Below are 55,742 nucleotides of genomic sequence, written 5' to 3'. Positions count from 1 at the left end.
TGTTCGCGACGTTCCTCGGCACGATGGGCCTGCCGCACGTGCTGGTGCGCTTCTACACCAACCCCGACGGCAAGGCCGCGCGCCGCACGACCGTGCACGTCCTGCTGCTGCTGGGGCTGTTCTACCTGTTCCCGACGCTGCTGGGCGCGCTGTCGCGGATGTACGTCCCCGAGCTGCTGGTGACCGGCAAGACGGACGCGGCGATCCTGCAGCTGCCCTCGGCGATCCTGCCCGGCGTCGGCGGCCAGCTCCTCGGCGCGGTCACCGCCGCCGGCGCGTTCGCCGCGTTCCTGTCCAGCACGTCCGGGCTGCTGGTGAGCGTGGCCGGGGTGGTGTCGACCGACCTGCTGCCCGGCCGGGTGCGGGACTTCCGGGTGGCGGCCGGGCTGGTCGCGCTGTTCCCGATCGGGCTGGCGCTCGCGCTGCGGCCGGAGGACATCTCATTGTCGATCGGGCTGACGTTCGCGCTCGCCGCGTCGACGTTCAGCCCGCTGCTGGTGCTGGGCATCTGGTGGCGCAAGCTGTCCTGGCCCGGTGCGATGGCGGGGATGTTCGTCGGCGGCGGTCTCGTGCTGGCCGCGCTGATCGTCAACGTCGTGAGCGGCTACACCGGCGGCTGGGCGCCCTGGTTCGTCAACCAGCCCGCGCTGATCACCGTCCCGGCCGCCTTCGTGACGACGTACCTCGTCAGCCGCGTGACCGGCTACGGCCGGCCGGAGCACGTCCACGACATCATGCTGCGGCTGCACGCGCCGGACCCGCTCGGCTTCATGCGGGACAGGGCGGTCGCGCGGTTCGGCCAGGCCGAGGAAAAGACCCGCGTCACCAGCCGCGGCCGGCACCGCAAGTGATCCGCTGACCTCACGCGCGGGCAACGCCTCCGCATGGCAGCATGGACACCGTGGTGAGCCCTGCTGAACTGCCGACCGCCGAGGTCCGCGACCTGCCCAAGGACGGCCTCGTGCTGCTCGACGTCCGCGAAGACGACGAGTGGGCCGCCGGGCACGCGCCCGGCGCGGTGCACATCCCGATGGGGGAGCTGCCCGCTCGCGTCGGCGAGCTGGCCGAGCTGCCCGAAAACCAGCCGATCCACGTGATCTGCCGCAGCGGCGGCCGGTCCGCGCGCGCGGCCGCGTGGCTCAACCAGAGCGGCTGGGACGCGGTGAACGTGGCCGGCGGCATGGGCGCGTGGCAGCGCGAAGGCCGTCCGATGGTCGGCGAGCACCCCGGCATCGAACCCGAAGTGATCTAGCCTTGCACCCGGGGCAGCCTCCCGCCGGGCAGCCGTACCCGCCCGGGTACTGGCCGCGCCAGGCGCCGCCGCCGACGGCCCAGCAGCTGCACGGCCGGACGCTGGCCGCCCAGCCGGAGCCGTACCCCTACCACCGCCGTCCGCTGCACCGGCCGAAGCTGCGCTGGGTGGCCACCCCACCGCCCGGCGCGTGGCCGCGCCGCCGCGTCGTGGCGCCCGAGCCGTACCTCGGCCCGCCGTCGTACCCGGTGCCGCCGCGCTGGGGGTTCCCGAACCTGGTCTGGCGCCGCCCGACGTCGGTGCCCGGCACGGCGTCCGACGAGGTCCGCCCGATCGACCGGGTGCCGGTGCTCAGCCGCAGCGTGGTCGTCGTCCTCTTCGCGTTCGCGGCGCTCGCCGTGGCCGCGGCGAGCGCGGAGATCTGGCGGTACGTGCTGCTCGTCCAGGGCCGCGAAGCCGCGCTGTCCCGCTCGGTGGTGGCGTTCTCCGACGCCTTCGTGCTCACCGCGGGCCTGCTCGCCTCGATCCTCGCGCTGCTGCCCGCCGGGCTGTCGCTCTGGTGGCTGCTGGTCGCGCGCCAGGCGGCGGCGGACGTCTCGGGCGACGACCCACCCCGGCCGGTTTGGCAGGTGCTGGTCGGCGTCCTCGTGCCGGTGGCGAACCTGCCGCTGGCGTTGTCGGTCGTCGGCGAACTCGAGCACGCGGTGCTGGGTCGCGCGCGTGACGCCCGGCCGAAGCCGTCGCGCCGGGTGCTCGGGTGGTGGGGCGCCTGGGTGCTCAACTGGGTCCTGCTGGGTGTGTCGATCTGCTGGCGCTTCCGCGACGACGTGCAGTCGATGGCCGACAGCGTCGTCCTGGTCGCGGTGACCGACCTGTCCGCGGCCGCGCTGGCGGTGATGACGGCCCTGGTGGTGCGGCGGTTCACCGCGCTGCTGGCGCCGTCGGACGCCCTTGCCGTGCGCGAGATGCGCGTGCTGAAGGTCCAGGGTGCGCCTGAGCCGGAGCTGCGGGCTTCGCGGCCGGCCGGCGCCGCGCGCTAGTAGCGGCCGAAGACCGGTTCGAGCTGGTCGAAGGCCTGTTCCGCGATCGGCCAGAGCTCCTCGGCGACCGTTTTTTCGTTTTCGAGGGTCCGGTCGAAGGCCTCCTGGAAGAGCACGCGCAGGACCGTCGCCAGGTGCGCGGCGGCGAGCGTGGGGTTGAGGTCTTCTGAGGGGTGGCGGCGGATGAGGAGGTCGGCGAGCGCCGTCTCGCGCTCGCGGTGCATCTCGTGCAGCGCGTTCGTCAGGACCGGGCTCTCCTTGATCATCCGCACGAAGCCGGGGCCGGAGAAGCCGACCAGCGCGTGTTCGGCGCCCAGCGCTTCGAAGTAGAGCTCGCGCGTGTCGTGGAAGACGCTGTCGCGGATCAGGGCGGCCGGCCAGGAGGTGAAGTCCTCCCGGATGTCGAAGACGAGGTCTTCCTTGCGCGGGAAGTGGTTCGTCACGGTCATCTTGGCGACCCGCGCCTCGGCGGCGATGTCCGCGATCGTCACGTCCTCGAAGCCGTTGCGGATGAACAGCCGCGTGGCCACGTCGGAGATGGTTCTCCTGGTCTCGTGCTTCTTCCGGTCGCGGAGTCCCTCGCTCATGACGTCACTCTACTGGGTCGGACCCAAGATTGTGCTTGACCTAGTCAGTGGGTCGGACCTAATCTGAGGTTCGACCTAATCAACTGGGGGTGAGCATGACGACGGCAGTCCGGCCGGATGCGGCGCTGTGGCGGCTCGGCGGGGTGCTGATCATGGGCGCGGTGCTGTCGATCCTCGACGCGACGATCGTGACCGTCGGGATCGGCTCGATCGCCCGTGATCTGGACAGCCCGCTGACCACGGTGCAGTGGGTGGCGAGCGCGTACCTGCTCGCGGCTTCGGCGGCCATCCCGCTGTCGGGCTGGCTGACCGACCGGTTCGGCGGCCGCACGGTCTGGCTGGCGGCGGTGGCGATCTTCACCGCGGGCACGCTGCTGTGCGGCTTCGCCTGGTCCGCGCCGGCGTTGATCGCGTTCCGGGTGCTGCACGGGCTGGGCGGCGGGCTGATGCAGCCGGTCGGGCAGGCGGTGTTCGCGCAGGCGGCGGGTCCGGCGCTGGGCCGGATGATCGGCGTGATCACCCTGCCGGCGACGGTGGCCCCGGTGCTGGGCCCGATGCTCGGCGGTGCGCTGGTGGCGGGCCTGGGGTGGCGCTGGATGTTCTTCGGCATCGTCCCGCTGGGCGTGGCGACGTTCCTCTGCGCGCGCCGGCTCCTCCCGCCTCCGGCGCCGGGCGGCGCGCCTGCCGCGTTGGACGTCCGGGGGCTAGCGTTGCTCTCGCCCGGGCTCGGCGCGTTCGTCTACGGGCTGGCCGAGGGCGTGGTCGTCGCCTGGGTGGCCGGGGCCGTGCTGCTGCTGGCGTACGGCGTCCACGCTTCCCGGGTGGCGGCGCCGGTGCTCGAGCTGGCGTTGTTCCGGAACAAGGGGTTCGCGGTCGCGAGCGCGAGCACGTTCCTGCTGGGAGCGTCGCTGTACAGCTCGATGCTGCTGCTTCCGCTGTACTACGAGCAGGTCGAGCACGCGAGCGCGTTGCGGTCCGGGCTGTTGCTGGCACCCCAGGCACTCGGCTCGGCGGCGGTCATGCTGGCGAGCGGCCGGCTCTTGGCCCGCTTCGGGCCGCGGCGCACGATGCTGGCCGGGATCGCGCTGTCCCTGCTGGGCACGATCGCGTTCACCCGGCTCGGCTCGGCACCCGGCGGCGTTCTGCTGACGCTGTCCCTCCTGATCCGCGGCGCCGGGCTGGGCGCGGCAACGGCCCCCGGCATGACGACGCTGTACGGCTCGCTGGAGCGGTCCCGCATCCCCCGGGCGGCGAGCGCGTTCAACGTGGTCAACCGGATCGGCGGCTCGCTGGGCACCGCCCTGCTGGCCGCGATCCTCCACAGTGAACTCTCGGCCGCCCCGGCCCCGGGCGCCTTCGGCACCACGTTCACGTGGGCACTGGCGCTCTCGGCGCTGACCTTGATCCCCGCACTTTTCTTCCCGCAGAGGAGCACCCGGTGACTTTCCGCCTCTTGAGCGTCCACGCCCACCCGGACGACGAGTCCAGCAAAGGCGCGGCCACCCTGGCCCGCTACGCGGCCGAAGGCGTCGACGTCCTGGTCGCCACCTGCACCGGCGGCGAACGCGGCGACGTCCTGAACCCGGCCCTCGACACGGCTGAGACATGGGCGGACCTCCCGGCGATCCGCCGTCGCGAGATGGCCGCGGCCGCCGAGATCTTGGGCGTCCGCCAGCGTTTTCTCGGCCTGGTCGACTCCGGCCTCCCCGCCGAGGGCGAGCCCCTGCCCGAAGGCAGCTTCGCGGCCCTGCCGCTCTCCGAAGCGGCGGCACCGCTGGTGGCGCTGATCCGCGAGTTCCGCCCGCACGTGGTGATCACGTACGACGAAACGGGCGTCTACCCCCACCCGGACCACATCCGCACCCACGAGGTGACGGTCGAGGCCTTCACCGCCGCCGCCGATCCCGCCCGCTATCCCGGCACGGGCGAGCCGTGGCAACCACAAAAGCTGTACTACCAAGCAACCCTGAGCCGTGCCTGGTTCGAGGCGCTGCACGAGGCCACCTTGGCCGCCGGCCTCGAATCCTCAATGGCCGAAGTCCTGAGCGAACTCCCGCCCGACAAACTCCCGACAACCACCAAAATCCGCTGCGACGCCCACTTCGCCACCCGTGACCGAGCCCTCCTGGCCCACGCCACCCAGGTAGACCCGGCCCACCCGTTTTTCGCCCACTCACGCGAAATCGAGCGTCAAGTCTGGCCCCACGAGGACTACCACCTGGCCCACCCCACCCCAGGCCCCAGCATCGAAGAAGACCTCTTCACCGGAGTAACCCCATGATGCCTCCCCAATCACGCGAGTTGGCTTCCCAATCACGCGCGATGCCTGCCCAATCACGCGCGATGCCCCTTGGGGCACGCGAGATCCGCCCCCGATCACGTGACTTCCGCCTCCAACCACGCGAGTTCCGCTCCGGATCACGCGAGTTCCGCCCGGCATCACGCGAAAACCGGGGCAAGAGACCCCGTCACGCGGTGACCCGAAGCTCCTTCAACCCGCGGATCACGAACTCCGGCCGACGCGGCGGAATCCCGGCCAGGCGCAACCCCGGGAGCTTCTCCGCCAGCGCGCTCAGCGCGGCGGCGATCTCCACCCGAGCGAGAGGAGCCCCCACGCAGTAGTGGATCCCCATGCCGAACCCGAGGTGGGCGTTCGGTGTCCGGCCGATGTCCAGGCGGTCCGGCTCGTCGAAGACCTTCGGGTCGCGGGCCGCGGCACCGAGGAGTGCGCCGATCTTCTCGCCGCGCGAAACGACATGTCCGCAGATCGACACGTCCTCGGTCGCGGTCCGCTCGAACAGCTGCAGGGGCGCGTCGAACCGGATCAGCTCCTCGACACACGAATCCAGAAGGGCAGGTGAGGCCAGCAGGCGCTCCCATTGGTCCCGGTGCGTGAGCAGGGCCGTGATGCCGTTGCCGAGCACGTTGACCGTCGCCTCGTGGCCGGCCATCAGCAGCAACACCGCGGTGGCCACCAGTTCGTCCGGCGTCAGCTCGCTGCGGAGGAGGTCGCTGATGATGTCGTCGCCCGGTGCGTCCGCGCGGGCCTCGGCGACCGAGCGGACGTACTCGACGAACTCGGCCGCGGCCCGCTCGGCGGCGTCGCGTCCTTCCTCCGGCAGGTCGTACTCGTACATCTTCACGATGGCGTTGGACAGCTGGACCATCCGCGGTCCGTCGGTGCCGGGGACGCCGAGCAGCTCGGCGATCACCGCGACCGGCAGCGGCTGGGCGAGGTGCTCGAGGAGGTCGGCACTGCCGTCGGCGGCGATCGCGGCCGCCAGGTCGTCGACCATGCGGGCGGCGAGCGTCGCGACCATCGGACGCAGGCGTTGCACGTGGCCGCGGCCGAAGGCGCCCGCGATGAGACGACGCAGGCGGGTGTGCGCGGGCGGCTCGTTCTCCAGGAGCGAATTGCGGTGCAGCAGGTTGAACGAGGCGAACCGCTCGAGCGGCTGGGCGTCCTGCCAGATCCGGCCGAGGCCACGGTGGCGCAGCACGGCCGAGGACGCGGCGTGCGACACCGCGATGGCGAGGCCGAGCCCTTCGTGGAAATGCACGTCGCCGCGCGAACGGAGGGCGGCGAACGCCGGGTACGGATCTTCGAGGAACGCGGGATCGCGGGGGTCGAACACGTCGCGAGACTAACCCTTCGATAGCGTCTGAAGCCGAGCCAGAGGAGGCAGCAGTGGGCAAGGGCGCGCGCAAGAAGGGTCCCAAGCAGGCGGCGGACCGCAAGCCGAAGGTGCGCGACGTCTTCGTCGGCCAGCCGTTCGAAGGGCTGGCGGCGGAGCCCGAGCTGATCGCGCTGCGCGAGTTCGTGCCGTCCGCGACGGCCCAGCTCACCCTCGCCGACGGCGGTGACGTCACCCTCGGGACCGTGCTGCCCATGGCGGCGGCCGCGTTCGTCCGCTCGGACGGCCGGCGCTACCTCGGGCTGCAGGTGCAGACCCGCTCGTCCGACATCAGCCGGGACCTCGGCCGGTCGCTGAAGTGGCTGCTGGACGCCAAGGAGGGCGACGTCCTCGGCGTGCCGGACACCACCACCCCGCCCTCCGCCGACGAGCACGCGCGGCTCCAGGACCTGCTGACCCCGGGTGCCGAACTAGACGTCACGCTGCACCAGGACTTCGGCTGGTGGCTGCCGGAGGACGCCGACGCCACCGGTGACGTCGCCGTGTCCCTCGAGCGCGCGAACGCCGCGATCATGCCCACCGAACGGCTCGGCTCGGGTGCCTACTGGGTCCTCGCCGGCGAGAAGGCGCACCTGCGCTGGGTCCGGCCGGAGCCGGAGAACCTGCTGCTCCAGGCCCTCGCCCGGCTGTCCGCGGCCGGTGAGCTCGGCCTCGGTGAGGGCTCGCGTTACGCGGGTTCGTTCCGGGCGCACGGCTTGCTCGTCCCGGTCTGGGACCTCGACCCCGAGGCCCACGCCCGCGAGTGGGCCGAAGCGAAGGACGCCCTCGGCGCCCGGCTCGAGACGGCGTTGAAGTCGCTCGACGACGAGCCGCTGAACGCGACCGAGCGCCGGGCGCGCGACGGCCTCATCGGCCGGCAGCTGACCCTGCGCTGACCCCGTCGGCAGGTGCCGGACCGTCGGTACGAACCGGCGGTCGGTCACCCGCTCGATGAGCGTTCAACCAGGCATTATGTGGCGCACGAGACACCGCCGCCGGATCGCGGCGGTGGGACCATTCTCGGCGTGATACTTCACATCTGTGGGGCGGCCGAGTGGGCCGAAGTGGGTGAAGGCGGCGAGTACCGGCCGTCTTCGCTGGGGGAAGCCGGGTTCATCCACTGCTCCGACTTCGGCACGGCCACCCTGCCGGCCAACATCCGCTACCGGGGCCGCACCGACCTGGTACTCCTCGAGATCGACCCGGCGAAGGTCGGGTCCCCGGTCCGCTGGGAAGACGGCGCTCCGCCGCACCCTGAGGGGATCTGGTTCCCGCACGTCTACGGCCCGATCCCGCACGCGGCGGTCGTCGGCGTGCACGAATTCCGTGAGTCCGACGGCGGCGGTTTCCGGCTGCCCGACTCGCTCGCTCACCGCTGACGTGGGCAGACAATCACCCGGCCGAGCGATCACGAACTCGGCCGGGAACGCAGGCAACCTGAGGGGGCTGTGATGCGTGTTGGGGAGGAAAGCGAGCCGGCTTCCGGCTACCCGACCCCGATGGGAGGCGATACGGTGACCGCTGCGGCACCCGTCTTCACCGGGGGAGATGTTGTGTCGGCCGGTGACAATCCGGCCGGCAGCCACGGCGGAACGGGTGCCGGTGAGTTGATCGATTCCGGGCCGTGTCCGCCTGCTTTCGGCCGGATTGTCACCCCGGTGACCAGCGCAGGCCGAGGGAGGGCCGCGACGTTGCCTGGCGAGTTCGTCGACTTCGGCGACTTCGTGCAGGCCACCTTGCCCGGCCTGCTGCGCTACGGCCACGCGCTCACCGGCAACCCGCACGACGCGGCGGACCTGGTGCAGACCGTGCTGGAGAAGATCGGTTCGCGGTGGACCTACGTCCACGAAAAGACGGGCGACCCGCTGGCCTACGTCCGCCGGTCGATGGCGAACGCGCACGTGAGCCGCTGGCGCCGGACGCGTCGCGAGAACCTCGTCGCGGACCTGCCGGACACCAGCCCGCACGTGCCGGCGGACCCGTTCGAACACGAGCCGCTGTGGCGTGCGTTACGAACACTGCCGCCGAGACAACGGGCCGTGATGGTGCTGCGTTACTACGAAGGTCTCTCGGAAGCGGAGATAGCCGGGGTCCTCGGAATCACGCAGGGCACCGTCAAAAGCCAGGCCAGCAAGGCGATCGCGTCGCTGCGGATGAAGCTGAAGTCGGTCGACGGCGAAGGCGAAGGGAGTGGTGCGGGTTGAACATCTCCGAGGACGAACTGGAGCAGCGCCTGCGCGCGCTCTTCGCCGACGAGCGGCTGGACCTGCCCCCGCCGCCCGACGCCGGCACGGTCATCGTCACCGGTGCGCGACGCCGTCGCCGGCGCCGCCACACCGTGCAGGCCGTGGCCGGGGTGGCGGCCGCCGTGGTCGCCGTCGCCGGTGGGCTGACCATGATCCGGCTCCACACCGAGGACGGCACCGCGGCGATCTCCGTCCCCGGCACCGGAGTCAGCTCCAAGCCGGCCGAGAACCTCACGCAGGGCCGGCCGGCGGAGCCGTCGACGCCCGGCCCGACCGGAACGCAGAGCATCCAGGCTTCCGCACCACCGGGAGCGTCGACGTCGTCGCCGACACAGCAGCCGACGTCCGCCCCGGCGCCATCCACGCTCGCCGCCGTGACCACTGGACCGCTGCTCGCGGCGGACGGCTTCGGCAAGCTCAAACTCGGCATGTCCGAGGCCGACGTGGCCGCGCAGACCGTGACGCTCAGCGACGCCCAGGCCGGCGCGGGCTGCACCGTCTACAAAGCACAGGGCAGCGGGCTTCCCGCGTCCGCGAGCGTCGTCATTTCGAAGGCGGCCGGGCTCGTCGTCGTCACGCCGGACGTGGCCGCGCACACCGCCGAAGGCATCGGCGCCGGGTCCACGAAGGACCAGATCCTCGCCGTCTACCCCGCGGCCAAGGAAGAAACCGGTGGCGTGGTCGCCCCGGCCGGGACCGCCGCCGAATACCGCTTCCGCCTCGACCGGACCGGCGTCGTGCAGACGAGCCTGACGAGCGTCACCCAGGACTGCGCCGGCTGAGGGCCGGCCACATGCAGAAACCCGGGCTGTCCACAGGGGGAGAGCCCGGGTTTCGTGCTTCGCGCCGCGGTGTTGAACCGGCACCCGCCCTCGACGGAGGGCTGACGCAGCGTCAGAGCTTGCCGCCGGCCACCGGCGGCATCTGCGAGTCGGCGCCGTCGTCGCCGACGGACTCGCGGGCCAGGTGGTTCTCGACCTCGAACAGGTTGCCGTTCGCGCGCTTGACGACGTTCAGCAGCGTGCTCATCTGCGAGATCTCTTCGACCTGCTCCTTGAGGAACCACTGCGTGAACTGCTCGCTGATGTAGTCCTCTTCGGCGCGCGCCGCCTTGACCATCGCGGAGATGTCGGCGGCGACCTCCTTCTCCTGCGCCAGCGCGAGCTCGATGAGCTCGGTGACGCCGGAGAAGTCGTTGCGCACCTCGCCGGTGCCGGGGATCTCGACGTGGTGGTCGCGGTCGAGCATGTACTGCACGAGCGCCATCGCGTGGTTGCGCTCCTCGACGGACTGCTTGTAGAAGTGCTTCGCCAGCTGGGGCAGGTCCTCGGCGTCGAACCACACCGCGAGCGCGATGTACTGCTGGGACGCGTTGAACTCGTTGTGGATCTGCGCCTGCAGCAGTTCGTAGAACTTCGAGCGCGGCTCTTTTTTCTTGGTGAGGGCCATGATGACCACGATACGGCAGAATTCGATTTCCGACTACATCGGCCTGGTGATCTTCCCCCTATTAGGGTTACCATTCCTAAAGAAGACTCACCTAATTTAAGTAAGCCTTCCCTAAAGGCGTGCGCACTTTAGGGAAGGCTGCCATTACAGCGGATCGCGGCGGACCGGGCAGGACATGCACCGCGGCCCGCCCCGGCCGGAGCCCAGTTCGGAGCCCGCGATCGGCAGCACTTCGATGCCGGCCGCCTCCAGCCGCTCGTTCGTCTCGGCGTTCCGCTCGTAGCCGACGACCACGCCGGGCGCCAGGGCGAGGGTGTTGTTGCCGTCGTCCCACTGCTCGCGTTCGGCCGTCACGGGGTCGAGGCCGGTGTCGATCACGCGCAGCCGATCGATCTCCATCGCCTCGGCCGCGGCCACCAGGAACGGCGCCGGGCCGGCCACCTTCACCCCGCCGTCGCCGGTCGGGCGCAGCGTGAACGCCGTCAGCGAGTCGCGGGCGAGCGGGTACATCACCACCGCGTCGGCGTCGACCATCGTGCACACCGTGTCCAGGTGCATGGTCGCGCGGGACTGCTCGATCGGCACCGCCAGCACGGTGTGCGCGATGCCGTCGGCGAACACCGACCGGGCGAGCGACTCCGCGCCGGCCGCCGTCGTCCGCTCGCCGACGCCGATGGCGAGCACGCCCGGCGCCAGCAGCATCACGTCGCCGCCTTCGATCGGCGCCGAATGGGCGCCGTACGCGCGGGCCGCGTGGCGGAACTGCGGGTGGTAGGCGTAGATGAGATCGAGCACTGCGGTTTCGCGGCGGCGCGCGGGCATGGTCAGGGACGAAATCGCCACCCGGTCGGCGATCCACACCGACGAGTCGCGCGTGAACAGCAGGTTCGGCAGCGGGTCGACGGCGAAGTCGTGCGGGTGGTTCATCATCCGCACCAGCGACGCGCCCTCCGCCGACGGCAGCTCCTCGAACGTCATGCCGGCCATCAGCACCTCGGCGAGGCCGGCCGCGTCGACGCTCGAGAGGTGCGAGCGCAGCGAGTCGGCCAGGTCGCCGCCGAGCCGCCGGTCGTCGACCGCCGCGTGCACGCCCGCCGCGTGCGCCCGGTCGTCGTCCAGGGCCGTCCGGAGCGCGTCGGCCAGCAGCAGGACCTCGACGCCGCGGTTGCGCAGCACCTCGGCGAACGCGTCGTGCTCGGCCTGGGCCCGGTCGACCCACGGGATCGAGTCGAACAGGAGCTGGTCGTTGTTGCGGGGCGTCAGCCTTTTGAGCTCGTTGCCGGGCCGGTGCAGCAGCACCGCGCGCAGGGGTCCGACTTCGCTGTCCACCCGGGGAGGTGCCGTTTCGTCGATCACCCGCCGAGCCTACTCAGGGCAACCACGAAACGTGACCCTTGAGCAGCGAATATCCGACGAACGACACGAAATCGAACAGCGTGTGCGCGGCGACCAGCGGCCACAGCCGGTTGGTCTTCTGCCACAGCCGTCCGAACACCAGGCCCATGATGAAGTTCCCGACGAACCCGCCGAACCCCTGGTACAGGTGGTAGGACCCGCGCAGCACGGCGGCGCCGAACACCGCGGTGTTCTCCCGGACGCCGAGCTGGCGCAGCCGGGTCAGCAGGTAGCCGATGACCAGCACTTCCTCCGCGAAGGCGTTGCCGAACGCCGAGAGCGTCAAGGTGATCGGCCGCCACCACGTATCGCCCAAAGTGGACGGTTGGACCGCCAGGCTGAAGCCCAGGTGGTAGGAGATGAAGTACAGCGCCAGGCCGGGAATCCCGATCAGCGCCGCGAGCCCGAGCGTCAGCAGCGTGTCACGGCCGGGGAACCGGCGGTCCAGGCCCAGCCGGGTGATCTTGATGCCCGCGCGCCACAGGAGGTACAGCCCGAGCGCGCCCCAGCCGACCAGCTGCGCCGCCGACAGCAGCTGCTTGAGCAGGTCGATCAGGCTCGCCGCGGCCTGCGGCACGTTCAGCTGGGTCTGCTGCTGGGCCAGCGGCACCGGCTGCAGCAGCGAGTCCACAAGGGACAGCAGGCTGCGCACCCCGGACAGACCGAGCGTGATGCCGAAGACGATCAGCAGCTCGAGCTTGATCGCTCGGCGTTCGGCCGGGTCCTCGACCGTCGCGGGGAACTCGGGGCGGTCCGGCGCCAGCCACGATCGCGCGGTGAACGTCATGGACGCACGCTACCTTCGGGGTATGCCCAGGAGCATCGCCACCAACGAAACCGTCGACCGCGCCGCGCTGGTCGAATTCCTGTCGACCCGCCACCGCGCCATCCTGCTGACCACGAAGGCCGACGGCGGCCCGCAGCTCTCGCCGGTCACCTGCGGCGTGGACGCCGAGGGCAGGCTGGTCATCTCGACCTACCCGAAGCGCGCGAAGGTGGTGAACGTCAAGCGCGACCCGAAGGTCTCCGCCTGCATCCTGTCCGACGAGTGGAACGACCAGTGGGTGCAGGTGAACGGCGTCGCCGAGGTGCTGGACGTCCCGGATTCGGTCGAGCCGCTCGTGGACTACTTCCGCAGCATTTCGGGCGAACACCCGGACTGGGACGAATACCGCGAGGCCATGGTCAAGCAGGGCAAGAGCATCATCCGCGTCACCATCGAGAGCTGGGGGCCGATCGCGAAGGGCGGCTTCCCCGCCGAACTAGCCTGACCGCCCGCGCAGGAACGGGCAGCCGACCAGCCGCCGCAGTTCGGACGCGAGCTGCGCCGGGCTGTCGACGGACTTCGAGAACGCCAGCCGCACGTCGTGGTCGCCCGTGTCGGACTCGACGCGCAGCCGAAGCCCGAACCGGTCGAGCCCGAGCGGGCGGATCCGGCCGCCGCGCAACGCCGCCGGCAGGTGCTTCGCCAGCTGCTCGACGACGTCGGAGTGGTCGCTCTCCAGGTGCCGCAGCCACCCGGCCTCGTAGTCGTGGAACGGGTCGGGCGGCGCGGCGCTGAACATGTGCGGGCGCAGCGAGTGCGTGCCTTCGGCGTCGGCGAGCACGAGCGACGCCGGCGTGAGCCGCAGCAGCGTGACGCCGTGGCCGACGTCGAGGAGCCGCTCGTCCGGCCGTGTCTCGGCGATCGCCACCGCCCGCGCACGGGCTGAAACCGGGGAGAGCGGGCGCAGCCAGCCGGTGATCCACAGCAGCCCGCGGATCGGTTCCCGCAGGTCGACCGGGGCCTGGTCGGCGACCTCGACCATCACGGCCAGCTCCCCGCGCTGGGTCTGCTTCGCCGCGCGGACCATGGGGTGGTCGTCGGGCAGCAGCACGCTGACGCTGCCGCTGTGGTGCACGTGGTGCAGGACGGGGACGACGCGCTCGCCGTTCAGGCCCGCGCGGTCGCAGGTGGGCAGCAACGACGCGGGGCCGTTGCGGGTCGCGATCGTCTTGGCGCGCTCGGCGGGATTCGGTGCCGGCGGGCGGCGGACGGATGTGGGGGCCTCGGTCACGGCTCACCTCCTACTTAGGTGAGCCTAACCTGAATTCGGCGGTCTGGATAGTCGTGACGCTCACCTCCCTTCCGCTGATCGGAGCATTTGGTAACGCCGGTGCCCACTTCGTCGAAAAGGCGGGTATCAGTGCCGACCCGGGTGGGGGCTCATCGTGCCGATCGTCCCGCTTCCCGAACGCGTGCGCGCGTTCGAACTCGACCCCGCCATGCCGTCCGGTGCCCTCCCGATCTTCGGCGAGTACCTCGACCGCCTCGGCGACACCGCGAACCGGCGGCTGGTGGCCGGGTTCTTCCTGGTGTTCGGCATCGCCCAGTTCGTCGCCGGCGCGGGGGTCGCGCTGCCGGTCGGCACGTTCGCGCTGGCCGGCGCGATCGAAGCGTGGTGGCTCTACCGGGCGTACGGCCGGGTGCCCGAGACGCGGCTGAAGCGGGAAGCCTTCCGGCAGGTGGACGTCACCGCCGACGGCCTGGTCGCGGCCGGCCGGACGGTCGGCGTGCGCCTGCCGGACGGCCGGTGGCTGCGCGTCCGGCTCGACGAAGCGCACCGCCTGCTGGTGGCGGGGCACCGGCGGGTCTGGCTGCTGGGACGGGGCCCGAAGGTGTTCGTCGGCTTCTCCGGCGTGGTGCGGCTGCGTCGCGCCACCATCCACGACGGGCCGCCGCCGGGTGCGGTGCCGATGCCGGAACCGGCCGGGTCCGGTTCGCCGAGGCTCGACCCCGTGCTGACCGCGCACCGCCACCAGCTCGCCCGCGACCTGCGGGCGACGGCGGCGTTCCTGCTGGTCCTCGCCGCGTTCGCGGTCTGGGTCGGGCTCGGCCTGCCGGTGGTGGGCTGGCTCGCGTGGCCGTTCGTGGCCGGCGCGGTGCTCGGTGCGTCGGCGACGGCGTTCCGCGCGACCGCGTACCGCCGGCCTCTTCCGGCGGACCACTGGACGGAGCTGCGCGCGGTCCTCGACGGCCCGGTCCGCATGAGCCGCCACGGCGCGGCCAGGCTGAGCGGCCTGACCATGCTGGCCGACGGCCGCGTGGTCCCGTTCCGCCTCCCCAAGGCCGACCCGTCGATGGCGGCGAACATCGCGGCGACGGGCCGCCTGTGGATCGCGGGCGTCCCCCGGCCGGGCGCGGCCAAGACGGGCCTGCCGGGCTACCCGGTCCTGGGCACGGTCTGGCTCGGCTGAGCGGCCCAGCTCGGCCGCCACGCGCCGGCGACGCGCTCGCTCGTCGCGAGGTGCCGCCGGAGGGCGGCGAGGCCGGGGTGCGCGTTGCCCCGGCGCCACAGCAGGGAATGCGGGTACACCGGCACGGGGTCTTCGATCGGCACGCGCCGCAGGTCGTGCCCGGGCGGCCACCACACCCGGCTGCCCGCCCCGACCAAGGTCACCACGTCCGCCGACTCGGCGACCGTGTCCAGCACGACCTCGGTGCCGAAGTTCGGCCCGGCCGCGTCGATCCACAGGTCGAACGCGGCCGCGAAGGCGGCGTAGTAGGCGCCCCACTCGGTCCCGGGCACCACACCGGGCAGCCGGATCCGATGCCCGGCGAGCTCGGCCGGAGCCACCGAAGCCGCTCCGGCCAGCGGATGCCGGGAGCCGCACAACAGCTGGATCGGCTCGTCGAGCACCCACTGGGCATCGAGGTCTTCCGGCAGCGCGACGACCGCGCGGAACGAGGCATCGATCGAGCCCTCCCGGAGAGCGGCGATCGCGGTGTCGAAGAGTGTCGCGACCTCCAACGCGACGTCCGGGTGCGCCTCGTGGAAGCCACGCAGCAGCGTGGCCGGGCACAGCCGACGGCCGATGACGTCGACCCGGAGCGGGCCGCCGCGCACCGAGGCGAGCGCGCGCAGCTCGGCGGACAGCAGCTCGCGGGCGTGGGGCAGGAAGGCTTCGCCGTCCCCGGTGAGCACGGCCCCGCGAGCGGTGCGTGTGAACAGCCGCACTCCGAGCGACTTCTCCAGCGCGGCGATGCGCTTCGATACCGCCTGCTGCGTGATCGACAGCTCGGTGGCGGCGTCCTGGAACCGGCCCGCCTCCACGACGGCGACGAAGGTGCGCACGGCATCGAGGTCCACGACGCCCGACTCTAGATTCACAACGCCGCGTTGTGGCTCGCCGCCGCGTCGGTTGTTTGCTCCGCGTGGGCGTTCCCCGCTTTGATCTCCCGGTGATGCGCGGGCGGTCGCTGGGACCGCGGTTCAGGTGGCTCTGGTCGGCTTACGCCGTGAGCGCGTTCGGGACGTGGCTCGGCTTCGGGGCCTTCCCCATGCTCGCCATCCTCGTCCTGCACGCCGGACCCACCGCCGTTTCGGCGCTCGCCGCCGTCGGGCCGGCCGTCGGTGCGCTCGTCGCCGTGCCGCTGGGGCCGTGGGTCGACCGGCGCCGGAAGCGGCCGGTCATGGTGGGCATGGATCTGATCCGGTTCGGCGCGCTGGTCAGCGTGCCGGCCGCCTACGCCCTCGGCGTGCTGAGCTTCGGGCAGCTCCTGGCCGTCTCGGTGGTCGTCGCCGCGGCGGACATCACCTTCAGCTCGGCCAGCGGCGCCTTCCTCAAGGGACTGGTGCCGCCGGAAGACCTGCTCGTCGCGAACGGCCGGTTCGAATCCACGAACTGGACCGCCACCGCGCTCGGGCCGCCGCTCGGCGGGGCCGCGTTCGCGCTGTTCGGGCCGGTGACGTCGGTGGTCGCGAACGCCGTCAGCTTCCTGCTCTCCGCGCTGGGGATCCGCGCGATCGGCGGGGACGAGCCGCGGCCGCGCACCGCCACCCGGCTTCGCCCGCGCGACCTCGCCGACGGGTGGCGCTTCCTGCTGGCGCACCCGGGACTGCGGCCGCTGCTGTTCAACACCATGCTGTTCAACGGCCTGGTCATGGCGAGCGATTCGCTGCTCGCCGTGCTGATGCTGAACCAGCTCGGGTTCACGCCGTGGCAGTACGGGCTCGCGTTCGCCGTCCCGTGCCTCGGCGGGCTCGCCGGCTCGCGGCTGACCCCGCGGCTCGTGGAGCGGTTCGGCCGGCACCCCGTCCTGCTGGCGGCCGGCGCGGTGAGGGCGTTCTGGCTGCTCTTGCTGCCCTTCATCCCTGCCGGCACCGGCGGGCTCGTGTACGTCATGGTCGTCGAACTCGGTCTGATCGTCAGCTGCAGCGTCTTCAACCCGGTGCTCGCGACCTACCGGCTGGAGCAGCTCCCGGCGGACCGCATCGCCCGGGCGCTCTCGGCGTGGGCGGTCAGCACGAAAGCGGCGATCGCGACGCTCACCGCGGTCTGGGGCCTGCTCGCCGGCCTCACCGGCCCGCGCGTCGCGATCGGGATCGCCGGGGTCCTCGCGCTGGCGACGCCGCTGCTGCTGCCCCGCCGCGACCGGACGCCGGTGGCCGCCTAACCCAGCGACTTCCGCGTCGCCTCTTCCGTCTCCTGCACGCCCTGCCGGATGCCCTCCAGCTGGTCGCTCAGCTCCCGGACCGCGCCGGTGTCCACGGTGACGTCCGCCGTCGCCGCCGTCAGCTCCGCGACCCTGGCCACCAGGCTGTCCAGGCCGAGCGCGCCGGACTGCAGCTGGGCCAGCAGCTTGTCCCGGGCGCCGGACAGGCGGGCGTGCACGTCCGCCTGGGCCTGGACCGCCGTCAGAGCCTGCTCGAGGTCGCCGCGGACCTCGGGGTTCGCCGAGCGCAAGTCGCGCTGCAGCCGGCGTCGTTCGTGCGCGACCGCCTCGAGGTCGACCCTGGCCAGCGCCTGGCCGGTCGCCGACGCGCGGCCGGCCAGCCGCCGCAGCGTCGACAGCGTCTCCCGGACCACCGGCTCCATGTCCGCGACGCGCTCGGCGAGCGGGCCGGCGGCGAGGGAGGCGCTGAGCGAGCCGAACCCCTCGGCCGCGCCCTCCGCCCGGTGCAGCCAGTTCTCCTCGGCCGACCCGGGCGCGACGTCCAGCACTCGTGCTTCCCGAGGGGGAGGCTCGCCCTTCTCGCCGCCCAGCACCGCCACGCCCGCCCGCGCGGCGAGCACCGCCACCCCGACCCCGACGGCGGCGACGACCGGCAGCTGCACGGCCCACGCCACGCCGGCCGACGTGGCGGCGAGCAGCAGCCCCCACGGTTCGGCGAGCTCACGGGCGAACTTCATCAGAAATTGGAAATCACGGAGGTGAACACCTGGTTGATCGAGTCCGGTTTGGACGAATCGTACTCCGAGCCGGCGGTCGCTTCGGCGATCTGCTTCAGCACGTCCTGGTCGGCGTCCGAGCCGTAGGCGATCGTGAACAGGCGGACCGTCTCCGCGTTGCCCTCCGGCCGCAGCTGCGGCACCAGGTGCTCGAGGTCGACGCCGCCGGAGTCCTCGTTGCGGCCGTCGGTGAGCACCACGACCGCGTTGATCGCCGTCGGGTCCAAGTGGGCGTTCATGTACTCGTACGCGGCCAGCGACGAGTCGTACAGCCCGGTGCCGGACTGGGGCGTCAGCCCGCTCAGCCGCATGGCCAGGGTCTCCTTGCCGCCGGTCCCGAGCGCCTGCACCGGGAGCAGCTGCAGGTAGTCCTTGTCGCCGTCGAGGCGGGTCGAGAACTGCCAGAGCCCGACCTGGTCGCGCGGCACGAACTGGCCGAGCGAGTCGATCGCGGCCTGCTTCGCCAGGTCGATCTTGCTCTTGCCGGTGCCCTTGACCTCGTCACCCATCGAGCCCGAGACGTCCACGACGAGCAGCACGTTCGCCTTCTTGCGCAGGTCGGTCCACGAGGCCAGCAGCTTCGACAGCACCGACGGCGACGGCGGCCGCAGGAAGGTGATCTTCGCGTCCGGCTGGACGCCGTTGGCGGGTGTCGCCTGCGGGCCCGGCTTGCCCTCGAACGACCGGAAGCCGAGGGCGGCGAACTTCGCCTGCGTCTCGTTCTGGCGCAGGTAGCCGAGGAAGTCGGCGGCGATCTGCTTGCGCGTGGCGTCCGCCCAGTTCAGCGTGACGAACGGGTGGTCGGAGTTCAGCGTCCCGTCACCCGGGTAGATCGCCACCAGCGGTACCTTCGGCGGCCCGTGCTGCCCGACCTTGGCCGGGTCGTTCGTCGGGTTGCCCTGGTTGTAGCCGACCAGCGAGTTCTCCTCGACGGTGACCGCCGAGATGTACGACAGCGCCGCGCCCTTGTCGTCGGCCTTCTGCAGGTTGGTCAGGAAGGTGAGCGTGGTGTCGCCGTAGTGCACGATCGCCTGCTCGATGTTCGTGACGAACTGCTTCGCGTCCGGCTTCTCGAGCGCGGCCGTGGTGAGGTCCGACGACGTGCCGGTGGCCGCGTAGTAGGCGCCGATCGTGGCGTTCAGCCCCGACGTCGAGATGTTCGGGTTCGTCTTGCCCAGCCGGAACTTGCCCCACTCCGGGTGGCCGTACTTCGCCCAGCCCGCCGGGTCGGTCGCCAGCCCGGCGAGGTCCTTCCAGCCGATCGCCTTGCCGGGCCAGCCGAGCGCCTCGGCCATCGGCTTCGGCATCGCGACGACCAGCGGCGCGTTGGCGACCGACGGTGCGTCGCCGTCCGGCATTAGCGAGCCGGTGTCGCCCTTCGCCTTGACGCGCAGCAGGTTGACCCAGCCGCTCGCGGCCGGCGTCCAGACGTCCGGGCGCGGCCCGTCGGTGGCCTCGTTCCAGCCGTTCGCCAGCGCCTGCATCGCCACGCCGGACGACTTCGATTTCACGACGACGTCGACGCAGTGCCCGGCAACGGTCCGTCCGGAGTAGGCCTTCGCGGCCTCTTGGACGATTCCCGCTTTTTCCGGTGAAGAAGCGACGGTGAGCGCGACCGCGTCGGATCCGGTGCATTTCGGCTGGTCCGCCTCGTCGCTCGAGTCGCTGGTCCAGTACCGGATGCCGATGATCAACCCGGCGGCGACCACGATCGCGGCCAGGAACGGGAGAGCTTTTCCCCTGCGTCGTGTTGGCTGGGAATTGATCATCATGCCTCCCCGTTCCGCCACCCGGAATTTCATTATCCGGGCGGCGGATCGAGGATGGGACGGTATTTCCGAAACTTGACTAGGACTTAGGGCCGCGGCGCGACCACGTCCAGGCGTAGCCGGGGTCTTCGGACGCGTCCGCGGCTTCGCCGAGCTCCAGCGGCGCGAACGTGTCGACCATGACCGCGGTCTCGTCGAAGAACTCCGCGCCGATCGACGCCTCCGCCGCGCCCGGCTGCGGGCCGTGCGTGAAGCCGGATGGGTGCAGCGAGAGCGAGCCGATCCCGATCCCCGAGCCCTTGCGGGCCTCGTAGTTGCCGCGCACGTAGAACATCAGCTCGTCGGAGTCGACGTTCGCGTGGTTGTACGGCACCGGGATCGAGTCCTCGTGGTAGTCGACCTTCCGCGGGCAGAAGGAGCAGACGACGAAGTTCGGGCCCTCGAACGTCTGGTGCACGGGCGGCGGCTGGTGGACGCGGCCGGTGATCGGCTCGAAGTCGTCGATGTTGAACACCCACGGGTAGAGGCAGCCGTCCCAGCCGACGACGTCGAACGGGTGCGTCGCGTACGTGTAGCGGGTCAGCCCGGCGCGGTGCCGCACGAGCACCTCGACGTCCTCGCCGTCTTCCAGCAGCGGCTCCGACGGCCCGCGGATGTCGCGCTCGCAGTACGGCGAGTGCTCCAGGAACTGCCCCTTCGCCGACAGGTAGCGCTTGGGCGGCCCGATGTGGCCGCGCGCTTCGAGGGTGAAGAGGTTGACCTCGCCGTGCGGGACGACCCGGTAGGTGCACGACGTCGGGATGACGACGTAGTCGCCGTCGCCGACCTCCAGCCGGCCGTAGATCGTCTCGAACGTCGCGGAACCGCCGTGGACGTAGAACAGCTCGTCGCCGGCCGCGTTGCGGTACAGCGGGCTGGGCGCGGTCGCCGTGACGAACCCGATGGTGACGTCGCTGTTGCCGAACAGCCGGCGCCGGTCGGTCACCGCGTCGGCTTCGCCGCCGAACTTGAGGTCCCGGGTCTGGTAGGCCCGCGGCTTGAGGGGGTGGTTCGGGGTGAGCGACCCGCGGTCCTCCTCGACCGCGACGGCGTCGACGATCGCCGTCGGCAGGCCGCGGTGGTAGAGCAGCGCGGAGTCGGCGGAGAAGCCCTCGACGCCCATCAGCTCCTCCGCGTAGAGGCCGCCGTCCGGCTTCCGGAACGCGGTGTGCCGCTTGTGCGGAAGCTCGCCTACTCGCCGGTAGTAAGGCATCGACGTCCCCTTCTGACGTGTCCGTTGTGCGAACGATTTTGTCCTGATGTCGTACGCTACTAGCGTGTCAGTCGTGTCAAGCGCTGTGGAACTCACGCCCCCCGGCCCCCGTGGAATTCCTCCCCTGTTCGCGAGGCTCGTCGACGACTCGGCGCTCTTCCCTCCAGGCGATGCGGCCATGCCCGAAGCGCTGCGCGCGCACTTCGCCAGCCGGGACTCCGAACACGCCGGTGTACTGGGGGTTTTCCTCTGCCAGGCGTCGCGGCTGCCCGAGCTCATCACCGAGCTGATCAAGATCAAACCGAAGCAGCCGCTGCCGCTTTCGCTGATCATCGACACCGGCCTCGGCGGCGTCCCGAAGGCCATCTCGATCGTCGAGTCGCGCAGTGAGCTGCTCGCGCTGCGGATGGTCGAGATGCCCGCGCCGTCGGACGTCGACGAGGTGTGGCTCGAGCGCGTCTCGGAGTTCGTCCCCGAGGACGTCATCCGGGTGGTCGAGCCGCGGCGCGGCGTCGGCTGGCTCGAGGGCGTCCGGAAGGTGATCGAGCACGGCAGCTGGCCGAAGATCCGCTGCGGCGGCCAGGCGGGCGAGAACTTCCCCAGCGTCGACGAGGTGGCGGACTTCCTCGCCGTCGTCAGCGGGTCCGCCGGGGCGTCGTTCAAGGCGACCAACAGCCTGCACCGCGCGGTCCGGCACACCGACCCGGGCACCGGGTTCGTGCACCACGGCTTCCTCAACCTGCTCGTCGCCTCGGCGCGCAGCCTGGCCGGTGGCGACGTCCGGGCGGCCCTGGAGTCGACCGACGCCCAGGCGCTGGCCGACGAGGCCCGGGCGCTGTCCGAGCCGGCCGCGAAGGCCGTGCGGGCGCTCTTCGCGTCCTACGCGGCGGCGTCGTTCGAGGAGCCGGTCACCGACCTGGGCGAACTCGGCTTGCTGTGACCGGCCGGGAGGGGTCGCTGACGCTCGACCGCGGCTTGGCGCTGCTGCAGGCCGTGGCCGACGCCGGCGGCGACGCGGCGACCATCTCCGAGCTGGCCGTGGCCATCGGGGCCAGCCGCGCGGCCGTCTACCGGCTGCTCGTGCCGCTGTCCGAACGCGGGCTGGTCTGGCGGGACGGCACGAAGGTCCGGCTCGGCGTCGGGCTGCTCCGGCTGGCCGGGCAGGTGCTCCCGCAGCTGCGGGACGCCGCCGGCCCGGTGCTGCGCGAGCTGGCCGAGAAGGTGGGCGCGACCGCGCACCTGTCGGTCGCCCAGGGGACGCAAGCGCTTGCGGTGGCCGTCGTCGAGCCGTCGTGGACGAACTTTCACGTCGCCTACCGCGTCGGCAGCCGGCACCCACTGACCGCCGGCGCGGCCGGCAAGGCGATGACCCTGCGTCCCGGCGGCGACGGCTGGGTGACGTCGGCGGGCGAGCTCGAGGCGGGCGCGTCCGGCGTCGCGGCGCCGGTGCGCGGGGTGCCGGGGCTGCGGGCGAGCGTCGGCGTCGTCTCGATGGAGCCGCTGAAGGCGGCCGAAGTGGGCCCCCAGGTCGTCGTGGCCGCCACCCGGCTGGCCGACATCCTGAAGACGGACGCCTCCTAGCGCCGCGAGACCGCCAGCAGCGGCCGGACCATGGTCAGCAGCAGGGCGACGTCGACGGTGAACAGCAGGCGCTCGAAGAGGCCCAGCGTGACGTCCTGCTGGGCCGGGCCGAGGACGAGCGTCAGGACGAACCCGCCGAGCACCACGCCGATGCTGACGAAGCTCGCCGTGGCCAGGCGCCGGATCGTCGTCCGGCGGGGCTCCCACGGGCAGCGCTCGCGGCCCTTCTTCGTCAGCACGAACGCGGCCACGGGCAGCGCGATGAACGCCGTCAGGGCGGCGATGTTGTGGACCTGCCCGGCGAGCGAACGTGCCTGGCCGTTCGGGTCGACCGGGACGAGTCCGCAGACGAGCAGCCCGGCCGACCAGACGCCGAGCAGCACGCAGACCGCGGTGGTGCCCGGGCGGTGGGCCTTGGCGATCCCGGCGAGCAGGGCGACCGAGCCGAGGGACAGCGCCAGGCACATCACGCTGAACAGCGGAGCCGCCGAGGAGGTGCCGAGCTTGCCGTAGACGTACTCCGAGAGCGTCTGCCAGATCGGGCTGACCTGGGCGGACAGCCGCAGGTGCAGGTCGATCGAGATGACCACGGCGAGGCCGATGCCGCCGAGCGCGAAGCGGCCGTGCAGCGGCGAGACCGCGCTCGAAGGCTTGTTCACCTGGTGCTCTCCCTTTCGTTTCCGAAAGGTTACCGGGCGAACCTGTGAAGGATCGGTCAGAAGGTCAGCTGGACCAGGGCGAAAGCGGCGAATCCGGCGAACGCGAACCCGGCGCAGCGCTGGATCAGTTTCGGCTTGATCCGGCTGCGGATCTTCGCGCCGATGAACACGGCGAGCCCGGCCACCACGACGAGCGCGGTGAAGGCGCCGACGCCGACGGCGAAGGGGTTGCCGATGCGGGCGGTGAGACTCGCCGTTGCGAGCTGGGAGGCATCGCCCCACTCGGCCGCGAAGAGCACGCCGAAGGACGTCATCGCCGAGCGGAGGAAGGACTGCGGCGCCGGCCCGACGCGCGACGCGTCGTCGCCCGCTTCGTCGGCTTTGCTGAATCCCTCGCGAAGGAGCATGAAAGAGCCGAGACCGAACATGGCGGCGACCACCAGCGAGAGGACGACGTCCGGTAACAGCGTCAACACGCTGCCGAACGAGACCGCTATGACGCATTGCACGGCGAACGCGGCGCACACCCCGGCGAAAACCGGCCAGCCGCGGAAACGGGTGGTCAGCACCAGGGTCGCGACGAGCGTCTTGTCCGGCAGCTCCACGGCGAGGACCAGGCCGAACGCGCTGATCAGCGCCACCATAGCGGTAGTCATGAGTGTTTTTCGCCCCTTTCACTGCAACGATAAAGGGGAGATCAGGAAAGCCGCAAGCTGATGGCGATCGCGAAATTGCCGGATCGGCGGCCATGAATTTGGCATCCAGGAGGGTCACACAAATTTTTTCGGCATGCCGAATTTTCGGTTGTGGCCTGCGGTAGGTTCACCGGCATGGGGTCACAGGCGCGTGCTGCGCAGGTCGAAGAGGTCATCCGCCGGTTGGACGCTCACTACGTCTTCCCGGACGTTGCCGCCAAGCTCGCGGAGGTCCTTCGCGCACGCCTCGACGAGGGTGCGTACGCAGACCTCGGGGACGCGGAGTTCGCGACGGCCGTCACCGCGGACCTCCAGTCGGTGAACGACGACAAGCACCTGCGGCTGCGCCACCACGCCGATCCCGTCGCCGTGGACGGTGACGCGGAACACGCGTCCGAGAGCTTCCGCCGCGCGGGCGAGCTGGAGAACTTCGGGGTCGCGGCGGTGCGGCGGCTGCCGGGCAACGTCGGCTATCTCGACACCACCATGCTCTACCCGATCGACCTCGCGGCCCCGGCCATCTCGGCGGCGATGACGCTGGTCGCGTCGGCCGACGCGCTGCTGATCGACGTCCGGCGCAACCGCGGGGGCGACCCGGAGACCAGTGCGTTCCTGCAGAGCTACCTGGTCGACGAGCGGACCCACTACCTCGATTTCTACGAGCGCGACGGCGACCGCGTCACCCAGATGTGGACGCTGCCGTACGTCCCGGGCCCGAAGTTCGGCGGCACCAAGCCGATCTGGGTGCTCACCGGCCCGGTGACGTTCTCCGGTGGCGAAGATCTCGCTTTCTCGCTGCAGCGGCAGGGCCGCGCGAAGACCGTCGGCGAAGTCACCCGGGGCGGCGCGCACCCCTGCGACCGGTACAAAGTGGACACCTACCTGGACGTGACCGTCCCGATCGCCCGTTCGTACGACCCGGAAACGGGGGAGAACTGGGAGGGCGTCGGCGTGGCGCCGGACATCGCGGTCGCCGCGGACCAGGCGTTCGACACCGCGTACGCGCTGGCGTTGGCGCACGTCCTCACGCTGGGCGACGCCGGAGCGCGCCGCGGCGTCGCCGAAGAAGCGCGCCAGGCACTCGACCAGGTGAAGGACGTTGGTCCCGGGCCGGACGGGACTGTTTGATCTAGCCGCCCCACCGGCGCCGGAGCACGCTGGACCACGTGGAGGTCCTTGAGCTAGCGCGGTGGCAGTTCGGCATCACCACCGTCTACCACTTCCTGATGGTCCCGCTGACCATCGGGCTGTCGATCCTGGTCGCGGCGATGCAGACCCGCTGGGTCCGCACCGGCGAGCCGCGGCACCTGAAGATGACCAAGTTCTGGGGCAAGCTGCTGCTGGTCAACTTCGCCATGGGCGTGGTGACCGGGATCGTGCAGGAGTTCCAGTTCGGGATGAACTGGAGCGCGTACTCCCGCTTCGTCGGCGACGTCTTCGGCGCGCCGCTCGCGATGGAAGGGCTTGTCGCCTTCTTCGTCGAGTCGACGTTCCTCGGCCTGTGGATCTTCGGCTGGGACCGGCTGCCGAAGAAGGTCCACCTGGCCTGCGCGTGGGCGTTTTCGCTGGCCACGATGGCGTCGGCGTACTTCATCCTGGCCGCGAACTCGTGGATGCAGCACCCGGTGGGCGTGACGTTCGAGAACGGCAAGCCGACCATGAACTCGATCTGGGCGGTGCTGACGAACAACACGGCGCTGGCCGCGATCCCGCACACCCTGGCCGGCGCGTTCTCGGTGGCGGCGGCGTTCCTGGTGGGTGTCGCGGGCTGGCACCTGTGGCGGCGCGGCGACCACGCCGACGTCTGGCGGTCCTCGCTGCGGCTGGGTGGCTGGGTCGGCGTGGCGGCGTTCGCGGTCCTCGCGATCACCGGCGACACGCAGGGCAAGCTGATGTTCGAGCAGCAGCCGATGAAGATGGCGTCGGCGGAAGCGCTGTGCCACACGGAAAAGCCGGCCAGCTTCTCGATCATCGCGATCGGCGACGTGTCCGGCGCGAACTGCGAAGACGTCAAGACGTTCAACGTGCCCGCGCTGCTGTCGTTCCTGGCGCACAACGACTTCAAGACCGAGGTCAAGGGCGTGGAGAACCTGGTGACGGAGTACCAGGCCAAGTACGGCACGAACTACCCGGACGACCCGGCGCTGGGGTCGCTGGCCGGCAAGCCGATCGACTACGTGCCCAACCTGCCGGTGACGTACTGGGGCTTCCGCATGATGATCGGCTTCGGCGCGGTCTCGGCGGGCATCGGCGTCCTGGCCCTGTGGCTGACCCGCAAGGGCCGTGTCCCGGGCGGCCGCTGGTTCCCGTGGCTGGTGCTCGGCGGCATCGCCACGCCGTTCCTCGGCAACAGCGCGGGCTGGATCTTCACCGAGATGGGCCGTCAGCCGTTCGTGGTCGTCCCCAACCCGACCGGCGTGGACGGCGTGTGGATGTTCACCGCCCAGGCGGTCTCCCGGCTGACCACGGGCGAGGTGTGGACGTCGCTGATCGCGCTGACCACGGTGTACGCGGCCCTCGGCCTGGTGGAGCTGTACCTGATGCGGAAGTACGTCCGCGGCGGCGTCGACGCGGTGATGCCCCCGCCGAAGCCGGCGGACTCCGACAAACCGGGCGGGGACACCCTCGCCTTCGCCTACTGAGGTGCTGACGATGAGTGTCAACGTGACCACTCTGTCGAGTTACCCACAGTTCGTCTGTGGACAACTCGCTCACCTGTGGATAACTCACAGCCACCGACCGGCCGGAGGTGCGCGATGAGCCTCGAAATCGCCTGGTTCGTCGTCATCGCCTTCTTCTGGCTCGGCTACCTCTTCCTCGAAGGCTTCGACTTCGGCGTCGGCATGCTGTTGCCGGTGCTCGCGCGCGACAACACCGAGCGCCGCGTCATGGTCAACACCATCGGGCCCGTCTGGGACGGCAACGAGGTCTGGCTCATCGTCGCCGGCGGGGCCATGTTCGCCGCCTTCCCCGCCTGGTACGCGGGGCTGTTCTCGGCCGCCTACCTGCCGCTCCTGCTCGTGCTGCTCGCCCTGATCGGCCGCGGCGTCGCCTTCGAATACCGCGGCAAGGTCGACTCCGACCGCTGGCGGCGCACCTGGGACCGCGTCATCGTGATCGGCTCGTGGCTCCCGCCGCTCGGCGTCGGCCTGATCCTCGCCACCACCGTCCTCGGCCTGCCGCTGGACGCCGACGGCAACCGCGTCGGCTCCGCGTTCGCCGCCGTCCGCTGGGACACCCTGCTCGGCGCGGTCGCGATCGCCGCCTTCTCGATCACCCACGGCGCCGCGTTCCTCGCCCTGAAGACCAGCGGTGACCTGCGGGAACGTGCCCGCACACTGGCGCTCAGGCTGCTGCCGATCGCCATGCTGCCGATGGTCGCGTTCCTCTCGGTCGTCCAGTGGCGCGCGGGCACGTTGTGGACGCTGCTCGCGTTCGGGATCAGCGCCGTCGCCGCGGTGGTCGCCTGGCTGCGGCTGCGCGCCGACCGCGACGGGCAGGCGTTCGCCGCGCTCGGCGTCGTCATCGCCGGGGCCGCGGTGGTCATGTTCGGCTCGCTCTTCCCGAACGTCCTGCCCTCGACCCTCGACACCGCCAACACGCTCACCATCGAGGGCGCCGCCTCGAGCCCGTACACGCTGACCGTGATGACGTGGGTCGCCGTCTTCGGCGCCCCGGCCGTGCTGATCTACCAGGGCTGGACGTACTGGGTGTTCCGCAAGCGGATCGGCACCCAGCACATTCCGGCGGTCCACGCACCATGACAAACCAGCTTCCCGGACGCGCTCCTCTTCCCGCCTCGGAGTCCACAACGGACTCGGCGCGACCGGGAAAGGGCCCGCTCGGCGCGTTGCCGGCCCTCGTGCCGGCAGTGCGCCGAGCGCTGGCCCTGGTGGGTTTCCTGTCGTTCGTCAACGCCGCCGCCCTGGTGGCACAGGCGTTCCTGCTCGCCGACGTCCTCGCGGCGATCGTCGGAGCAGGATCCGGGGGAAGCACCGCCCAGCTGGTCGCGCTGCTAGCGCTCGTCGCGACACGCGCGCTGACCGGCTGGGCGGTGCGCTCGGTCTCCGCCCGCGCCGCCGCGACCGCGCAACGCGAGCTGCGGGCCAAGGCCGTCGACCACGCGCTGCGCCTGGGGCCCGAGTGGATCGCCCAGCGCGGCCACGGCGAGCTGACCGCGTTGACGACCCGCGGCCTCGACGCGCTCGACGCCTACTTCCGCGAATACCTTCCCGCCCTGGTGACGGCGGCCGTCGGGCCCCTCGGCGCCGGCGCGGCGATCCTGTTCGCCGACTGGCCGTCCGGCGTGATCGTCGCGCTGACCGTGCCGCTGCTGCCGATGTTCGCCATCCTCGTCGGCAAGTACACCGCCGACCGCGTCGCCGGCGCGACCGACGCGACGCACCGGATGTCCGGACGGCTGCTGGAGCTCGTGCGCGTGCTGCCGGTGCTGACCGCGTTCCGCCGGGCCGCGGCGCAGGCCGAGACCGTCCGGCAGCTGTCCGAACGCCACCGCCGCGCGACGCTCAAGACGTTGAAGGTCGCCTTCTCCTCGGCGTTCGTGCTCGAACTGGTCGCGACGCTGTCGGTGGCGCTCGTCGCGGTGGTGATCGGCGTCCGGCTCGCCGGCGGGCACCTGCCGCTGGCCATCGGGCTCGGCGTGCTGATCCTCGCGCCGGAGTGCTACCAGCCGCTGCGCGCGGTCGGCGCCGCGTTCCACGCCAGCGAGGACGGCGTCGAAGCGGTCCGGCGCGTCGCCGACCTGCTGGCTCTGCCGGTGCCCGCGGCCGGGACCGCGATCCCGTCTCGCGGCGAGCTGCGCGTGACGTCCCTGCGCGTCGCGCGACGCGGCGGGTTCGCCCCGGACGGCGAGTCGTTCGCGGTCCGGCCCGGCGAAACGGTCTGGCTCCGCGCCCCGAGCGGCGGCGGCAAGTCGACGACGCTCTCGGCGCTGCTCGGCTTCGTCCCGGCGCACGACGGCGCCATCACGGTCGGCTCGACGGACCTCGCCGACGCCGACCTCGTCCGCTGGCGCTCGCAGGTCGCCTGGGTGCCGCAGTCACCGGTGTTCACGGGCGGCACGGTGAGCGAGGAGGTGGGCTCGTCCGGCGCGGTGCTCGCCGAACTCGGGCTGGCCGGGCTGGCCGACCGGCCGGTTTCCCAGCTGTCGCTGGGGCAGCGTCAGCGTGTCGCCGTCGCCCGCGCGTTGCACCGGGTGCGGTGCGGGGCCTGGTTGCTGCTGCTCGACGAGCCGACGGCCCACCTCGACGAAGCGAGCGCGCGCCTGGTGCTCGACGCGGTGCAGCGCGCCGTCGACAACGGCGCGGCGGCCGTCATCGCGGCCCACGAGCGCACCGCGGCGGTCGACCTGCCGCCCGACGTCGCGGCTGCTCCTGAGCCGTCCACAGTGGACTCTGCGGTCGCACCGCTGAGGTGGCGCGCGCTCCTCGACGGCCGGCTCTTCGGCGGCGCCGCGCTGGGCGCGCTCGCGCTGCTGGCCGGGGTGGCGCTGACGGCGACGTCCGGCTGGCTCATCGCCAAGGCGTCCCAGCAGCCGCCGATCCTGACGTTGACGGTGGCGGTCGTCGGCGTCCGCGCGTTCGGGCTCGGCCGCGCGGGGCTCCGGTACGTCGAACGGCTGGTCACGCACGACGCCGCGTTCCGCATCGCCGGCCGCGTCCGGGTGCGGCTGTGGAACTCCCTGGTCCGGCTCGGGCCGGCCCGCAGCCTGCGCGCCGGTGAGGGGCAACGCCGGCTGGTCGGCGACGTCGACACCGTGCGCGACCTCCTGCCGCGCGTGGTGTCCCCGCCGCTGGTGGTCGCGCTGGTCGCGGCCGGGGCGATCGCGGTGCAGACGTGGGTGCTGCCGGCCGCGGGAGTGACGCTCGCGGCGGCGGTGGCCCTCGGGCTGTGCGCGCCGTGGGTCGCCCTGCGCGCCGAGCGCCGGGCAACGTCCGCGCTGGCGGCGGGTCGACGCGAGGTGGCGACGCGAGTCTTGGTGATGTTCGAAGCGGCGGCCGAGCTGCTGGCGTTCGGCGCGGCGGCGAACCACCACCGCCGCGCGCTCGCGGCCGCCGACACGCGGCTGGTGACGCAGGCGCGTCGGCAGGCGTTCGGCGCGGGCGCGGCGGAAGCCCTGGTCACGCTGGTCTGCGGCGCGGCGGCGGTGGTCAGCACAGCACTCGCCGCCGCGGCGGTCTCGGGCGGACGGCTCGACCCGGTCCTGGCGCCGCTGCTGGCGCTGGTGCCGCTCGCGCTGGCGGAGGTCCTGGCGCTGTTGCCGCCGGTGGCGCAGCACTGGGACACGCTGCAACGCGCACGTCGCCGGCTCGCCGACGTGCCGGAAGCGCCCGTGCTCACTTCGCGCGGGGACCGCGTCGCGCTGCGCGGAGCGGACCTCGGCTGGCCGGGCGGACCGCTGGTGCTGCACGACGTCGACGTCGAGCTCGCGCCGGGCACGTACGCGGCGGTGGTCGGCCCGAGCGGGGCGGGCAAGTCGACGCTCGTCGCCGCGTTGCTTGGTTTCCTCCCCCCGCGACGTGGGGTGGTCGCGGTCCCCGAGGGGGTGGCGTGGGCGCCGCAGGAGCCGATGCTCGCGGCGACGACGATCGCCGAGAACCTCCGCCTGGCCCGCCCGACGGCGACGGAGGAGGAGCTGCGCTCGGCGTTGCACGCCGCGGCGCTGACCGACGTCTCGCCGGAGACGGTGCTCGCCGGCGGCGGCACCGGACTGTCCGGCGGCCAGGCGCAGCGGGTGGCGCTGGCGCGGGCCCTGCTCGGGGCGCCGTCGGCGGGGCTCGTGCTGCTGGACGAGCCGACCGCGCACCTGGACGAGGCGACGGCCCAGGCGGTCCGGGCGCATCTGCGGGAGGCATTGGCGGGCCGGACGGTGGTGCACGTGACGCATCTCGCCGAGGAGGCGGCCGGAGCGGACGTGGTCCTCGAGGTCCGCGACGGCCGGGTCGTCACCCGGGTGCCGGTGCCGTGATCGATTCCCGCTGTGTCCTTGCCGCACCGCCCTCGCGCCGCGCGATAATGACGGAACTCATGGATCCGACGCTTGCCGCCCGGGCACTGTCCGCGGCCACCGAGATAACGAGCACCGCCCTGTCCGGCGACGACCCGGGAGCGGTGCTGGACACGGTCGTGGCCCGAGCGGCCGAACTGGCCGACGCCGACCTGGGCCTGGCCATGGTCAGCACGGAGGACGGCCGAGTGGTGGTCGAAGCCGCCCACTACGCAACGGCCCACCCGGCAACGGAGGACAAGGCCCAGCCGGCCACCCCCGCACCGGCGGCCGGCGGTTCGGTTGGTGGCCCGGCATCGGGTACCAGCGGCGGAGAGTCGGCCGGGAGTCCAACCGCGACTGGTTCGGCCGCGCGGGCGACTGGCGGTTCGGCAGAGGGCCTGGCGCCCAGCGCCAACGGCGGCAAGCTGGCCGGCGACCCGGCCGCGCCCGCCGCCAGCGTGCCGACGGTCGGTGGCCCAGGGGCGGGCACCAACGCAAGCAACCTGGCCGGCGACCCCAGTGACCCCGCAGCCGCTGCCATAGCTGCGGCCCCGGTGGCTGGCGACCCGCGTGGCATCGGAGCAGCCGCCGCATCGGCAACCAGCGACCCGACCCCGGCCGCCGCCCCCCGCGCGCAGCCGGGCGCTGCTCGCGAGCCGGCCGGCAGCCCGGATCCGGCGTCACTCCCGGGCCCAGCGTCCGCCGGGGAGTCCTTGCGGGGGCTGGCACTTCCCGCCGACTCCGCGGCCGGCCAGGTGGCCCGCGGTGGCGAACCCGTGTCCAGCGAAGACTTCACCGTCGATCCGCGTACCGCGCCCTACGTGCCCGCCGAACTTCATGGCTATGGGCCCTTCGCGGCCGCGCCGTTCGGGTCTGGGGGGCGGGTTCTCGGGTCGCTCACCGTCTACCGGAAGCAGGGGCGTGAGCCCTTCTCCGCGGGGACCGTCGAGATGCTCGTGGCCTTCGCCGCGCAAGCCGGCGTTGTCCTCGCGCTCGCCGAAGGCGCCAATGCCCGCCACCGGGTTGCTCTCTATGAAGAGCGCGAACGCATTGCCCGCGAGCTGCACGACGTCATCGTCCAGCGGCTCTACGGCGCCGGGATGCAGCTGGACCGCGTCCGGCGCAACATGCGTAAGCGGTTCGCCCAAGCCGATGGGGCCCGGCTGTCCGACGCCATCGACCAGCTCGACCAGACCATCGAAGAAATCCGCGGCACCGTGCGCGCGCTGCGCTCACCCGAGCCTCGCCACGACACCGGCACGCCCGCCGACCTTGCCGAGTCGGCGCGCGGCGAGGTTCGTATCGCCGGCGAACTGCTCGGCTATCCGCCGACCCTGGAGCTGTCCGGCGAATTCGCCGACGTTCCCGCGGAACGCGCCGACCACATCCGGGCCGCTCTGCGCGAAGCACTGTCCAATGTGGTCAGACACTCCGGCGCCAGCGAAACCCGCGTGACGCTGACCAGGGACTCCGGTGGAGTGAAACTCCGCGTCCGGGACAACGGTTCCGGCGTTCCCCAAGGTGTCGCCACCCGTGGTCTGCGTCATCTCGCCGAACGCGCGGACGCCGCGGGCGGGACGTTCTTCCTGAACTCTTCACCCAGCCTCGGCACGCTCGTCGCGTTCGACCTGCCTCTCGACTGACCCCGATCTCCTGCGGCTCACCCTTCTCGGGTCATCCCGTCCTCCCTTCCACGCCCTCCTCTTTGATCTTACCGGGTTGTCGAACATATATTCGACTCACGTTCGGGTGAATCTCTGCCCGAAAATGCCCTGATCGAGATGGCGGTCCGTGACGAGCCGGAAAAAGGTCGCAGCGAACGGCGGATTGCGGACGAGCGGTTACTTCTCGCGCCGCGCGATCCAGGCGGCGGCCTGCGTCCGGCGCTGCATGCCGAGCTTCGCCAGCACCGACGTGACGTAGTTCTTGACCGTCTTCTCCGCGAGGAACAACCGTTCGGCGATCTCGCGGTTCGACAGGCCCTGGCCGATCAGCTCGAGCACGTCGCGTTCGCGCTCGGTGAGCGCCGCCAGCTCGTCCGTCGGCGGGTGCCGCATCTTGTCCAGCACCCGCGCGGTGCTCACCGGGTCCAGCAGCGACCGCCCGGCTGCCACCTCGCGGACCGCGTTCACCACGTCCTGCCCCCGCACCTGCTTCAGCAGGTAGCCCGCGGCACCGGCCATGATCGCGCCGACCATGGCCTCTTCGTCGTCGAACGCGGTGAGCATCAGGCAGGCCGGCGGGTTCGGCTTCGAGCGCAGCTCGCGGCAGAGCGTGATGCCGTCGCCGTCGCCGAGGCGGACGTCGACCACCGCGACCTCCGGCTCGACGTGCATCGCCACCGCCAGGGCCTCTTCGACGCTGCTCGCTTCGGCGACGACCTCGATGTCGGGCTCGTCGCCGAGGAGGTCGCGGAGCCCGCGGCGGACCAGTTCGTGGTCGTCGACGAGCAGTACCTGGATCGGCATACCCCGAGGTTACGGGGTGCGCGGAGCCCGCGGTGGCGGCCGGTCGGCATCGTCACACGTGAATTACCTCAAAGGTGTGACCGCGTACCCGTAACATTCCCGCCGGTATGCATTCCTGGAGCACAAATCCGCAGGTCGAAGCGGAATCGGGGAAGAATCACCAGCAGCGTCGTTCTTCGTGGGACGCTGGCATTTCCGGAATTCCGGAATAGTCCGTAACGGCACCGCCGAGGTCGCGATAGTAACCACGCAATCGCCCCAGATTCCGTTCGGAAGGAATTCCGTTGTCCCTGTTTCGCCGCGCCTTGACGACGGCCGCCGCCGTCGCCGGGTTCGCTCTCCTCGGCCCCGTCCCCTTCGCTTCCGCGCAGCTCGCGACGCCGCTCGTCGGCGACCTGAACTGCAAAGACTTCCAGTACCAGGAAGACGCCCAGGCGGTTCTCGACGCCACGCCGGGCGACCCCAACCACCTGGACGACGACAAAGACGGAATCGCCTGCGAATCCCTCGCGCCCCGGCCGAAGCAGCCGGCCACCAGCACGCCGACGGCGAAAAAGCCCACGCAGACCACGCCGAAGAGCGCCCCGAAGACGACCACCAAGAAGCCCGCCACCACCGGCGGCCAGGTGAAGATCAAGCCGGTCGGCGGCGTCGCCACCGGCGGCGGTGAGCCGGACGCCGAGGTCCCCGGCTTCCTCGTGCTCAGCGGCACGCTGCTCGCCGCGACGGTGTCCGGCGGCATGGTGCTCTACCTGCGCCGGCGCCCGAGTTGAGGCACCCGCGCCTGTGGCCCGCGGTCACGGCGGTCGCCGCCGCGCTCGGCGTGGTCCTGGCCGTGGCCCTCGTCCTCGTCCTGTCGCCGAAAGCGCCGCAGGAGATCGCCCCGCCGAGCCCGGCCGCCACGAACCCGGCGGGCACCGCGAGCATCGCGCACACCTCGGCTACGGCCGCCGACGGCCTTTCCGCGGCGAAACCGGCGTCCCTGACCATCCCGGCGATCGGCGTGCGAGCCGAGGAGATCAAGGACCTCGGCCTCACGCCGGACGGTGCGCTGGAAGTCCCGGGCGACGCGACGACGGTGGGCTGGTTCACCGGCGCGCCGTCGCCCGGGGAGACCGGCCCGGCCGTGCTGGCCGCGCACGTCGACTACAAGCACGTGCCCGGCGCGTTCTCCCGCCTGAAGGAGCTGCGCCCCGGTGAGGAGGCCAAGGTCGGCCGCGTGGACGGCCGGGTCGCGGTCTTCACCGTCTACCGCGTCGACCACTACCCGAAGGCGACGTTCCCGACCGACCAGGTCTACGGCGACACCCCCGACCCCGAACTGCGGCTCATCACCTGCGGCGGGGCCTTCGACCGGGAGAGCGGCAACTACCTGGACAACGTCGTGGCCTACGCGAGGCTCACCGCCGTCGAGGCCTGAGCCAGCTCGATCCGGGTCAGCTCGAGCCGCCGGTAGGTGCGTTCCCGGAGGGACCACACGTCCAGGACGTCGCCGTCGAGCTCGGGGTGGGCGATGACCAGGTGCTCGCCGCCGTAGGCGATGTCGACCGGCAGCCCGGCTTCGAGCTGCCAGCAGAGTTGCTGCTGCTTCGGCGTGAGCCGGCCCGCGTAGCGGTCGCTCATCGCGCGGGCGAGCTGCCCGCGCAGCAGGGCCGGGCCGCTCGCCGGAGTGGCCAGCAGCCGTTCGGCGTGGTCGGCGGGATCGGCCGGCCGCTCGCCGGGGCCGGGGTCGCGGACGGCCACCGTCGGCTCGGGCTGGTCACGGGCGGGCAGCACGATGCTGCCGTCCGCGGCGTGGCGGGTCGGCGCGTAACCCGCTTCGCGCAACGCCTCCAGCGTGCCCCCCGCGTCCACAGTGGACGTCAACACGGTCGGTGCCACCGGGCGCAGGCCGAGTTTGGCGAGCTTCCGGTGCGCGGCGAGCTCGGCCAGCACCGCGGGCTCGCCGACGACGACGCTCGCGACGTCGTACACCTGCGCCTCACCGTGCCGCCGCGCGACGTCGTTGACCAGGTACACCAGCGGCTGCGGCAGGTCGCCCGCGGCGATGGCCCGCAGGTCGTCGAGCAGTCCGGCCGTCGTCGCGCCCCGGTCGAACGCCCGCCGGACGGACGCCGGGGAGAACCGCCAGCTGGTCGCGGTGCCCTGCGCTTCACGGTCGGCGACGCGGTCGAGCAGCGCGGCGAGCCGGGCGTCGGGCGAGCCGGGCACGATCGCGGTCAGGTCGGTGCCGAACAACGCCGTCGTGCGCGCCCGGGAGACCAGTTCGCCGGTGACTTCGACGAGCCGTTCCTGGGCGAGCAGGGCGCGTCCGGCCGCGGTCACGGCGCCGTGCGCGAGGACGCCGAGCAGTTCGCCGTCGCCGAGCGCGGCCCGGACGTGCCCGGCGAAGTCGTCGGCCGGCAGCAGCGGCGCGTGCCATTCGGCGAGCTGGATCAGCGCGTCGACGTCGAGCGCGTCGCCGGGAGCGAGCCGCGCCAGCAGCCGCAGGACCAGCCGTCGCACCAGCGCGTCGACGTCGGTCTCGAACTGCGGCGGCACCGGGTCCCACCAGGTCGTCAGCAGCAGGCGGTACAACAGCGCGGGCGCCGGTCGCGCGAGGGCCGGATCCGGCGCGAGCGTGGGCGCGGGGGCCTTCTGCCCGCGACGCGGCGGCGGTGGCTCGTCGGCGACCAGCAGCCCGGCCTGCGCGGCGAGGTCGATGGCCAGTTCGATCTCCGCCGGGGTCGCCCCGGTGTCCTTGGCGAGCTTCTTGACCAGCCGGGTCCCGATCGAGCCGTCCTTGAGCAGCGGCAACGGTTCCGCGGTGGCCAGGTCGAGGACCGCCGACACGCGGTCGAGCAACCGCAGCGCGGCCGCTGACGACGCTGCTTCGGCTGCCTCGGCACCGGTGTGGGTGACGGCGTACCCGGGTTCTTCGGGGGTGAACGGCAGCTGGTGGCCCGGGCCGCGCAGCGCGAGCGACACTTCGATCGGCATGGCCACCGTGCCGTGGTAGGTCCCGAACAGGAACCCGTGGTCGAACGCCCAGCCCGCGGGGACCAGGCCTTCGACCTCGGGAACGCCGCCGGCCATGTCCAGCAACAGGTTCCGCGTCTCCGCCGGCGCGGTGGCGAAGAGCTCGCGGACGCTCTCGCCATCCCGGAAGAAGCGGGCGAGGCCGAGCAGGAGCTCGGGTTTGCGACCACGGTCGGGCAGGCCGAGGGCTCGCGACAGCGTGGCCAGCCGGTTCGTGCCGAGCTCCCCGAGCAGGTTCTCGACGGGCCGGCCGAGGCCCTCGGCGCCGAAGCTGTTGCGGTGCAGCAGTTCCGGCAGCTTGACGCCGTCCTCGTCGCCCCACAGCAGCGCCCGCTCGGCCAGTTCGTCCACCGAGGACTCGACGGTGGCGGCGTCCGTGCCGAGCAGCCGGGCGACTTCCGCGACGGGCGCCGGCCGCTGCCCGAGCGCGTAACACAGCTGGACGGCCCGCAAGACCTGCACCAGCGGCATCGGCAACCCGAGCAACGCGGCATCAACGGACCCGCCCGACGCGAGCCGCGCCGCGACGACGTCCAGCCGCCGCGGCCACGGTTCCTGCAGTACGTCCGGCCGGTGGGCCAGCACCTTCGCCAGGGCGGCCTTGTCCAGGCCCGCCAGCCTGCCGAGCAGCTCGTCGGCGGTCGTCATCGGCCCAGGCTAGATCACCGTTCGCCGGCCCCGCCGCCGCCGGGTCGGCGCCCGGCGCGGCCGTGCTCGCCGCGCTTGGTGGTGCCCCCGTGCGGCCCGGCCGGGCGGGACCCGGTTCACTGGCACCATGGCGGCAATTCCGGAGCTCGCGCTGCGGCAGATCGAACGGTGGTGCGCGCAGCGCGTCCCCGAGCACCTCCAGGACCGGATCCGGGTCGAGTGCCGGACGCGGGGCCGCACGGTGACCATCGTCGAACGCCGCGCGCCGTGGTCGCCGCAGGCCGGGCCCGAGTGGAGCGAGCAGAAGATCGCGCAGCTGCGGTTCGACGAGTTCGGCATCTGGTCGGTGTGGTGGGCCGACCGGAACGGGAAGTGGCTGAGCTACCCGGACGCGCCGGTCGCCAGCACGCCGCCCGCGCTGCTCGCCGAAATCGACCGCAACCCCGGCGGGGTGTTCTGGGGCTAGGCCGGCGGCGGGAAGCGGAGCTCGTTGCGGTCGATCTTCGCGTGGGCCGCGGCGGCCAGGTCGACGCCGAGCCGGTCGGCCAGCTGCAGCAGGTACAGCGTGACGTCGGCGATCTCGTCCAGCACCTTCCCCGCCAGCGCCGGATCTTCGCGCCACGCGTCGGATTCCTCGGGGGTCAGCCACTGGAACAGCGAGGTCAGCTCGCCGACCTCGCCGGAAAGCGCCATCACCAGGTTCTTCGGGGTGTGGTACGGCTCCCAGGCGCGGGCCGCGGCGAACCCGCGCAGCCGCTGGGTTACCTCGTCGAAAGTCACGGCTGCAATTGTGCCCGGTAGTCACACTGCGCTAACAGCCGTATGGCGGATTGGCGTTGACCGGTGAATCTCTCACTCAATAGGTTGAACTTCGTCGGGATGCTTGCGGGGACCAAGGCTGGGAAGGGAACGTCTTGAAGTACCTGCGATCCGTCCGCGGCCGCATGCTGGGCATCGCGTTCATCCCCGGTGGCGCGCTCGTCGCCGTGGCTGTCGTGATCGCGATTCTCCTGATCCACCAAGCGGTTCGGACCCGGGACGCGGCCGTGGAGACGGCGGCGGCCGCGGACCGCACGGCCCGCGCCGTGGTCGCCCTGCAGGCCGAGCGGAGCGCGGCGATGACCGCACCCGAACAGCGAAGCGCCGCGTACGCGACTTACACACAGCGGATCGAGTCCGCCATCGCCGGCCTGCGCGAGTACGCGCGGCACGCCCCGGACGCCGAATCCGCCTGCCAGCAGACGACCGCCGTCGAGCTCCTTTCCGTCGCCGAAACCATGGATCGCTCCGATTCCCTCGCTCTGGCCGGGCTGGACAACGTGACGCGGGGATCGTTCACCTCCGCCGTCGCCTCCTACCGGGCCGAGCTCGCCCGGGTCGTCCCGCAGCTCACCGAGAGTGGCCGGACGGCGTACGAATCGCTCACCCGTAGCGCCGAATGGAGCAGGCTGACGGCCGCCGAGAACGCGTTCACCGCCGCCGAACCGCTTCCGGTCCCCGAACCCACGTGGCGAAGCGCCTCCTACGCCGTGGCCGCTCAGCTCGGCCTGCTGTACACGCAGCAGAGCCAGTACGCCGTGCAGCTGACGCTCGACGACGGCCGCCGCACCCTCGCCGGTGCGCTGGCGGCGGGAACGGCGCTCCTGCTGTTCGCCGGGCTGCTGATGGTGGTGGTCCGGCGGCTGGTGGCGCGGGTTCCGGTGCCGGTCGTCCCGATCATGGTGCCGACCGTGCACGCGGCCATCCCGCGGCCCCGCCACGCACGGTCACGACGGCCGGGGCTGCCGGATCCCTGGCCGCTGAAAGCCGTGTTCGACGACCTGCGCCGCCGCTGAGCCGCTCACTCACCGTCATGGATTACTCCGAAAAGAGCACGCGGTTGGCCCACACGCGTGGCGAGGGCCGTCAGGCAGACTGGTGCGCGTGAGTCCCCCCTCGGATCTTCGCCCCTACCTGCGCACTTTGGACGCGGAGACGCTGGCGGACCTGCTGCACGCCCAAGCCGAGCGCGATCCCGAGCTGCGGCATTCGCTCGAACTGCGCGCCGCCACCCAATCCGGTGACGTCACCGAAGCCCACCGGCTGCTCGATACCGCCGTCACCGACGGGAACGTCGAGTACACCGCCAAGGTCGGCGCGGTCCTCGACACGCTGCAGCGGATGCTCGACGCCGGCAGCCGCGCCGACCTCGCCCCGCTGGCCCGGCGCACGGTCGACGACATCAGCGAGGTGCTGGAGCAGTCCGGTGACCACGCCGGCGACCTGGCCGACCGGCTGGACCGCGCCGTCGAGCTGTACGCGCGCGCCTGCGCCGCGCGGCCGCCGGACCCGGAGAAGCTGGCCGACTGGATCCTCGAGGTCGAGTTCGACGGCCCCGGCCGCCCGGTGATCGACCTCGCCGAGTTCGCGACGGCGCTGGGCGAGCCGGGGCTCAAGCGGATCAAGTCCACTGTGGACGACGTACTCGCGGCCAACGGGCCGGGCCACCGCCGCGACGTGGCCGAACGGCTGCGCGAGCAGCTGGCCGAGGTGCTCGGCGACGTCGACGAGCTGGTGGCGATCCTGTCGGCCAAGCCGCCGCGCGTGGACGTCAGCCTCAAGATCGTCCGGGTGCTGCGGGCCGCCGGACGGCACAGTGAGGCCATCGCGCACGCCGCCCGCGCGCTCACCCACGACAAGCAGCCGCCGGCACCGGAGCCGGAGAGCGAGACCTCCCGCCGTCGCAAGGAATTCGACGCCAAGCCGGATCGCGAGACGTTCGCCGCGTTGCGCGAGGCCGCGACGGCCGACGGGAAGTGGACGGTGCAGCGCCGGGACGCGCTGGCCTGCCTGCGCGAACGTGCCGCCGGAGGGGTCGAGCACGCGGACGAGCTGGTCCGGGTCCTGCTCGACGACGGCCGTCCCGACGAAGCCTGGCGGGCCTGCGTGCGGTTCGGCGCGTCCGCCGAGCTCAGGCTGGAGCTGGCCGGACAGCGGGCCGCCGAGCACCCGGCCGAGACGATCCCGGTCTTCCGCGAGCACGTCGACGAGCTCATCGAGCGCAAGGACCCGCAGGCCTACCAGGAAGCCGCGCGCCGGCTGAAGCTGTTGCGCACCTTGCACAAGCGGGCCGGGACACCGGACGAATTCACCGCTTACCTGGCCACGCTGGTGGAAAACCACCGGCGGAAAACCCGGCTGATCACGGAAATCCGGGCCGCCCGGATCGCCATGCCGAAACCCGTAACCTCCCCGCGCACCCCTCGTTGACCCAGGCGAACCGGTGTTACACGTGCACCGGGACATCGTGAGCGCGCCAGGCGTCGCGGTGGCCCGGTTCCGTCGTCCCCGCTCGGCGCCTCCCCGCCGAGCAGGCGGCGGGACCCGCGCCAGGGCCACCGCGACGAGCTCGCGGTGAAGTGAAACCATGACGGTATGAGCCCGGTCAGTCGCGCCCGCAAGAGGCAGCCGCAGCCCGTCACGCACAGCGTGACCGGCCTGTTCAAGGACGTCCTGAACGACTTCTCGGCGCTGGGCGCCGACCCCGCGCCCGCCGACGTCGAGCTGCTCGCCTCCGAGGTGCTCGGCCAGTTCCACGACGTGCCCGTCGAAGACGGCGAAGAGCCGCTCGGCCTGGAGCTCATCGCGTTCGCGCAGCGCAAGATCACCCCGGGCGCCGCCGCGCTGCTGGCCGCGCTGAAGGTCGTCGCCGAGACCGACGTCGAGCGCAAGGCCGCCGACGCCGGGCTGCAGGTCGTCCTCGGCCGCGGCATCCCCGCGCCGACCTGGGCCGGCGAGCTGGGCCGGGTCACCGCCGGCGAGTGCTGGCGGACCGGGGACGTCTACGGCGACGAGTCGTCCCTGCTCTGCGTCTTCTCCCACGGCGACCAGGCGTACGGCCTGCTCGCGCTGCTCGACTTCACCGAGGGCGGCCGGGTGCGCGACCTCGTCGTGATCGACGGGCCGGCCGAGGTCATCGCCGAGATGCGGGAGCAGTCCGACGCCGACCCGGAACTGGTCCTCTTCGAGGCGGTCGACCCCGCCGAGGCCCACCGCCTGATCGCGGACGGCCTCGCCGCCACCGACCACCTCGACGAGGCCGACGTCAGCGAGGACTACGCCCGCTTCCACGCGGTCGCGCTGACCTGGTGCCGTGCCCTGCCGGAGCCCGCGCTCGTGCCCGAGGTGGCCGAGTGGTCCGCCACCGAGCGCGCCGCCGTCGTCGAGCAGTTCGTCGCGGCGAGCGGGGAAGACGCCGACGCCGCCCGCGCGATCGGCGCCCTGCTGCTCGAACACGGCCTGCGCACCGACCCCGGCAACCCGCTGCGCGTCGGGCCGGAGAAGATCGCGCGGTTCCTCGAGGGCCTGCTGGGCGAGGAGTACGACCTCGACGCCGACCACGAAGACGCCGTCGAGCCGGTCGTGCTGGCCTGGGTGCAGTGGGCGGGCGAGCGGGCACACCTGACCGAGACCGCGATCGCCGCCCTCGACGAAGCCGTCGCCGACTACCTCAGCGAGTACGGCGACGAGGACGACTCACCGCTGGAGCGCTACTTCGCCGACACCGACGAGCTGTCGCCGACCGAACTGGCCGACGCGCTGGAGCGCCGGATGTTCGCCGTGCCGTCGCTGACCACGGAAATCGACGAGGAAGAGGTCGACCTCGACCCGACCGACCCCGACCAGCGCCGCGCCCTCGTCATCGCCGAGGCCGACGAGGACGAGGAAGAGCAGCGCCTGATCCTGCGCGCGACGATCGTCGACCAGCTGTGGGACAACGAGCCCGCCGAGGTCTGGCCGGCCGTCGAGCGCCTCAAGGAGGGCGAGCTCGACCGCGACGAGATCTTCGAGCAGCTGATCGACGCGCTGGAAAACAGCCTGCTGGACGGGGAAAACCTCGAATACGACGAAGACGCCTACCTGGCGGCGCTGGCCGAGCTCTGATCGCTAGGGGAGAGGTCCCGCGGGTTCGACGGGCTTCGCTTTGCGGCGGCGCTCCTGCAGCCGGTCGTCGAAGTCGACGACGAACGTTCCGGCGGCCATCGCGATCAGCAAGGCCAGACCGAGCACCGCACCGACCCACGTGAGGATCATCGTGAACATCGTGGGCCTCCTCCCCAGCTCAGAGCCGTTTTCCTGACTTCTTCAGGGTCGCTTTCCCCAGCGGCCGGGGGTATCGGCCAACCGGTTACGGCTGAATAGCCCGCCTCGGCCGATCGGCCGGATTCCGGAGCGGAGAGTCGTCAGGGCGCAACGATTCGTGGCCGCACACTCGCGCAGCGTGCGAATGTGCGGCATGTGGGTGACGAGGCGGGTAACCGAGTCAGAGCTTGCGCAAGCGAACCCGGTTGATGGCGTGGTCGCAGTCCTTGCGCAGCACCAGCGTCGCCCGCGGCCGGGTCGGCTTGATGTTCTCCATCAAGTTCGGCTCGTTGATCGAGTGCCACAGGTGCCGCGCCTCGGCGCGGGCCTCGTCGTCGGGCAGGCCGGCGAAGTGGTGGAAGTGCGACGCCGGGTCCGCGAACGCCGTGTGCCGCAGTTCGAGGAACCGCTCGACGTACCAGCGCTGGATGTCGTCGGTGTGCGCGTCGACGTAGATCGAGAAGTCGAAGAGGTCGGACACCATCAGCCGCGGCCCCGGCTGCAGCACGTTCAGGCCCTCGACGATCAGGATGTCCGGCTGCTGCACCACCTGCTCCTGGCCGGGCAGGATGTCGTAGGCCAGGTGCGAATACACTGGCGCGGCGACCCGCTCGGCGCCCGACTTGACCTCCGTGACGAACCGCAGCAGCGCGCGGCGGTCGTAGCTCTCCGGGAAGCCCTTGCGGTGCATGATCCCGCGCCGCATCAGCTCGGCCCGCGGGTACAGGAAGCCATCGGTGGTGACCAGGTCGACGCGGGGGTGGTCCGGCCAGCGGGCGAGCAGCGTGCGCAGGAGGCGGGCGGTGGTCGACTTGCCGACCGCCACGCTCCCGGCGATGCCGATCACGAACGGGACCTTCGTGCCGCGGGAGTCGTCACCGAGGAACGTCGTCGTCGCTTCGTAGAGCCGCTGGCGCGCGGCGACCTGCAGGTTGATCAGGCGGGACAGCGGAAGGTAGACGTCGGCCACCTCGGCCAGGTCAACCTGTTCGCCGAGGCCGCGCAGCCGCAGCAGCTCGGCCGCGGTCAGCGGCAGCGGAGTCGAACTCCGCAGTTCTTTCCATTGTTCCCGGTGCAGCTCGACATACGGGCTGAGTTCGCGGACCCGGGTCATCGCACACTCCTCCGGCCGTCGCCTGCACTGGCGCACGTTTCACCTGCGTGATTAACGGTAGGGCTTACGGCCGGTTAAAGCGCTGTGACGTAGTCCACCCCCCAACGAGGGTTGATCACTGAGCGTCACGATTTCCGAAGACTTCGTCCCAGGCCGCGGCGACCTGCCGGGCGCAGGTCGCGGCGGCCACGCCGCCGACGCCGGTGCCGAGCCCCGGCATCGCGATCGTCTGGACGAGCTCCCGCACCGGGCCGTGGTCGAGCTCGCCGTCGCGCCAGGTCTGGAACACCGCGCGGGCGGCGAGGTACGGGTGGACGGTGTCGGCGGGCAGCAGTTCGCCGGGCTCCCGCATGGTCGGCGCGCTGATCAACCACGCCGGCTCGGCTTCGCCGGTCGGCACCACCACGGCGTCGCCGATCGGCAGCTCACCGCCGTGGAAGGCCAGGACGGCGCTGCGGACGCTCTGCTCCACGCCCGGGAACGCCCGCGCGTAGACGGCGTCGATGCCGCCGCGCATCCAGCCGTAGGAGTTGGCCGGGCTGACCACGGCCTGGGCGACGACGTCGAGCACCGACCCGCGGTGCACCCGGACCCGGCCGGCCAGTTTCTGCGCGGCGGCGGTCCAGGCATCGGCGAGTGGTTCCTCGACAGCGCACAGCACCAGCTCCGGTGCGCGAGGGGCGAGCGGCGGCTTGGCGCCCTCACGTCCGGCGTGCGTGCCGGATTCGGCGGTCACGCCCTCAGCATCGCAAAAAAAGCCACCCGGCGTAACCGGTTCCCGTACCGGCTGTCCGAGTGAATGTCGCCACGGCCAGGCCCCGTAGCCTGGGTGCTGTGTCACGGATCGCATACTTCGGCCCCCGAGGGACCTTCACCGAACAGGCCGCGCGGGTGCTCGCCGCCGGCGAAGAACTGATCCCGGTCGAGACCATCAGGCAGGCGATGACGGCCGTCCGCGAGGGCGCGGCGGACGCCGCCTGCGTCCCCATCGAGAACTCCGTCGAAGGCGTGGTGCCTGCCACGCTCGACGGGCTCAGCGAGTCGGCGCCGCTGGTCGCCGTCGCCGAGACCATCCTCCCGATCCACTTCAGCGTGCTGACCCGGCCCGGCGGCGGGGAGATCCGCACCGTCGCCAGCCACCCGCACGCGCTGGCCCAGGTCCGCGAGTGGCTCGAGGCGAACCTGCCGAACGCGAACGCGGTGGCGTCGTCGTCGACGTCCGCCGCCGCGGTCGGCGTGCTGGACGGCGACTTCGACGCGGCGGTCTGCGCCCCGGTCGCGGTCGAGCACTACGCCCTCGACGTGCTGGCCACCGAAGTCGCCGACGTCACCGACGCGGCAACGCGGTTCCTGCTGGTCCGCCGGCCGGGTGAACTGCCGGAGCGGACGGGCGCGGACCGGACGTCCGTGGTCGCCGCGGCCGCGAACCGCACCGGCACGCTCGCCGAGCTGCTCACCGAGCTGGCCAGCCGGGGCATCAACCTGACCCGGCTCGACGCCCGGCCGACGCGCAGCAACTTCGGCGAGTACCGCTTCTTCATCGACTTCGAGGGCCACGTGGCCGAGCCGCGGGTCCTCGACGCGCTGACGGCGTTGCGCCGGCACTGCCGCAACCTGCGGTTCCTCGGCTCGCACCCGCGGGCCGACGGCGTTGCCACCACGATCGAGGCGGGTTTCGGCAACGACGACTTCGTCGAAGCGGCCGCGTGGGCCGACGCCGTCCGCAAGGGGGCCCAGGCGTGAGGCTGCTGCTCATCCGCCACGGGCAGACCGACGGGAACGTCCGCGGCGCGCTGGACACCGCCCTCCCCGGCCCGCCGCTGACCGAGCTCGGCCGGCGGCAGGCGGCCGAGCTCGCGGTGCGGCTGTCGGAGGAACCGGTGGTCGCGGTGTACGCGTCGCAGGCGACGCGCGCCCAGCAGACGGCGGCGCCGCTGGCCGCGCGGCTCTCCCTGGACGTGCAGGTCGTCGACGGAGTGCACGAAGTCGTCGCGGGTGATCTCGAAGGGGCGACGGACCACGCGTCGATCCGGACGTACATGGAGACGGTCCGGCGCTGGACGCTCGGCGAGCTGGCGCCGTCGCTGCCCGGCGGCGAGAGCGGCACGAGCGTGCGCACCCGGATGCTGGACGCGGTCGGCCGGCTGCGCGCCAAGCACGAGCAAGCCGACCCGGACGGGGTGATCGCCCTGGTCAGCCACGGTGGCGCGATCCGGCTGGCCGCGGAGTGGCTGGCGCCGAACGTGCACGCGGACGTCGCCAACGCGGCGTTGATCCCGAACACCGGTCTCGTGGAGCTGGTGGCGCGCCCGGACGGCCAGTGGCGGTGCCTGACCTGGGTCGACACGCCGCTCTGAAGACCCCGAACGTGTGATCCTGTCACGTTTAGAACACGTCCGGTGGGGAATTTACGAGAGCAGCCAACCCGCCCGCGACCCGGTACGTCTACCCAGTAGCACCACACCAGGGAGGCGATTGACATGAAGCTTTCACGGTTGTTCCCGGTTGTCGCGGCTTCGGCTGGCGTTCTCGCGCTCTCCGCCTGCGGCGGTGGCGGCACCACGAACGCGGCGAGCAGCTCGACGCCGTCGACCTCGGCGTCGCCGACCGCCACCACGACGGTCACCACCGCCACGTCGAGCCCCACCCCCAGCTCGACGCCGGTCGCGCCACCGCCCGCCGCCCAGCCCGCCGACAGCGGGCTGTGCCGGTCCGGGGACGTCAAGCTCTCGCTCGGCCAGGGCGACTCGGGCGCCGGCTCGACGTACCGGCCGCTGCTCATCACGAACTCCAGCTCGAAGCCCTGCACCATCCAGGGCTTCCCCGGCGTGTCCTATGTGGCCGGTGCGGACGGGCACCAGGTCGGCAAGGACGCCTTCCGCGACGGCACCAAGGGCAACGCCGTCAAGCTGAACCCGGGCCAGGCGGCGGCGGCCGACATCCAGTTCGTCAACGTGCGCAACTTCGACCCGGGCACCTGCCAGCCGACGCCGGTCAAGGGCCTGCGCATCTACCTGCCGCAGGAGACCGCGTCGAACTTCGTGCCGGAGGATGGCACCGGCTGCGCGAGCACGAAGATCCCCGGCAACCAGCTCGCGGTGAAGACGGTCCACCCCGCTTAAATCCGGCCGCAAATCTCCTTGGCTTGGGTCAGGTGCCGTTGGCCGGAGATGTCGTTGAAGTGCAGGCTCAGCACCATCCGGCTGACGCCGTCGATGTGGTCGGCCAGCGGCTGGTAGTTGGCGTTCACCTGGGCGGCGGCCGCGGCCAGCTCGCGCGCCGCCATCATCCGGTGCAGCCGCTCCGAGCTGAGCCCGGGTGTCAGCGCCGGCTGCGCGTCCCGGCTTGTGTCGGGCAGCTCGCCCACGCGGTCGAGCGCCTGGCACGCCGCGACGGCGTCTTCGAGCGCGCCGGCGTGCACTCCGGACAGTCCCCACAGGAGCCCGAGCACGCTGCCGCCCAGCACGAACCCGGCCACCGCGCACAGCACGAGCAACCGGCGCGACGGCGGGGGCGGGGTGGGCTCGGACTCGGGCTCGGCCGGAGACTCGTCGAAGTCGGGATCGGCGTCGGTGCCGGTCCCCGGGTCCACGGTGCGCATGACTGCCTCCTCACCACCTGGGTGAGGAGCTATTTCAGCTCACAATCGCGGATCGTGGTGGGTCAGCGCCGCGGCTGAGTCCGATTCGTCACCGAGCAGGTGCCCCGATCGTCCCGGTACGCGCTCAGCCCCAGCCGAGCTCGTGCAGCCGGGCGTCGTCGATGCCGAAGTGGTGCCCCAGCTCGTGCACGACGGTGATCAGGACTTCCTCGACGACCTCGTCCTCGTCCTCGCACATGGCCAGGATCGGCTGCCGGTAGATCGAGATCCGGTCCGGCAGCACCCCGCCGTACGACGAGGTGCGCTCGGTCAGCGCGATCCCGTGGTAGAGCCCCAGGATGTCCGGCGCTTCGTCGTTGAACTCCTCGACGAGCACGACGACGTTGTCCATCGCGCGCGCGAACTCGGGCGGCACCTCGTCCAGGGCTTCGGAGACCAGCTCTTCGAACCGCTCCCGGCTCATCTCGACGGGCATCAGCCGCCCTGTTTCGCCGTCGAAGGCGCGGGATTCGGCGTGGCCGCGCCACCGCCGCCGTCCGATGGCGGGCCGCCGTCCTGGGGCTGGCCGCCGTCCGGGCCCGCCGGGGCGGCCTTGACGCTGCCGGTCACCGCCTGCAGGCCACTCTTGTCCGGCAGCACCGAAGCCACCTTGCAGTTGACCTTGGTCGAGCCGGTGTCCCAGCTCTCCTGCTCCCGCAGGTCCCAGGTCAGGATCACCTTCTTCGCCTCGAGGTCGGCGCCGCCGGTGTAGTCGCCCGCCGCCTTGTTGCACTCGGTGTCGAGCCAGGCCTTCTGGTTGTCCTGGGAGGGGTAGCCGTCCTTGAAGTTCGTCTTGAGGTCGAGGGTCGCGACGATCTCGTACGAGTGCGGCTTCGCGCAGTCGATCGGATCGCCGACGCCCTTGCCGCGCAGCGCCAGGCAGGTGCCCGGCTCGAAGACCAGCGACTGGTCCTGCTCCTTGGCGGGCCCGGTCGTCGGCAGCAGCTTGCCGCCGGGGCCCGCCCACTGCAGGCCGCACCGCAGCTGGCGGTCGCCGTCCTCCCACTGTGACGGCGTCGGGCGGAGCAGGTTCGTCGTGAGCTTGCCGTACGGGTCGAGCTTGTGCCCGAGGTACGGCTTCACGTCCGCGGTGCACTTCTGCTGCGCGATCTGCTGCCACTGATCCAGCGACGGGACGGGCGCGCCTTCGGGGTACTGGGCGCCGATGTCCACGAGCGTGGTCACCTCGAACAGGTGCGGCTGGGTACAGGCCACCTTGCGCGCGTCGCTGGCGTCGGGGTTGTCCCAGGTCAGGCAGCTGCCGGGCGGGGAGTGGAACGCCTCCTGGGCCGCCGCCGACAGCTTGCCCGCGCCGCCGCCGGAGCCGCCGACGATGCCGTCGCTCCACGAGAACACGACGCTGAGCGCGAGCGCGATGAGCGCGCCCGCGAAGATCCCGCCCATCACGACGCGAGTGCGTAACGTCTGAGGGGCGGTGGGGAACCGATCGGCACTGGGAGACATCGCAGTCCATGATGCCCGCGCCGCGCATGACGTGCGCGGTCCGGGTGGTTAGGGTGGTCACGGTTTCGCGGTGGCCGGTGATTACGGAGCGCACATGACGCAGGACAACAATACTGGGGACCAGCCGCCCCCCGAGCCGCCGAAGCGCGGCTCGATGAGGTTTCAGGACTCGAACACCCGTCCCAAGGAGCCCTCGCTCGCCGAGCAGCGGGCGCGCCAGCAGGCGCTGGTCCAGGAGGAGCGCGACGAGGAGCTGGCCCGCCAGTCCGATGCCAAGGCGGCGACGCGGCGCAAGATCCTGATCGGCAGCGGCGTCACGGTCGGGCTCGTCGGCCTGGTCGCGACGTTCTACACCGTCGCGAAGCCGAACGAAGTCACGGCCGTCTGCACCGACTCGAACGGTGTCGTCCAGAACGACGACAACTGCGACGAGAACTACGTGACCAGCCACGGCGGCTACCACAGCGGCGGCTTCCTCTTCCTGCCGATCCCGGGCGGCGGCTACAACAGCTACCGCTACAACTACGGCGGGCAGGGCGTCGTCGGCCAGCGCGTGTCCGGGGGTTCCTACGACCCGCCGTCGTCGCGCAGCAACGTCAACACGAAGTCCGGCAAGTCCGTCCAGCGCGGCGGCTTCGGCATCAGCGGCAAGAGCGGCAGCACCGGCGGCAGCGGCAAGAGCGGGGGATCGTAGGTGTACCGGGACCGGCGTGAGCCGCGGCGCGACTGGCAGCGGATCGTCGAGGAGCAGGGGCTCGTCTACGGCACGCCGGCCCGCGACAGCAGCGGCCGGGTGCGGCCGTACTGGGACGAGTCCGTGCACTACGTCTTCGACATGGACGAGGTCCTCTCGCTGGAGGCCGACGTCGAGCTGCTGCACTCGATGTGCCTGGAGGCCGTCGACAACGTCGTGACGACCGAGGGCTACCAGCGCTTCGGCATCCCCGAGTGGGTCTGGCCGCACATCGCCGAGTCGTGGAAGCGGCAGGACCCGCACGTCTACGGCCGGTTCGACCTGCGCTACGACGGCAAGTCGCCGGCGAAGCTGCTCGAGTACAACGCGGACACGCCGACCACGCTGCTCGAGGCGTCCCTGCTGCAGTGGCACTGGAAGACCGACGTCTTCCCGGACGACGACCAGTGGAACTCGATCCACGAGAAGCTCGTCGAGCGGTGGGCGTTCCTGCGGGACAAGCTGCCGTCCAACGAGCTGCACTTCACCTGGTCGGCGGCCGATCCGAGCGGCGAGGACAACGTCACCACGGCGTACCTGCAGGAGACCGCGGCCGAGGCCGGCCTCGACACGGTGGGCCTGGCGATCGAGGAGATCGGCTGGGACCCGGTGCTCAAGCGGTTCGTCGACCTCGAAGAGCAGCAGATGGCGACCGTGCTGAAGCTGTACCCGTGGGAGTGGGTGGTCGACGAGGAGTTCGGCCGCAACGCCGTCGAGTCGCTGCCGCGGACGCTGTGGATCGAGCCGCTCTGGAAGATGATCCTCTCCAACAAGACGCTGCTGGCGATCCTGTGGGAGAACTACCCAGGCCACCCGAACCTGCTGCCCGCGTTCGCCGACGACCCCGGGATCCTCACCGAGTACGTCCGCAAGCCGAAGCTGGGCCGCGAGGGCGCGAACGTGCAGATCGTCGCGACCGGCTACGAGACCCAGACCGACGGCGTCTACGGCGCCGAAGGCTTCGTCTACCAGGCGTTCGACCCGCTGCCCGAGTTCGACGGCTACCGGCCGGCGCTCGGTGCGTGGATCGTCGGCGACAGCTCCGCCGGGCTGGGCATCCGCGAGACCGGCGGCCTGGTCACCGACGACGGTGCGGCATTTGTCCCACACCGCATCGTCGAGTCGTGATACAACACCGTCGCTGATCAGCTCTTTTCCCCTGGGAGACAATTCGTGAACACGACCCTTGCGCTGTCCGACACGTTCGGCTCCGACCTCGTGCGGGGGATCGGCGCGATCCTGCTGTACGGCGTCATCGGCCTGCTGCTGATGTTCGCCGGCTTCTACGCGATCGACTGGACCACGCCGGGCAAGCTGTCGAAACTGGTCACGCAGGGCCTGCCGAACGCCGTGATCGTGACGGCGTCCGGGATGCTCTCGATGGCGTTCATCGTCGTCGTGGCGATCTTCAACTCGGCGAGCGACCTCACCGAGGGCCTGATCACCTCGCTGGTCTACGGCCTGCTCGGGATCGTCGTCCAGGTCGTCGCGGTCCGGCTCCTGGAGTGGGCGACCCGCATCGACGTGGCCTCGACCATCGAGAGCGAGAAGTTCGCCCCGGTGAGCATCGTCGTCGCGGCGGCGCACATCGGCCTGGGCCTCGTGGTGGCGGTCGGCATCTCCTGAGCGGTGTTTGTGAGCCGGGCCACGTGATGCGTGGTCCGGCTCTTCCATTCGCACTAGCGTGGGGTCCGTGCGCCTGCTGAGGACACCGGACGACCGGTTCACGGACCTGCCCGACTTTCCCTTCGAGCCTCGCTACGCCGAGCTGGACGACCCGCACGACGGCCGCATCAGAGTCGGCTACGTCGAGGCGGGCCCGGCGGACGGCCCGGTGGTCCTGCTGCTGCACGGCGAGCCGAGCTGGTCGTTCCTGTACCGCAAGATGCTGCCGGTCCTGGCTTCGGCCGGCTTGCGCGCGATCGCCCCGGACCTGGTGGGCTTCGGCCGGTCAGACAAGCCGGCGAACCAGGCGGATCACTCGTACGCCCGCCACGTCGAGTGGATGCGAGGGTTCGCGTTCGACGCGCTGGACCTGCACGACGTGACCCTGGTCGGCCAGGACTGGGGCGGCTTGATCGGCCTGCGCCTGGTGGCGGCGGAGCCGGCCCGGTTCGCTCGCGTGGTGGCGTCCAACACCGGCCTGCCGAGCGGCGACCAAGACATGCCGGCGGCGTGGCACGCCTTTCGTGAGGCCGTCGAGAAGGCACCGGTGCTGGACGTCGCCCGGTTCGTGCAGTCCGGCTGCGCGTCGAAGTTGCCGGACGCGGTGCGGGCCGCCTACGACGCGCCCTTCCCGAACGAGACGTACAAGGCCGGTCCCCGGGCCATGCCGGGGCTGGTGCCCTACCGGCCCGACAACCCGGCGACGGAGGCCAACCGCGCGGCGTGGAAGATCCTGACCGAGCTGGAGCTTCCGTTCCTGGTGGCGTTTTCCGACGGCGACCCCATCACGGGTGGCCTGGCCCCGATCCTGCAGCGCTCGATGAAGGGCGCGCGGGGATTGGAGCACCCGGTGATCGCGGGGGCGGGGCACTTCCTGCAGGAAGATGCGGGCGAGGAGCTGGCTGAGCACGTGGTGCGGTTCGTGCGGGGCTGAGAGAACCGGTGGCGCAAGTCGGACCCGCTGTGCCGCGGGAGAGTTTTCTGCCGTGGCAAAAATGCAAAAGCTGTCCTCGCCGGACGGGCAGGCTCTGGGATGGCCGCCCCTCGCCGCTGCCGTCTCACCTTCTCGAGGTGGGCCGCTGGGTGGTCATCCCGTCGCCTGATTGAGGCCTATCACTTTGAGCCGGGCCCGCAAGCTTGCGTCGTTGTCTTGCGTTTGTCGGTGGGTTGCGGGCCCGGCTCAAAGTGATTTTTGCGGCCTCAGGCGACGGGATGACCACCCCGCTCCTTTTGTCTGGTCAGGCCAGGGCTGTGTGGGTTGCCGCCAGTGCGTCGATCAGGATGTCCAGGCCTTCCTGTGCCTCGTCCGCGGTCAGGGTCATTGGGGGGCCTAGGCGCAGCACGTTTCCGTGCAGGCCGCCCTTGCCGATGAGCAAGCCGCGCTTCTTCGTCTCCTCCAGCATGCGGGCTGCGGCTGCCACATTTGGCGTTGTCGTGCCCGGCTTGATCAGCTCTATCCCGATCATCAGGCCCTTGCCGCGTACCTCGGCCACCAGCGGGGACGGCGCCGCTCGCAGGCCTGACAGCAGTTGGGCTCCTCGGGCCGCGCAGTTGGCCTGGAGGTTGTGGTCGTTGATGTAGTCCAGGACCGCTGTTGCGCCGACCATCGAGACCGGGTTGCCGCCGAACGTCGAGAACGACTGGGCCTGAAAACAGTCGAGCACGTCGCCGCGGGCCACTACGCCGCCGACCGCCAGGCCGTTGCCCAGGCCCTTGGCGAACGTCATCATGTCCGGGGTCACGCCGTGGGCCTCGATGCCCCAGAAGTGCTCGCCCGTGCGGCCCCAGCCCGTCTGGACCTCGTCCGAGATGAACAGCACTCCATAGGAATCGAGCACCTCCTTCATCGCGCGGAACAGCCCGTCCGGCGGCAGGCTGAAGCCGCCGACCCCCTGGATCGGCTCGGCGATCAGGCACGCCACGTCGCCCGCCGTTGCCGTGTCCAGGACGTCCACCAGGTCCGCTACGCACGCGTCGATGTAGTCCGCGTCGGACATGTCGCGGAACGGGCTGCGGTACCGGTAGCCGCCGTGGACGTAGTTGACCTTGACCGGGCTCAACGCCGAGGCCGACCAGCCGCGGTTGCCGGTGATCGCGACCGTTCCGAACGAACGGCCGTGGTACGAGTTGCGCATCGCCAGCACCTGGTTGCTGCGGCGGTACTGCGTCGCCAGCATCAGGGCCGTGTCGTTGGCCTCGCTGCCCGAATTCGTGAAGAACACCTTGGCGTCCGGGATGTTCGACAACTTCGCGATCCGCTCGGCCAGCTCGACCTGGGAGCGGATCAAATACAGCGTCGAGGTGTGCAGGATGCCGGTGTCGAGCTGCTTGCGGACCGCGTCGCCGATCTCGGCGACGTCGTAGCCCATCGAGTTGGTCAGCACCCCCGCGAAGAAGTCCAGGTAGGTGCGACCCTGGGAATCGGTCATCCGGCGGTCGTGCGCGTGCACGATCTCGATCGGCTCTTCGTAGAGCAGCGACATCCAGGACGGCATGACTGCGCGGTGCCGGGTCAGCAGCTCGTCGGTCATCGGGCGCCTCCTCAGGGTTTCCCTGGAGTATGGGGACGCCGTGAACAGCGCTTCAACGATCAGACTGTCGGGATAACCCAGTAGGGCCGCACAGTCTGTACGGACTACCCTCTGACCCGTGATTGACCCCAGGACTCTGCGCGATGACCCGGAAGCCGTGCGCGCGTCGCAGCGCGCTCGTGGTGAAGACGAGGGAGTGGTCGACAAGCTGCTCTCCCTCGACTCCCGGCGCCGGTCCTCGATCGCGGCCGCCGACAAGCTGCGCAACGAGCAGAAGCTGCTGGGCAAGCAGATCCCGAAGGCGCCGCCGGAGGAGAAGCAGCGGCTCCTGGCCACGGCCAAGGAGCTCGCCGCGCAGGTCAAGGCGGCCGAGGTGGAGCAGAACACCGCGTCGGAGGAGTTCGACCAGCTCTTCCGGACCGTGCCGAACCTGGTCCACCCGGATGCCCCGGTCGGCGGCGAAGACGACTTCACCGTGGTCAAGCACGTCGGCGAGCCGACGAAGCTCGGCTTCACCCCGAAGGACCACCTCGAGCTGCTCGAAGGCCTCGGCGGCGTCGACATGGAACGCGGCGCGAAGGTGTCGGGCTCGCGGTTCTACTTCCTCACCGGCATCGGCGCGCAGCTGCAGCTCGGCCTGCTCAACATGGCCATCGCGCAGGCGCTCGAGAACGGCTTCACGCCGATGATCACGCCGTCGCTGGTCCGCCCCGAGATCATGGCCGGCACCGGCTTCCTCGGGCAGCACTCGAGCGAGATCTACCACCTCGCGGACGACGACCTCTACCTCGTCGGCACGTCGGAGGTGCCGCTGGCCGGCTTCCACGCCGACGAGATCCTCGACCTGAACGACGGCCCGAACCGCTACGCGGGCTGGTCGTCCTGCTACCGCCGCGAGGCCGGCTCGTACGGCAAGGACACCCGGGGCATCATCCGCGTCCACCAGTTCGACAAGGTCGAGATGTTCGTCTACGCCAAGCCGGCGGACGCCGAGGCCGAGCACGAGCGGCTGCTCGGCTGGGAAGAGCAGATGCTCGCGAAGATCGAGGTGCCCTACCGGGTGATCGACACCGCGACCGGCGACCTCGGCACGTCCGCGCACCGCAAGTTCGACTGCGAGGCGTGGCTCCCCACCCAGGAGACCTACCGCGAGCTGACCTCGACGTCCAACTGCACGACGTTCCAGGCCCGCCGCCTCTCGGTCCGGTACCGCGACGAGAACGGCAAGCCGCAGATCGCCGCGACGCTCAACGGCACCCTGGCCACCACCCGCTGGATCGCCGCGATCGTCGAGAACCACCAGCAGGAAGACGGCTCGGTCCGCGTGCCGGAGGCGCTGCGCCCGTTCGTCGGCGGCAAGGAAGTCCTCACGCCTCGCTGAATCGGATGGATCCGCGGTGCTGCTCCGTTCGTCCCAGTACAGTCCGGGCCGAACGGGAGGACTCGCATGCGCAAGAGGTGGCAGGTCGCGGCGGCGCTGGCGGCCGTGACCGTGGTGACCGGCTGCACGGTCACGGTCGGTGGCTCGGCGTCGCCCGTGCCGGGTCAGGGCCCGGTCGTCACGGCCGTCGACGCCTGCACGCTGCTCGATGAGGCCCAGGTCGACGCCCTCGGCTACCGGTCGCCGGGCCGTTCGGTGCCGGAGAACAAGGAGCGGCTCCAGCCGCCGATGTGCCTCTGGAACTCGAAGGACGACATCGAGCCGTCGGCCGTCCTCAACGTGGGCGTCGCCTCGGACATCGACTTCAACGAGTACATCTCCGGCGCCATCAAGAAGTCCGAGCCGCTGCCAGCCGGCGGCCTCAGCTGGACGCAGTACGCCTCGATCCTGCCCGACGACTGCGCGTTCTACGCCCTGCTCGGCACCAAGTCGTTCGCGTACGTCAGCGTCTCGGCGGGCAAGCTCGACAAGTCGTGCGAACTGGCGAAGACCGTGATCCCGCAGGTCGCGGCGCACCTGCCCGGCGGCCAGGACGCCCCGCCGCTCACGCCGTCGACGTCGGCGAAGCCCGAGCCGGGCGGCCCGCTGCTGTCGGCGGACCCGTGCGCGGCGCTGAAGCCCGAGCAGGTGGCCCAGCTGAAGGACATCTCGCCCACCGGCGAGAAGGACACCTCGTCCACGGTGCCGAACGCGTCGTACTGCCTCTGGGACGACACCGACGGCGACGGCGGCCAGAAGGCGTTCGAGGTCTGGTTCGGCCCCAGCACGCCGGTCGGGGAGTGGCCGGGCGCGAAGGGCGTCAACCCGACCGAAACCGTCGACGTCGGCGGCCGCAAGTGGGGCCTGTTCCCGAACATGGGCGGCCTGCGGGTGACCTGCGGCGCGACCCTGGCGATCACGGACACGTCGTCGGTGCAGGTGGTCAGCGGGTTCATCGGCGACGACGCGAAGACCTGTGACCTCGTCAAGCAGGGCCTGCCGCTGGTGACCGCGAACCTGCCCGGCTAGCCCTCGGAGACCTGGTCCGCGATGTGGCGCGCGATCTCCAGCGCGCTCGTCGCGGCCGGCGACGGCGCGT

Annotated in this window: 57 protein-coding genes and 1 pseudogene (2 of these 58 cut by a window edge); 35 read left to right on the top strand and 23 right to left on the bottom strand. The window is 71.5% G+C overall.

Annotated elements, in window-relative coordinates; genetic code table 11:
• The 3 genes in view from AB0M30_RS00830 to AB0M30_RS00820 are tightly spaced (at most 41 nt apart) and all read left to right on the top strand, a layout consistent with a single transcriptional unit that may run on beyond the window.
• Positions 1 to 851, top strand: partial view of a cation acetate symporter gene (locus tag AB0M30_RS00830; protein ID WP_364578204.1) — the final stretch only. The gene continues 940 nt to the left of window position 1, outside the view; only the last 851 of its 1,791 coding nucleotides appear in the window; its start codon lies beyond the left edge, outside the window; it ends in the stop codon at positions 849 to 851.
• Between the two features lie 41 nt (positions 852 to 892).
• On the top strand, positions 893 to 1,252 hold the full coding sequence (locus AB0M30_RS00825) for a rhodanese-like domain-containing protein (protein WP_364578201.1): 360 nt from the start codon (positions 893 to 895) through the stop codon (positions 1,250 to 1,252).
• Between the two features lie 2 nt (positions 1,253 to 1,254).
• Complete coding sequence (locus AB0M30_RS00820) at positions 1,255 to 2,292, top strand: DUF4328 domain-containing protein (protein WP_364578199.1); 1,038 nt, start codon at positions 1,255 to 1,257, stop codon at positions 2,290 to 2,292.
• Here AB0M30_RS00820 and AB0M30_RS00815 read toward each other — a convergent pair.
• On the bottom strand, positions 2,289 to 2,879 hold the full coding sequence (locus AB0M30_RS00815; protein ID WP_364578196.1) for a TetR/AcrR family transcriptional regulator: 591 nt from the start codon (positions 2,877 to 2,879) through the stop codon (positions 2,289 to 2,291). The genes AB0M30_RS00820 and AB0M30_RS00815 overlap by 4 nt on opposite strands.
• Before the next feature lie 95 nt (positions 2,880 to 2,974).
• Here AB0M30_RS00815 and AB0M30_RS00810 point away from each other — a divergent pair, with 95 nt between their 5' ends.
• Positions 2,975 to 4,321 carry a DHA2 family efflux MFS transporter permease subunit gene (locus AB0M30_RS00810; protein ID WP_364578194.1) on the top strand — a complete coding sequence of 449 codons (1,347 nt, stop codon included), beginning with the start codon at positions 2,975 to 2,977 and terminating at the stop codon, positions 4,319 to 4,321.
• Positions 4,318 to 5,160, top strand: a complete 843-nt coding sequence (gene mca, locus AB0M30_RS00805; protein ID WP_364578191.1) for a mycothiol conjugate amidase Mca — start codon at positions 4,318 to 4,320, stop codon at positions 5,158 to 5,160. The genes AB0M30_RS00810 and mca overlap by 4 nt, the downstream gene beginning before the upstream one ends.
• Positions 5,161 to 5,347: 187 nt before the next feature.
• Here the strand turns inward: mca and AB0M30_RS00800 are convergent, their stop codons facing one another.
• Positions 5,348 to 6,514: a cytochrome P450 gene (locus AB0M30_RS00800; RefSeq protein WP_364578188.1), complete on the bottom strand. Its 1,167-nt coding sequence runs from the start codon at positions 6,512 to 6,514 to the stop codon at positions 5,348 to 5,350.
• A gap of 53 nt (positions 6,515 to 6,567) precedes the next feature.
• On the opposite strand from AB0M30_RS00800, the gene AB0M30_RS00795 reads away from it, so the two are divergent.
• The 4 genes from AB0M30_RS00795 (at position 6,568) to AB0M30_RS00780 (ending at position 9,581) form a co-directional block, all read left to right on the top strand.
• Positions 6,568 to 7,449, top strand: a complete 882-nt coding sequence (locus tag AB0M30_RS00795; protein ID WP_360165923.1) for a DUF5926 family protein — start codon at positions 6,568 to 6,570, stop codon at positions 7,447 to 7,449.
• Between the two features lie 129 nt (positions 7,450 to 7,578).
• The gene (locus AB0M30_RS00790) at positions 7,579 to 7,932 is read left to right on the top strand and encodes a DUF952 domain-containing protein (RefSeq protein WP_364578186.1); all 354 of its coding nucleotides are present in this window, start codon (positions 7,579 to 7,581) and stop codon (positions 7,930 to 7,932) included.
• A 312-nt stretch (positions 7,933 to 8,244) separates the two neighbouring features.
• The gene (locus tag AB0M30_RS00785; protein ID WP_013222096.1) at positions 8,245 to 8,757 is read left to right on the top strand and encodes a SigE family RNA polymerase sigma factor; all 513 of its coding nucleotides are present in this window, start codon (positions 8,245 to 8,247) and stop codon (positions 8,755 to 8,757) included.
• Entirely contained in the window at positions 8,754 to 9,581 is an 828-nt protein-coding gene (locus tag AB0M30_RS00780; protein ID WP_364578184.1) for a hypothetical protein, read from the top strand. The genes AB0M30_RS00785 and AB0M30_RS00780 overlap by 4 nt, the downstream gene beginning before the upstream one ends.
• Positions 9,582 to 9,693: 112 nt before the next feature.
• On the opposite strand, the gene AB0M30_RS00775 is transcribed toward AB0M30_RS00780, so the two are convergent.
• From AB0M30_RS00775 to AB0M30_RS00765, 3 genes are all read right to left on the bottom strand, one after another.
• Entirely contained in the window at positions 9,694 to 10,248 is a 555-nt protein-coding gene (locus tag AB0M30_RS00775; RefSeq protein WP_364578183.1) for a ferritin, read from the bottom strand.
• 144 nt (positions 10,249 to 10,392) lie between these two features.
• Positions 10,393 to 11,577: an arginine deiminase gene (locus AB0M30_RS00770; RefSeq protein WP_360166630.1), complete on the bottom strand. Its 1,185-nt coding sequence runs from the start codon at positions 11,575 to 11,577 to the stop codon at positions 10,393 to 10,395.
• 40 nt (positions 11,578 to 11,617) lie between these two features.
• Positions 11,618 to 12,430, bottom strand: a complete 813-nt coding sequence (locus AB0M30_RS00765; protein ID WP_364578181.1) for a CPBP family intramembrane glutamic endopeptidase — start codon at positions 12,428 to 12,430, stop codon at positions 11,618 to 11,620.
• 22 nt (positions 12,431 to 12,452) lie between these two features.
• Between AB0M30_RS00765 and AB0M30_RS00760 the strand changes: the two genes are divergently transcribed.
• Positions 12,453 to 12,914, top strand: coding sequence for a PPOX class F420-dependent oxidoreductase (locus AB0M30_RS00760; protein ID WP_364578179.1), 462 nt, complete (start codon positions 12,453 to 12,455; stop codon positions 12,912 to 12,914).
• Here AB0M30_RS00760 and AB0M30_RS00755 read toward each other — a convergent pair.
• Positions 12,906 to 13,700, bottom strand: a complete 795-nt coding sequence (locus AB0M30_RS00755) for a DUF2470 domain-containing protein (RefSeq protein WP_364578177.1) — start codon at positions 13,698 to 13,700, stop codon at positions 12,906 to 12,908. The genes AB0M30_RS00760 and AB0M30_RS00755 overlap by 9 nt on opposite strands.
• A gap of 154 nt (positions 13,701 to 13,854) precedes the next feature.
• Between AB0M30_RS00755 and AB0M30_RS00750 the strand changes: the two genes are divergently transcribed.
• Positions 13,855 to 14,880, top strand: a complete 1,026-nt coding sequence (locus AB0M30_RS00750) for a hypothetical protein (protein WP_364578174.1) — start codon at positions 13,855 to 13,857, stop codon at positions 14,878 to 14,880.
• Here AB0M30_RS00750 and AB0M30_RS00745 read toward each other — a convergent pair.
• Complete coding sequence (locus AB0M30_RS00745) at positions 14,847 to 15,773, bottom strand: LysR family transcriptional regulator (RefSeq protein ID WP_364578172.1); 927 nt, start codon at positions 15,771 to 15,773, stop codon at positions 14,847 to 14,849. The genes AB0M30_RS00750 and AB0M30_RS00745 overlap by 34 nt on opposite strands.
• Before the next feature lie 92 nt (positions 15,774 to 15,865).
• Between AB0M30_RS00745 and AB0M30_RS00740 the strand changes: the two genes are divergently transcribed.
• Positions 15,866 to 17,080, top strand: a complete 1,215-nt coding sequence (locus AB0M30_RS00740) for an MFS transporter (RefSeq protein ID WP_364578169.1) — start codon at positions 15,866 to 15,868, stop codon at positions 17,078 to 17,080.
• Here AB0M30_RS00740 and AB0M30_RS00735 read toward each other — a convergent pair.
• From AB0M30_RS00735 to AB0M30_RS00725, 3 genes are all read right to left on the bottom strand, one after another.
• Positions 17,077 to 17,817 carry a hypothetical protein gene (locus AB0M30_RS00735; protein WP_364578165.1) on the bottom strand — a complete coding sequence of 247 codons (741 nt, stop codon included), beginning with the start codon at positions 17,815 to 17,817 and terminating at the stop codon, positions 17,077 to 17,079. The two genes, AB0M30_RS00740 and AB0M30_RS00735, sit on opposite strands and share 4 nt — an antisense overlap.
• Positions 17,817 to 19,628, bottom strand: coding sequence for a substrate-binding and VWA domain-containing protein (locus AB0M30_RS00730; protein WP_364578164.1), 1,812 nt, complete (start codon positions 19,626 to 19,628; stop codon positions 17,817 to 17,819). Before AB0M30_RS00730 ends, AB0M30_RS00735 begins: the two co-directional genes overlap by 1 nt.
• A gap of 76 nt (positions 19,629 to 19,704) precedes the next feature.
• Entirely contained in the window at positions 19,705 to 20,877 is a 1,173-nt protein-coding gene (locus AB0M30_RS00725; protein WP_364578161.1) for a homogentisate 1,2-dioxygenase domain-containing protein, read from the bottom strand.
• Positions 20,878 to 20,962: 85 nt separating this feature from the next.
• On the opposite strand from AB0M30_RS00725, the gene AB0M30_RS00720 reads away from it, so the two are divergent.
• Positions 20,963 to 21,817 carry a hypothetical protein gene (locus AB0M30_RS00720; protein ID WP_364578736.1) on the top strand — a complete coding sequence of 285 codons (855 nt, stop codon included), beginning with the start codon at positions 20,963 to 20,965 and terminating at the stop codon, positions 21,815 to 21,817.
• A complete protein-coding gene (locus AB0M30_RS00715; protein ID WP_364578158.1) occupies positions 21,814 to 22,458 on the top strand; it encodes a helix-turn-helix domain-containing protein in 645 nt (214 codons plus the stop codon). The genes AB0M30_RS00720 and AB0M30_RS00715 overlap by 4 nt, the downstream gene beginning before the upstream one ends.
• Here the strand turns inward: AB0M30_RS00715 and AB0M30_RS00710 are convergent.
• Positions 22,455 to 23,117 (bottom strand): DUF998 domain-containing protein, encoded by a 663-nt coding sequence (locus AB0M30_RS00710; protein ID WP_364578156.1) that lies wholly within the window; start codon positions 23,115 to 23,117, stop codon positions 22,455 to 22,457. The two genes, AB0M30_RS00715 and AB0M30_RS00710, sit on opposite strands and share 4 nt — an antisense overlap.
• Positions 23,118 to 23,173: 56 nt before the next feature.
• Entirely contained in the window at positions 23,174 to 23,761 is a 588-nt protein-coding gene (locus AB0M30_RS00705; RefSeq protein ID WP_103341593.1) for a TMEM165/GDT1 family protein, read from the bottom strand.
• A gap of 186 nt (positions 23,762 to 23,947) precedes the next feature.
• On the opposite strand from AB0M30_RS00705, the gene AB0M30_RS00700 reads away from it, so the two are divergent.
• From AB0M30_RS00700 to AB0M30_RS00675, 6 genes and pseudogenes are all read left to right on the top strand, one after another.
• Positions 23,948 to 24,940: a S41 family peptidase gene (locus AB0M30_RS00700; protein ID WP_364578153.1), complete on the top strand. Its 993-nt coding sequence runs from the start codon at positions 23,948 to 23,950 to the stop codon at positions 24,938 to 24,940.
• 38 nt (positions 24,941 to 24,978) lie between these two features.
• Positions 24,979 to 26,454, top strand: coding sequence for a cytochrome ubiquinol oxidase subunit I (locus AB0M30_RS00695; protein ID WP_364578151.1), 1,476 nt, complete (start codon positions 24,979 to 24,981; stop codon positions 26,452 to 26,454).
• Positions 26,455 to 26,568: 114 nt separating this feature from the next.
• Positions 26,569 to 27,576: a cytochrome d ubiquinol oxidase subunit II gene (cydB, locus tag AB0M30_RS00690; protein ID WP_364578148.1), complete on the top strand. Its 1,008-nt coding sequence runs from the start codon at positions 26,569 to 26,571 to the stop codon at positions 27,574 to 27,576.
• The gene (gene cydD, locus AB0M30_RS00685; protein WP_364578146.1) at positions 27,573 to 30,800 is read left to right on the top strand and encodes a thiol reductant ABC exporter subunit CydD; all 3,228 of its coding nucleotides are present in this window, start codon (positions 27,573 to 27,575) and stop codon (positions 30,798 to 30,800) included. The genes cydB and cydD overlap by 4 nt, the downstream gene beginning before the upstream one ends.
• Positions 30,801 to 30,859: 59 nt before the next feature.
• Positions 30,860 to 31,048: pseudogene (locus tag AB0M30_RS00680) on the top strand (sensor histidine kinase); the annotation flags it as partial.
• Positions 31,049 to 31,534: 486 nt separating this feature from the next.
• Positions 31,535 to 32,464: a histidine kinase gene (locus AB0M30_RS00675; RefSeq protein WP_360166636.1), complete on the top strand. Its 930-nt coding sequence runs from the start codon at positions 31,535 to 31,537 to the stop codon at positions 32,462 to 32,464.
• Between the two features lie 198 nt (positions 32,465 to 32,662).
• Here AB0M30_RS00675 and AB0M30_RS00670 read toward each other — a convergent pair whose 3' ends face one another.
• Positions 32,663 to 33,289 (bottom strand): response regulator transcription factor, encoded by a 627-nt coding sequence (locus tag AB0M30_RS00670; RefSeq protein WP_020642740.1) that lies wholly within the window; start codon positions 33,287 to 33,289, stop codon positions 32,663 to 32,665.
• A gap of 284 nt (positions 33,290 to 33,573) precedes the next feature.
• Between AB0M30_RS00670 and AB0M30_RS00665 the strand changes: the two genes are divergently transcribed.
• Together AB0M30_RS00665 and AB0M30_RS00660 are read left to right on the top strand one after the other, a co-directional pair.
• A complete protein-coding gene (locus tag AB0M30_RS00665) occupies positions 33,574 to 34,062 on the top strand; it encodes an excalibur calcium-binding domain-containing protein (protein ID WP_364578143.1) in 489 nt (162 codons plus the stop codon).
• The gene (locus AB0M30_RS00660) at positions 34,059 to 34,709 is read left to right on the top strand and encodes a class F sortase (protein ID WP_364578140.1); all 651 of its coding nucleotides are present in this window, start codon (positions 34,059 to 34,061) and stop codon (positions 34,707 to 34,709) included. The genes AB0M30_RS00665 and AB0M30_RS00660 overlap by 4 nt, the downstream gene beginning before the upstream one ends.
• On the opposite strand, the gene AB0M30_RS00655 is transcribed toward AB0M30_RS00660, so the two are convergent.
• Positions 34,679 to 36,955 carry a helicase-associated domain-containing protein gene (locus tag AB0M30_RS00655; RefSeq protein ID WP_364578137.1) on the bottom strand — a complete coding sequence of 759 codons (2,277 nt, stop codon included), beginning with the start codon at positions 36,953 to 36,955 and terminating at the stop codon, positions 34,679 to 34,681. The genes AB0M30_RS00660 and AB0M30_RS00655 overlap by 31 nt on opposite strands.
• A gap of 127 nt (positions 36,956 to 37,082) precedes the next feature.
• On the opposite strand from AB0M30_RS00655, the gene AB0M30_RS00650 reads away from it, so the two are divergent.
• Entirely contained in the window at positions 37,083 to 37,421 is a 339-nt protein-coding gene (locus AB0M30_RS00650) for a DUF3024 domain-containing protein (protein WP_360166000.1), read from the top strand.
• Here AB0M30_RS00650 and AB0M30_RS00645 read toward each other — a convergent pair.
• Complete coding sequence (locus AB0M30_RS00645) at positions 37,418 to 37,735, bottom strand: nucleotide pyrophosphohydrolase (protein ID WP_364578135.1); 318 nt, start codon at positions 37,733 to 37,735, stop codon at positions 37,418 to 37,420. The genes AB0M30_RS00650 and AB0M30_RS00645 overlap by 4 nt on opposite strands.
• Positions 37,736 to 37,869: 134 nt before the next feature.
• Between AB0M30_RS00645 and AB0M30_RS00640 the strand changes: the two genes are divergently transcribed.
• The 3 genes from AB0M30_RS00640 to AB0M30_RS00630 all read left to right on the top strand — a co-directional run bounded on the left by AB0M30_RS00640 (position 37,870) and on the right by AB0M30_RS00630 (position 41,878).
• On the top strand, positions 37,870 to 38,790 hold the full coding sequence (locus AB0M30_RS00640) for a nitrate- and nitrite sensing domain-containing protein (protein ID WP_364578133.1): 921 nt from the start codon (positions 37,870 to 37,872) through the stop codon (positions 38,788 to 38,790).
• 88 nt (positions 38,791 to 38,878) lie between these two features.
• On the top strand, positions 38,879 to 40,204 hold the full coding sequence (locus AB0M30_RS00635) for a hypothetical protein (protein ID WP_364578130.1): 1,326 nt from the start codon (positions 38,879 to 38,881) through the stop codon (positions 40,202 to 40,204).
• A gap of 165 nt (positions 40,205 to 40,369) precedes the next feature.
• Positions 40,370 to 41,878, top strand: coding sequence for a hypothetical protein (locus AB0M30_RS00630; RefSeq protein ID WP_364578127.1), 1,509 nt, complete (start codon positions 40,370 to 40,372; stop codon positions 41,876 to 41,878).
• 3 nt (positions 41,879 to 41,881) lie between these two features.
• On the opposite strand, the gene AB0M30_RS00625 is transcribed toward AB0M30_RS00630, so the two are convergent.
• From AB0M30_RS00625 to AB0M30_RS00615, 3 genes are all read right to left on the bottom strand, one after another.
• Entirely contained in the window at positions 41,882 to 42,037 is a 156-nt protein-coding gene (locus AB0M30_RS00625; protein WP_199191572.1) for a hypothetical protein, read from the bottom strand.
• A 220-nt stretch (positions 42,038 to 42,257) separates the two neighbouring features.
• Positions 42,258 to 43,190, bottom strand: coding sequence for a type I pantothenate kinase (gene coaA, locus AB0M30_RS00620; protein ID WP_013222129.1), 933 nt, complete (start codon positions 43,188 to 43,190; stop codon positions 42,258 to 42,260).
• Between the two features lie 115 nt (positions 43,191 to 43,305).
• Entirely contained in the window at positions 43,306 to 43,926 is a 621-nt protein-coding gene (locus AB0M30_RS00615; RefSeq protein ID WP_364578123.1) for a macro domain-containing protein, read from the bottom strand.
• 98 nt (positions 43,927 to 44,024) lie between these two features.
• Between AB0M30_RS00615 and pheA the strand changes: the two genes are divergently transcribed.
• The 3 genes from pheA to AB0M30_RS00600 all read left to right on the top strand — a co-directional run bounded on the left by pheA (position 44,025) and on the right by AB0M30_RS00600 (position 46,312).
• Positions 44,025 to 44,933 (top strand): prephenate dehydratase, encoded by a 909-nt coding sequence (pheA, locus tag AB0M30_RS00610; protein WP_364578120.1) that lies wholly within the window; start codon positions 44,025 to 44,027, stop codon positions 44,931 to 44,933.
• Positions 44,930 to 45,547, top strand: coding sequence for a histidine phosphatase family protein (locus AB0M30_RS00605; RefSeq protein ID WP_364578117.1), 618 nt, complete (start codon positions 44,930 to 44,932; stop codon positions 45,545 to 45,547). Before pheA ends, AB0M30_RS00605 begins: the two co-directional genes overlap by 4 nt.
• Positions 45,548 to 45,664: 117 nt before the next feature.
• On the top strand, positions 45,665 to 46,312 hold the full coding sequence (locus tag AB0M30_RS00600; protein ID WP_364578732.1) for a DUF4232 domain-containing protein: 648 nt from the start codon (positions 45,665 to 45,667) through the stop codon (positions 46,310 to 46,312).
• Here AB0M30_RS00600 and AB0M30_RS00595 read toward each other — a convergent pair.
• From AB0M30_RS00595 to AB0M30_RS00585, 3 genes are all read right to left on the bottom strand, one after another.
• Positions 46,309 to 46,791: a hypothetical protein gene (locus AB0M30_RS00595; RefSeq protein WP_364578114.1), complete on the bottom strand. Its 483-nt coding sequence runs from the start codon at positions 46,789 to 46,791 to the stop codon at positions 46,309 to 46,311. The two genes, AB0M30_RS00600 and AB0M30_RS00595, sit on opposite strands and share 4 nt — an antisense overlap.
• Before the next feature lie 124 nt (positions 46,792 to 46,915).
• Positions 46,916 to 47,266 (bottom strand): metallopeptidase family protein, encoded by a 351-nt coding sequence (locus AB0M30_RS00590; RefSeq protein ID WP_020642760.1) that lies wholly within the window; start codon positions 47,264 to 47,266, stop codon positions 46,916 to 46,918.
• On the bottom strand, positions 47,266 to 48,294 hold the full coding sequence (locus AB0M30_RS00585; protein WP_364578112.1) for a septum formation family protein: 1,029 nt from the start codon (positions 48,292 to 48,294) through the stop codon (positions 47,266 to 47,268). Before AB0M30_RS00585 ends, AB0M30_RS00590 begins: the two co-directional genes overlap by 1 nt.
• Positions 48,295 to 48,388: 94 nt before the next feature.
• Here AB0M30_RS00585 and AB0M30_RS00580 point away from each other — a divergent pair, with 94 nt between their 5' ends.
• The 4 genes from AB0M30_RS00580 to AB0M30_RS00565 are packed head-to-tail and all read left to right on the top strand — an operon-like array spanning position 48,389 to position 51,626.
• Positions 48,389 to 48,988, top strand: a complete 600-nt coding sequence (locus tag AB0M30_RS00580; protein ID WP_364578110.1) for a hypothetical protein — start codon at positions 48,389 to 48,391, stop codon at positions 48,986 to 48,988.
• Entirely contained in the window at positions 48,989 to 50,155 is a 1,167-nt protein-coding gene (locus AB0M30_RS00575) for a glutathionylspermidine synthase family protein (RefSeq protein WP_364578107.1), read from the top strand.
• A gap of 45 nt (positions 50,156 to 50,200) precedes the next feature.
• Positions 50,201 to 50,653, top strand: a complete 453-nt coding sequence (locus AB0M30_RS00570; protein WP_364578104.1) for a DUF350 domain-containing protein — start codon at positions 50,201 to 50,203, stop codon at positions 50,651 to 50,653.
• 58 nt (positions 50,654 to 50,711) lie between these two features.
• On the top strand, positions 50,712 to 51,626 hold the full coding sequence (locus tag AB0M30_RS00565) for a haloalkane dehalogenase (protein WP_364578102.1): 915 nt from the start codon (positions 50,712 to 50,714) through the stop codon (positions 51,624 to 51,626).
• A gap of 304 nt (positions 51,627 to 51,930) precedes the next feature.
• On the opposite strand, the gene AB0M30_RS00560 is transcribed toward AB0M30_RS00565, so the two are convergent.
• Positions 51,931 to 53,223 (bottom strand): aspartate aminotransferase family protein, encoded by a 1,293-nt coding sequence (locus AB0M30_RS00560; RefSeq protein WP_364578099.1) that lies wholly within the window; start codon positions 53,221 to 53,223, stop codon positions 51,931 to 51,933.
• 118 nt (positions 53,224 to 53,341) lie between these two features.
• Here AB0M30_RS00560 and serS point away from each other — a divergent pair, with 118 nt between their 5' ends.
• Both serS and AB0M30_RS00550 read left to right on the top strand, forming a co-directional pair.
• Positions 53,342 to 54,604 (top strand): serine--tRNA ligase, encoded by a 1,263-nt coding sequence (gene serS, locus AB0M30_RS00555; protein WP_360166049.1) that lies wholly within the window; start codon positions 53,342 to 53,344, stop codon positions 54,602 to 54,604.
• Between the two features lie 66 nt (positions 54,605 to 54,670).
• Complete coding sequence (locus tag AB0M30_RS00550; protein ID WP_364578097.1) at positions 54,671 to 55,672, top strand: DUF3558 family protein; 1,002 nt, start codon at positions 54,671 to 54,673, stop codon at positions 55,670 to 55,672.
• On the opposite strand, the gene lhgO is transcribed toward AB0M30_RS00550, so the two are convergent.
• Positions 55,669 to 55,742, bottom strand: partial view of an L-2-hydroxyglutarate oxidase gene (gene lhgO, locus AB0M30_RS00545; RefSeq protein WP_364578094.1) — the end only. It continues 1,114 nt past the right edge of the window; only the last 74 of its 1,188 coding nucleotides appear in the window; its start codon lies off the right edge, out of view; it ends in the stop codon at positions 55,669 to 55,671. The two genes, AB0M30_RS00550 and lhgO, sit on opposite strands and share 4 nt — an antisense overlap.

The organism is Amycolatopsis sp. NPDC051716 (assembly GCF_040681595.1).
In the GTDB taxonomy this organism is placed as follows: domain Bacteria; phylum Actinomycetota; class Actinomycetes; order Mycobacteriales; family Pseudonocardiaceae; genus Amycolatopsis.
This window is presented reverse-complemented; position numbering and strand designations above follow the sequence as displayed.

Excerpts from the sequence above, each read along its gene's own strand:
- coaA (WP_013222129.1), bottom strand. The coding sequence starts at position 43,190 with ATGACCCGGGTCCGCGAACTCAGCCCGTATGTCGAGCTGCACCGGGAA.
- AB0M30_RS00775 (WP_364578183.1), bottom strand. The coding sequence starts at position 10,248 with ATGGCCCTCACCAAGAAAAAAGAGCCGCGCTCGAAGTTCTACGAACTG.
- AB0M30_RS00625 (WP_199191572.1), bottom strand. The coding sequence starts at position 42,037 with ATGTTCACGATGATCCTCACGTGGGTCGGTGCGGTGCTCGGTCTGGCC.
- AB0M30_RS00765 (WP_364578181.1), bottom strand. The coding sequence starts at position 12,430 with ATGACGTTCACCGCGCGATCGTGGCTGGCGCCGGACCGCCCCGAGTTC.
- AB0M30_RS00560 (WP_364578099.1), bottom strand. The coding sequence starts at position 53,223 with ATGACCGACGAGCTGCTGACCCGGCACCGCGCAGTCATGCCGTCCTGG.
- AB0M30_RS00590 (WP_020642760.1), bottom strand. The coding sequence starts at position 47,266 with ATGCCCGTCGAGATGAGCCGGGAGCGGTTCGAAGAGCTGGTCTCCGAA.
- AB0M30_RS00700 (WP_364578153.1), top strand. The coding sequence starts at position 23,948 with ATGGGGTCACAGGCGCGTGCTGCGCAGGTCGAAGAGGTCATCCGCCGG.
- AB0M30_RS00550 (WP_364578097.1), top strand. The coding sequence starts at position 54,671 with ATGCGCAAGAGGTGGCAGGTCGCGGCGGCGCTGGCGGCCGTGACCGTG.
- AB0M30_RS00580 (WP_364578110.1), top strand. The coding sequence starts at position 48,389 with ATGACGCAGGACAACAATACTGGGGACCAGCCGCCCCCCGAGCCGCCG.
- AB0M30_RS00725 (WP_364578161.1), bottom strand. The coding sequence starts at position 20,877 with ATGCCTTACTACCGGCGAGTAGGCGAGCTTCCGCACAAGCGGCACACC.
- AB0M30_RS00655 (WP_364578137.1), bottom strand. The coding sequence starts at position 36,955 with ATGACGACCGCCGACGAGCTGCTCGGCAGGCTGGCGGGCCTGGACAAG.
- AB0M30_RS00730 (WP_364578164.1), bottom strand. The coding sequence starts at position 19,628 with ATGATGATCAATTCCCAGCCAACACGACGCAGGGGAAAAGCTCTCCCG.
- cydB (WP_364578148.1), top strand. The coding sequence starts at position 26,569 with ATGAGCCTCGAAATCGCCTGGTTCGTCGTCATCGCCTTCTTCTGGCTC.
- AB0M30_RS00825 (WP_364578201.1), top strand. The coding sequence starts at position 893 with ATGGACACCGTGGTGAGCCCTGCTGAACTGCCGACCGCCGAGGTCCGC.
- AB0M30_RS00705 (WP_103341593.1), bottom strand. The coding sequence starts at position 23,761 with ATGGTGGCGCTGATCAGCGCGTTCGGCCTGGTCCTCGCCGTGGAGCTG.
- AB0M30_RS00630 (WP_364578127.1), top strand. The coding sequence starts at position 40,370 with ATGAGCCCGGTCAGTCGCGCCCGCAAGAGGCAGCCGCAGCCCGTCACG.
- AB0M30_RS00760 (WP_364578179.1), top strand. The coding sequence starts at position 12,453 with ATGCCCAGGAGCATCGCCACCAACGAAACCGTCGACCGCGCCGCGCTG.
- AB0M30_RS00815 (WP_364578196.1), bottom strand. The coding sequence starts at position 2,879 with ATGAGCGAGGGACTCCGCGACCGGAAGAAGCACGAGACCAGGAGAACC.
- AB0M30_RS00670 (WP_020642740.1), bottom strand. The coding sequence starts at position 33,289 with ATGCCGATCCAGGTACTGCTCGTCGACGACCACGAACTGGTCCGCCGC.
- AB0M30_RS00735 (WP_364578165.1), bottom strand. The coding sequence starts at position 17,817 with ATGAAGTTCGCCCGTGAGCTCGCCGAACCGTGGGGGCTGCTGCTCGCC.
- cydD (WP_364578146.1), top strand. The coding sequence starts at position 27,573 with ATGACAAACCAGCTTCCCGGACGCGCTCCTCTTCCCGCCTCGGAGTCC.
- AB0M30_RS00810 (WP_364578194.1), top strand. The coding sequence starts at position 2,975 with ATGACGACGGCAGTCCGGCCGGATGCGGCGCTGTGGCGGCTCGGCGGG.
- AB0M30_RS00585 (WP_364578112.1), bottom strand. The coding sequence starts at position 48,294 with ATGTCTCCCAGTGCCGATCGGTTCCCCACCGCCCCTCAGACGTTACGC.
- AB0M30_RS00595 (WP_364578114.1), bottom strand. The coding sequence starts at position 46,791 with ATGCGCACCGTGGACCCGGGGACCGGCACCGACGCCGATCCCGACTTC.
- AB0M30_RS00650 (WP_360166000.1), top strand. The coding sequence starts at position 37,083 with ATGGCGGCAATTCCGGAGCTCGCGCTGCGGCAGATCGAACGGTGGTGC.